The sequence below is a fragment of the Myxosarcina sp. GI1(2024) genome (genome assembly GCF_053543375.1).
This window is the reverse complement of the sequence record NZ_JBKGTY010000006.1, coordinates 179500-237170: the sequence shown is the minus strand read 5'-3', so window position 1 is coordinate 237170 and position 57671 is coordinate 179500. Positions and strand designations below refer to the sequence as shown.

50 protein-coding genes, 2 tRNA genes and 6 pseudogenes (1 of these 58 running past the window's edge) are annotated in these 57671 nt (G+C 41.9%); 26 read left to right on the top strand and 32 right to left on the bottom strand.

Annotation, left to right across the window (positions count from 1 at the left end):
• Positions 1-1953, top strand: partial view of an efflux RND transporter permease subunit gene (locus ACLFKQ_RS21390; RefSeq protein WP_449001752.1) — the 3' portion only. The gene continues 1200 nt to the left of window position 1, outside the view; 1953 of the gene's 3153 nt are visible here — the last part of the coding sequence; its start codon lies beyond the left edge, outside the window; the stop codon is at positions 1951-1953.
• 215 nt (positions 1954-2168) lie between these two features.
• Here the strand turns inward: ACLFKQ_RS21390 and carB are convergent, their stop codons facing one another.
• Positions 2169-5411, bottom strand: a complete 3243-nt coding sequence (gene carB, locus ACLFKQ_RS21385) for a carbamoyl-phosphate synthase large subunit (RefSeq protein WP_449001751.1) — start codon at positions 5409-5411, stop codon at positions 2169-2171.
• Between the two features lie 246 nt (positions 5412-5657).
• On the bottom strand, positions 5658-5945 hold the full coding sequence (locus ACLFKQ_RS21380) for a DUF3493 domain-containing protein (RefSeq protein WP_449001750.1): 288 nt from the start codon (positions 5943-5945) through the stop codon (positions 5658-5660).
• A 230-nt stretch (positions 5946-6175) separates the two neighbouring features.
• On the opposite strand from ACLFKQ_RS21380, the gene ACLFKQ_RS21375 reads away from it, so the two are divergent.
• Positions 6176-6247, top strand: a tRNA-Thr gene (locus tag ACLFKQ_RS21375).
• On the opposite strand, the gene ACLFKQ_RS21370 is transcribed toward ACLFKQ_RS21375, so the two are convergent.
• Positions 6247-7671: a carotenoid oxygenase family protein gene (locus tag ACLFKQ_RS21370; protein WP_449001749.1), complete on the bottom strand. Its 1425-nt coding sequence runs from the start codon at positions 7669-7671 to the stop codon at positions 6247-6249. The two genes, ACLFKQ_RS21375 and ACLFKQ_RS21370, sit on opposite strands and share 1 nt — an antisense overlap.
• A 97-nt stretch (positions 7672-7768) precedes the next feature.
• Between ACLFKQ_RS21370 and ppk2 the strand changes: the two genes are divergently transcribed.
• Positions 7769-8596, top strand: a complete 828-nt coding sequence (ppk2, locus tag ACLFKQ_RS21365) for a polyphosphate kinase 2 (RefSeq protein ID WP_449001748.1) — start codon at positions 7769-7771, stop codon at positions 8594-8596.
• A gap of 70 nt (positions 8597-8666) precedes the next feature.
• Here ppk2 and ACLFKQ_RS21360 read toward each other — a convergent pair whose 3' ends face one another.
• A complete protein-coding gene (locus ACLFKQ_RS21360; RefSeq protein WP_449001747.1) occupies positions 8667-9275 on the bottom strand; it encodes a rhomboid family intramembrane serine protease in 609 nt (202 codons plus the stop codon).
• Positions 9276-9507: 232 nt separating this feature from the next.
• On the opposite strand from ACLFKQ_RS21360, the gene leuB reads away from it, so the two are divergent.
• A complete protein-coding gene (gene leuB / locus ACLFKQ_RS21355) occupies positions 9508-10608 on the top strand; it encodes a 3-isopropylmalate dehydrogenase (RefSeq protein ID WP_449001746.1) in 1101 nt (366 codons plus the stop codon).
• Between the two features lie 105 nt (positions 10609-10713).
• Here leuB and ACLFKQ_RS21350 read toward each other — a convergent pair whose 3' ends face one another.
• On the bottom strand, positions 10714-11754 hold the full coding sequence (locus ACLFKQ_RS21350; protein ID WP_449001745.1) for a class I fructose-bisphosphate aldolase: 1041 nt from the start codon (positions 11752-11754) through the stop codon (positions 10714-10716).
• Between the two features lie 805 nt (positions 11755-12559).
• On the opposite strand from ACLFKQ_RS21350, the gene ACLFKQ_RS21345 reads away from it, so the two are divergent.
• A complete protein-coding gene (locus tag ACLFKQ_RS21345) occupies positions 12560-13375 on the top strand; it encodes a prepilin peptidase (RefSeq protein ID WP_449001744.1) in 816 nt (271 codons plus the stop codon).
• Positions 13376-13432: 57 nt separating this feature from the next.
• Here ACLFKQ_RS21345 and ACLFKQ_RS21340 read toward each other — a convergent pair whose 3' ends face one another.
• The 4 genes from ACLFKQ_RS21340 to ACLFKQ_RS21325 all read right to left on the bottom strand — a co-directional run bounded on the left by ACLFKQ_RS21340 (position 13433) and on the right by ACLFKQ_RS21325 (position 17692).
• The gene (locus ACLFKQ_RS21340) at positions 13433-13861 is read right to left on the bottom strand and encodes a hypothetical protein (RefSeq protein ID WP_449001743.1); all 429 of its coding nucleotides are present in this window, start codon (positions 13859-13861) and stop codon (positions 13433-13435) included.
• 141 nt (positions 13862-14002) lie between these two features.
• The gene (locus tag ACLFKQ_RS21335) at positions 14003-14962 is read right to left on the bottom strand and encodes a YegS/Rv2252/BmrU family lipid kinase (RefSeq protein ID WP_449001788.1); all 960 of its coding nucleotides are present in this window, start codon (positions 14960-14962) and stop codon (positions 14003-14005) included.
• Between the two features lie 28 nt (positions 14963-14990).
• A complete protein-coding gene (locus ACLFKQ_RS21330; protein WP_449001742.1) occupies positions 14991-16544 on the bottom strand; it encodes a metallophosphoesterase in 1554 nt (517 codons plus the stop codon).
• Positions 16545-16651: 107 nt separating this feature from the next.
• A complete protein-coding gene (locus ACLFKQ_RS21325) occupies positions 16652-17692 on the bottom strand; it encodes an AI-2E family transporter (protein ID WP_449001741.1) in 1041 nt (346 codons plus the stop codon).
• Positions 17693-18387: 695 nt separating this feature from the next.
• On the opposite strand from ACLFKQ_RS21325, the gene ACLFKQ_RS21320 reads away from it, so the two are divergent.
• The 5 genes from ACLFKQ_RS21320 to ACLFKQ_RS21300 all read left to right on the top strand — a co-directional run bounded on the left by ACLFKQ_RS21320 (position 18388) and on the right by ACLFKQ_RS21300 (position 23469).
• Entirely contained in the window at positions 18388-18561 is a 174-nt protein-coding gene (locus ACLFKQ_RS21320) for a hypothetical protein (RefSeq protein ID WP_449001740.1), read from the top strand.
• Between the two features lie 353 nt (positions 18562-18914).
• Positions 18915-19439, top strand: coding sequence for a GNAT family N-acetyltransferase (locus tag ACLFKQ_RS21315; RefSeq protein ID WP_449001739.1), 525 nt, complete (start codon positions 18915-18917; stop codon positions 19437-19439).
• Between the two features lie 294 nt (positions 19440-19733).
• Complete coding sequence (gene cofH / locus ACLFKQ_RS21310; RefSeq protein ID WP_449001738.1) at positions 19734-20921, top strand: 7,8-didemethyl-8-hydroxy-5-deazariboflavin synthase subunit CofH; 1188 nt, start codon at positions 19734-19736, stop codon at positions 20919-20921.
• Between the two features lie 134 nt (positions 20922-21055).
• A complete protein-coding gene (locus ACLFKQ_RS21305) occupies positions 21056-22009 on the top strand; it encodes a UDP-glucuronic acid decarboxylase family protein (protein ID WP_449001737.1) in 954 nt (317 codons plus the stop codon).
• Between the two features lie 74 nt (positions 22010-22083).
• On the top strand, positions 22084-23469 hold the full coding sequence (locus ACLFKQ_RS21300) for a UDP-glucose dehydrogenase family protein (RefSeq protein WP_449001736.1): 1386 nt from the start codon (positions 22084-22086) through the stop codon (positions 23467-23469).
• Between the two features lie 273 nt (positions 23470-23742).
• Here ACLFKQ_RS21300 and rsmG read toward each other — a convergent pair whose 3' ends face one another.
• The gene (rsmG, locus tag ACLFKQ_RS21295) at positions 23743-24498 is read right to left on the bottom strand and encodes a 16S rRNA (guanine(527)-N(7))-methyltransferase RsmG (protein ID WP_449001735.1); all 756 of its coding nucleotides are present in this window, start codon (positions 24496-24498) and stop codon (positions 23743-23745) included.
• Positions 24495-25142 (bottom strand): ABC transporter ATP-binding protein, encoded by a 648-nt coding sequence (locus ACLFKQ_RS21290; RefSeq protein ID WP_449001734.1) that lies wholly within the window; start codon positions 25140-25142, stop codon positions 24495-24497. The genes rsmG and ACLFKQ_RS21290 overlap by 4 nt, the downstream gene beginning before the upstream one ends.
• 101 nt (positions 25143-25243) lie before the next feature.
• Between ACLFKQ_RS21290 and ACLFKQ_RS21285 the strand changes: the two are divergent.
• Positions 25244-25498, top strand: a pseudogene (locus ACLFKQ_RS21285) (hypothetical protein); the annotation flags it as partial.
• Positions 25499-25646: 148 nt separating this feature from the next.
• Here the strand turns inward: ACLFKQ_RS21285 and ACLFKQ_RS21280 are convergent.
• The 3 genes from ACLFKQ_RS21280 to ltrA all read right to left on the bottom strand — a co-directional run bounded on the left by ACLFKQ_RS21280 (position 25647) and on the right by ltrA (position 27994).
• Positions 25647-25811: an HNH endonuclease gene (locus ACLFKQ_RS21280; RefSeq protein ID WP_449001733.1), complete on the bottom strand. Its 165-nt coding sequence runs from the start codon at positions 25809-25811 to the stop codon at positions 25647-25649.
• 35 nt (positions 25812-25846) lie between these two features.
• Positions 25847-26557 carry a group II intron maturase-specific domain-containing protein gene (locus ACLFKQ_RS21275; protein WP_449001732.1) on the bottom strand — a complete coding sequence of 237 codons (711 nt, stop codon included), beginning with the start codon at positions 26555-26557 and terminating at the stop codon, positions 25847-25849.
• A gap of 96 nt (positions 26558-26653) precedes the next feature.
• Positions 26654-27994: a group II intron reverse transcriptase/maturase gene (ltrA, locus tag ACLFKQ_RS21270; RefSeq protein ID WP_449001731.1), complete on the bottom strand. Its 1341-nt coding sequence runs from the start codon at positions 27992-27994 to the stop codon at positions 26654-26656.
• A gap of 395 nt (positions 27995-28389) precedes the next feature.
• On the opposite strand from ltrA, the pseudogene ACLFKQ_RS21265 reads away from it, so the two are divergent.
• A pseudogene (locus ACLFKQ_RS21265) lies at positions 28390-29660 on the top strand (IS701 family transposase).
• A gap of 106 nt (positions 29661-29766) precedes the next feature.
• On the opposite strand, the pseudogene ACLFKQ_RS21260 reads toward ACLFKQ_RS21265, so the two are convergent.
• From ACLFKQ_RS21260 to ACLFKQ_RS21240, 5 genes and pseudogenes are all read right to left on the bottom strand, one after another.
• Positions 29767-29988: pseudogene (locus ACLFKQ_RS21260) on the bottom strand (MogA/MoaB family molybdenum cofactor biosynthesis protein); the annotation flags it as partial.
• A 3-nt stretch (positions 29989-29991) separates the two neighbouring features.
• Positions 29992-30546 carry a Uma2 family endonuclease gene (locus ACLFKQ_RS21255; RefSeq protein ID WP_449001730.1) on the bottom strand — a complete coding sequence of 185 codons (555 nt, stop codon included), beginning with the start codon at positions 30544-30546 and terminating at the stop codon, positions 29992-29994.
• Between the two features lie 32 nt (positions 30547-30578).
• On the bottom strand, positions 30579-30719 hold the full coding sequence (locus ACLFKQ_RS21250; RefSeq protein ID WP_449001729.1) for a hypothetical protein: 141 nt from the start codon (positions 30717-30719) through the stop codon (positions 30579-30581).
• 58 nt (positions 30720-30777) lie between these two features.
• Complete coding sequence (locus ACLFKQ_RS21245; RefSeq protein WP_449001728.1) at positions 30778-31353, bottom strand: GNAT family N-acetyltransferase; 576 nt, start codon at positions 31351-31353, stop codon at positions 30778-30780.
• Positions 31354-31522: 169 nt separating this feature from the next.
• Positions 31523-32259, bottom strand: a protein-coding gene (locus ACLFKQ_RS21240; protein WP_448999442.1) for an IS5 family transposase whose coding sequence is annotated in 2 segments (ribosomal slippage) — positions 31523-31954 and positions 31957-32259 — 735 coding nt in all. Because the reading frame shifts where the segments join, the coding sequence is not laid out codon by codon here.
• A gap of 97 nt (positions 32260-32356) precedes the next feature.
• On the opposite strand from ACLFKQ_RS21240, the gene ACLFKQ_RS21235 reads away from it, so the two are divergent.
• Positions 32357-33622: an IS701 family transposase gene (locus ACLFKQ_RS21235; protein WP_448999339.1), complete on the top strand. Its 1266-nt coding sequence runs from the start codon at positions 32357-32359 to the stop codon at positions 33620-33622.
• Between the two features lie 94 nt (positions 33623-33716).
• On the opposite strand, the gene ACLFKQ_RS21230 is transcribed toward ACLFKQ_RS21235, so the two are convergent.
• Complete coding sequence (locus ACLFKQ_RS21230) at positions 33717-33854, bottom strand: His/Gly/Thr/Pro-type tRNA ligase C-terminal domain-containing protein (protein WP_449001727.1); 138 nt, start codon at positions 33852-33854, stop codon at positions 33717-33719.
• A 182-nt stretch (positions 33855-34036) separates the two neighbouring features.
• On the opposite strand from ACLFKQ_RS21230, the pseudogene ACLFKQ_RS21225 reads away from it, so the two are divergent.
• Positions 34037-35271, top strand: a pseudogene (locus tag ACLFKQ_RS21225) (IS1634 family transposase).
• Between the two features lie 89 nt (positions 35272-35360).
• On the opposite strand, the gene ACLFKQ_RS21220 reads toward ACLFKQ_RS21225, so the two are convergent.
• Both ACLFKQ_RS21220 and ACLFKQ_RS21215 read right to left on the bottom strand, forming a co-directional pair.
• Entirely contained in the window at positions 35361-36185 is an 825-nt protein-coding gene (locus ACLFKQ_RS21220; RefSeq protein WP_449001726.1) for an ion transporter, read from the bottom strand.
• Positions 36186-36277: 92 nt separating this feature from the next.
• The gene (locus ACLFKQ_RS21215) at positions 36278-37114 is read right to left on the bottom strand and encodes a prephenate/arogenate dehydrogenase (RefSeq protein WP_449001725.1); all 837 of its coding nucleotides are present in this window, start codon (positions 37112-37114) and stop codon (positions 36278-36280) included.
• Positions 37115-37564: 450 nt separating this feature from the next.
• Here ACLFKQ_RS21215 and pntA point away from each other — a divergent pair, with 450 nt between their 5' ends.
• Positions 37565-39160, top strand: a complete 1596-nt coding sequence (pntA, locus tag ACLFKQ_RS21210) for a Re/Si-specific NAD(P)(+) transhydrogenase subunit alpha (RefSeq protein ID WP_449001724.1) — start codon at positions 37565-37567, stop codon at positions 39158-39160.
• An 82-nt stretch (positions 39161-39242) separates the two neighbouring features.
• Positions 39243-40667: a Re/Si-specific NAD(P)(+) transhydrogenase subunit beta gene (gene pntB / locus ACLFKQ_RS21205; RefSeq protein ID WP_449001723.1), complete on the top strand. Its 1425-nt coding sequence runs from the start codon at positions 39243-39245 to the stop codon at positions 40665-40667.
• Positions 40668-40721: 54 nt separating this feature from the next.
• Here the strand turns inward: pntB and xth are convergent, their stop codons facing one another.
• Positions 40722-41504 (bottom strand): exodeoxyribonuclease III, encoded by a 783-nt coding sequence (xth, locus tag ACLFKQ_RS21200; RefSeq protein WP_449001722.1) that lies wholly within the window; start codon positions 41502-41504, stop codon positions 40722-40724.
• A gap of 68 nt (positions 41505-41572) precedes the next feature.
• Here xth and ACLFKQ_RS21195 point away from each other — a divergent pair, with 68 nt between their 5' ends.
• Positions 41573-41992, top strand: coding sequence for a gamma-glutamylcyclotransferase family protein (locus tag ACLFKQ_RS21195; protein ID WP_449001721.1), 420 nt, complete (start codon positions 41573-41575; stop codon positions 41990-41992).
• Between the two features lie 30 nt (positions 41993-42022).
• Here ACLFKQ_RS21195 and ACLFKQ_RS21190 read toward each other — a convergent pair whose 3' ends face one another.
• The 3 genes from ACLFKQ_RS21190 to ACLFKQ_RS21180 all read right to left on the bottom strand — a co-directional run bounded on the left by ACLFKQ_RS21190 (position 42023) and on the right by ACLFKQ_RS21180 (position 44009).
• Complete coding sequence (locus tag ACLFKQ_RS21190; protein ID WP_449001720.1) at positions 42023-43249, bottom strand: UvrD-helicase domain-containing protein; 1227 nt, start codon at positions 43247-43249, stop codon at positions 42023-42025.
• 216 nt (positions 43250-43465) lie between these two features.
• On the bottom strand, positions 43466-43765 hold the full coding sequence (locus tag ACLFKQ_RS21185) for a GNAT family N-acetyltransferase (RefSeq protein ID WP_449001719.1): 300 nt from the start codon (positions 43763-43765) through the stop codon (positions 43466-43468).
• Complete coding sequence (locus ACLFKQ_RS21180; RefSeq protein ID WP_449001718.1) at positions 43758-44009, bottom strand: hypothetical protein; 252 nt, start codon at positions 44007-44009, stop codon at positions 43758-43760. Before ACLFKQ_RS21180 ends, ACLFKQ_RS21185 begins: the two co-directional genes overlap by 8 nt.
• Before the next feature lie 386 nt (positions 44010-44395).
• Between ACLFKQ_RS21180 and ACLFKQ_RS21175 the strand changes: the two genes are divergently transcribed.
• Positions 44396-46981 (top strand): M1 family aminopeptidase, encoded by a 2586-nt coding sequence (locus ACLFKQ_RS21175; protein ID WP_449001717.1) that lies wholly within the window; start codon positions 44396-44398, stop codon positions 46979-46981.
• Positions 46982-47161: 180 nt separating this feature from the next.
• Here ACLFKQ_RS21175 and ACLFKQ_RS21170 read toward each other — a convergent pair.
• Positions 47162-47525: pseudogene (locus ACLFKQ_RS21170) on the bottom strand (putative quinol monooxygenase).
• Between the two features lie 275 nt (positions 47526-47800).
• Here ACLFKQ_RS21170 and ACLFKQ_RS21165 point away from each other — a divergent pair.
• The gene (locus ACLFKQ_RS21165) at positions 47801-48352 is read left to right on the top strand and encodes a hypothetical protein (protein ID WP_449001716.1); all 552 of its coding nucleotides are present in this window, start codon (positions 47801-47803) and stop codon (positions 48350-48352) included.
• 23 nt (positions 48353-48375) lie between these two features.
• Here ACLFKQ_RS21165 and ACLFKQ_RS21160 read toward each other — a convergent pair whose 3' ends face one another.
• Both ACLFKQ_RS21160 and ACLFKQ_RS21155 read right to left on the bottom strand, forming a co-directional pair.
• A complete protein-coding gene (locus ACLFKQ_RS21160) occupies positions 48376-49359 on the bottom strand; it encodes a phosphotransferase (protein WP_449001715.1) in 984 nt (327 codons plus the stop codon).
• Between the two features lie 129 nt (positions 49360-49488).
• Positions 49489-49562, bottom strand: a tRNA-Met gene (locus ACLFKQ_RS21155).
• A 163-nt stretch (positions 49563-49725) separates the two neighbouring features.
• Between ACLFKQ_RS21155 and bioB the strand changes: the two genes are divergently transcribed.
• Together bioB and ACLFKQ_RS21145 are read left to right on the top strand one after the other, a co-directional pair.
• Positions 49726-50748 carry a biotin synthase BioB gene (bioB, locus tag ACLFKQ_RS21150; RefSeq protein WP_449001714.1) on the top strand — a complete coding sequence of 341 codons (1023 nt, stop codon included), beginning with the start codon at positions 49726-49728 and terminating at the stop codon, positions 50746-50748.
• A 33-nt stretch (positions 50749-50781) separates the two neighbouring features.
• Positions 50782-51588, top strand: a complete 807-nt coding sequence (locus ACLFKQ_RS21145; protein ID WP_449001713.1) for a class I SAM-dependent methyltransferase — start codon at positions 50782-50784, stop codon at positions 51586-51588.
• 77 nt (positions 51589-51665) lie between these two features.
• Here the strand turns inward: ACLFKQ_RS21145 and ACLFKQ_RS21140 are convergent, their stop codons facing one another.
• A complete protein-coding gene (locus tag ACLFKQ_RS21140; RefSeq protein WP_449001712.1) occupies positions 51666-51905 on the bottom strand; it encodes an RNA-binding S4 domain-containing protein in 240 nt (79 codons plus the stop codon).
• 4 nt (positions 51906-51909) lie between these two features.
• Positions 51910-53430 (bottom strand): carotenoid isomerase, encoded by a 1521-nt coding sequence (gene crtH / locus ACLFKQ_RS21135; protein WP_449001711.1) that lies wholly within the window; start codon positions 53428-53430, stop codon positions 51910-51912.
• Between the two features lie 91 nt (positions 53431-53521).
• On the opposite strand from crtH, the gene ACLFKQ_RS21130 reads away from it, so the two are divergent.
• Positions 53522-54010 carry a gluconokinase gene (locus ACLFKQ_RS21130; RefSeq protein WP_449001710.1) on the top strand — a complete coding sequence of 163 codons (489 nt, stop codon included), beginning with the start codon at positions 53522-53524 and terminating at the stop codon, positions 54008-54010.
• Between the two features lie 147 nt (positions 54011-54157).
• Positions 54158-54694 carry a phycobiliprotein lyase gene (locus tag ACLFKQ_RS21125; protein WP_449001787.1) on the top strand — a complete coding sequence of 179 codons (537 nt, stop codon included), beginning with the start codon at positions 54158-54160 and terminating at the stop codon, positions 54692-54694.
• 414 nt (positions 54695-55108) lie between these two features.
• Here the strand turns inward: ACLFKQ_RS21125 and ACLFKQ_RS21120 are convergent, their stop codons facing one another.
• Positions 55109-55696, bottom strand: a complete 588-nt coding sequence (locus ACLFKQ_RS21120; RefSeq protein ID WP_449001709.1) for a TetR/AcrR family transcriptional regulator — start codon at positions 55694-55696, stop codon at positions 55109-55111.
• Positions 55697-55817: 121 nt separating this feature from the next.
• Between ACLFKQ_RS21120 and ACLFKQ_RS21115 the strand changes: the two genes are divergently transcribed.
• The 3 genes and pseudogenes from ACLFKQ_RS21115 (at position 55818) to ACLFKQ_RS21105 (ending at position 57635) form a co-directional block, all read left to right on the top strand.
• Entirely contained in the window at positions 55818-56492 is a 675-nt protein-coding gene (locus ACLFKQ_RS21115) for a GNAT family N-acetyltransferase (protein WP_449001708.1), read from the top strand.
• A 13-nt stretch (positions 56493-56505) separates the two neighbouring features.
• A pseudogene (locus ACLFKQ_RS21110) lies at positions 56506-57201 on the top strand (SDR family NAD(P)-dependent oxidoreductase).
• Positions 57202-57239: 38 nt separating this feature from the next.
• Positions 57240-57635: a transposase gene (locus tag ACLFKQ_RS21105; protein ID WP_449001707.1), complete on the top strand. Its 396-nt coding sequence runs from the start codon at positions 57240-57242 to the stop codon at positions 57633-57635.
• Positions 57636-57671: the final 36 nt, after the last annotated feature.

Sequence of the window (57671 nt, the reverse complement as noted above, 5' to 3'; positions counted from 1 at the left end):
TTTAGTTTGGGCGGATTGGCATTAGGAGTTGGTATTGTGGTCGATAACTCGATTGTCATGTTAGAAAACATTGCGTTGAGATTTAAAGACCGCAGAGCACAATTTAGTTCTCTAGAAAACAGCAACTACCTCTCTGAGGCGATCGAAGCAAGTCAGGAAGTGGAATCGGCATTAGTAGCATCTACTGCCACCAATTTGGTTGCAGTTTTGCCTTTTTTGTTAATTGGTGGCTTGTTTTCTTTGTTATTTCAAGAATTAATTTTAACCATCAGTTTTGCGATCGCTGCTTCTTTGCTGTTGGCTTTGACTGTGGTTCCCATGTTAGCCTCCCGCTTATTAGGGATTAAACGCACCAGCAAAATTAACAAATTTCCCTTTTTAGTCTGGTTCGATCGCGCCTTTAAGGGGGTAACTAACAATTATCATCGCCTGCTCAAAAAAGTAATTCACCATCGCTTAATAGTTATATCGTTAGCTGTTGTAATTCTTGGAAGTGGCAGCTACGGAATGCTACAACAACTTCCTCAGGAAATTTTACCTTCAATCGATACGGGACAGGCACAGATCTACGCTAGTTTTCCTCCAGGAACTAATTTAGCAACCAATCAACGCGTGATGAAAGCGGTAGACGAGATTTTAATGGGTCAGCCAGAAACAGAATACGTATTTACTGCCACTGGAGGTTTTTTATTTGGCGGCAGCACCATTGATAATCCTTTGCGTAGTTCTGGTACCATTACTCTCCAACCCAATAGCGATGTTGAAGCCTATTTAGAAAGAGTCGAAGCTGAATTTCAACAGCTAAATCTAGTAGATACTCGCTTGGTTGTTTTTCCCGAATCCGTCAGGGGATTAACTCTAAGTAACTCGCCAATAGATGAAGATATCGATTTAATTTTACAGGGAGCCAACCTCGATTTGCTCGAACGAACGGGCAATGAGATTTTATCAGTTTTAGATAATCGTGCTACTATGGCTCGCTATCGTACCCGTAACGATCCCCGACAACCGGAAGTACAGGTGATTCCGGACGTAACCCGTTTAGCCGACTTGGGGTTAACCGTACCCGACTTAGGTGCGACGGTGCAAACGGCAATTGGCGGTACCGTTGCTACTCGACTGCAAAGGGATGACCGCTTAGTGGATGTCCGAGTTCGCCTGAATGAGAATTCCCAAAAGTCAATTGCTGAGTTAAAGCAATTACCCGTGCTTACCGAGCGAGGCGGTACGATTAGATTACAGGACGTAGCTACCTTGGTTCTAGCCAAAGCACCAGGAGAAATTCAGCGAATCAATCAGCGCAATGTTTTTATTATTACCGGTGAGTTTACCGAAGGAGCTATCTTAAGTGAAGCGATGGCTGAATTACAGTCAATCATTGCCGAGATCGAACTACCAACTGGCATTAGTATTTTACCCAGCTACGCGGCTAACTCCAGTCAACAAGTGCAAAGCTCACTTGGTATCTTGGGAGGTTTGGCAGTTTTCCTCGTGTTTGTGGTGATGGCAGTACAGTATAATTCCCTAATCGATCCTGTGGTGATTTTGTTTACCGTACCTTTAGCTTTAGCCGGTGGAATCTTTGGGCTTTATCTGACTGGTACCGCTGTCGGTGCCACCGTCTTGGTAGGTGCGGTTCTGTTAGTGGGAATTGTGGTCAACAATGCGATCGTGATGGTGGAACTTGCCAACCAACTACGAAAAGAACGATACTGCGATCGCGCTACGGCAATTTTGCAGGCAGCAACCGCCAGACTACGACCGATTTTGATGACTACGCTCACTACAGTTTTAGGCATGTTCCCTCTAGCTTTAGGGATTGGAGAAGGAGCAGAATTCTTACAGCCATTGGGAATTGTCGTCTTTTCAGGTTTAGCATTAGCGACTTTTTTGACCCTGTTTATCATTCCCTGTTTTTATGTGTTGCTCCACGGGAAACTATCTTACAAATGATTCTGGGGATAATCTCAGCTACCAAGTAATCTTGATTGCCGCAATCGCCAATAAATCCGTTCACTTCAATCAAGCAGTGCAAAGTAGCTCTCCTGAAGCAAAGAGACTATTGTTCCAAAATTGCCTGACTTAGAGGCTGAGTGCAGAGGCAAGCTCCACACTTTAAATGCTTCGTGGATTTCTTTGGTGCTGTTTGGCTAATTTGACTCTTATAGCTAACGAATATAATCCTGCAAAGCTTTTACTTCCAATGGTTCCGACTGTAGAGAACGAATAGCAGCAACTGTAGCTTTTGCTCCGGCGATGGTAGTAACAATTGGTAGCTTGTAGTCCAAAGCCATACGTCGAATCAACCTGGCATCAGTTTGAGATTCTTCCCCAGTAGGAGTATTGATAATTAATTGAATTTGTTTATTTTTGATCCAATCAACTACGTGAGGACGACCTTCATGTAGCTTGAGGATCGTTTCTACATTTTCAATGCCGTTTTCTTTGAGCACTTTTTGCGTACCGGAAGTAGCCACGATTTTAAATCCCAGATTGATGAAATCTTTCACTACGGGAACTATCGCCTCTTTGTCGCGATCGTTCATCGAAATAAATACCGTTCCCGACAATGCTAAATCGACTCCGGCAGCAATTTCGGCTTTGGCAAAAGCTTTACCAAAATCGGTATCGATTCCCATAACTTCCCCTGTAGAACGCATTTCAGGACCTAATAGGGTATCGCTATTGGGAAATTTATTAAAAGGTAAGACAGCTTCTTTGACGGCGATGTGCTGGGGAATGGTTTCCCGTGTAACTCCTAAATCCGCCAGAGTTTTGCCCGACATCACCAAAGAGGCTAGTTTAGCTAGCTGTACTCCCGTAGCTTTAGAGACATAGGGAACGGTACGGGAAGCGCGGGGATTAGCCTCGAGAATATAGACCTGTTCTCCTTGAACGGCATATTGGATATTCATCAAGCCCATTACATTTAAGGCGTCTGCTAGTTTCTGCGTCCAGTCTCGAATGGTTGCAACAGCTGTTTCAGAAAGGGATTCATAGGGAATCGAACAAGCCGAGTCTCCCGAGTGAATGCCAGCCTGTTCGATATGTTCCATAATGCCGCCGATTACTACTTTGCCTTCTTTATCGCACAGAGCATCGACATCAACTTCGATCGCATTTTCTAAAAACTTGTCGATCAAAATGGGATGGTCTGGTTCCACCTCAACTGCATAGTCCATATAGCGTTTGAGTTCGTTGTCGGAATAAACAATTTCCATCGCTCTTCCCCCTAGCACATAAGAGGGACGAACTACTACGGGATAGCTAATGCGATTGGCAATATCTAGAGATTCAGCATAACTTCTAGCAATGCCGTTGGGTGGTTGTTCGATTTCCAAGCGCCGCAGAATTTGCTCGAATTTTTCTCGATCTTCGGCAGTGTCGATCGCATCTGGAGATGTTCCCCAAATTTTAGTTGGGGTTTCTGGAGTCTCTGCCAAATATTTCTGAAGGGGAACTGCCAGTTTAAGGGGTGTTTGTCCCCCAAACTGAATAATGACACCTTCTGGGTTTTCGTTCTCGATGATGTTGAGTACGTCTTCTTTAGTTAGGGGTTCAAAATAGAGGTGATCGCTGGTATCGTAATCGGTAGAAACTGTTTCGGGGTTGGAGTTGACCATGATCGTCTCGTATCCCGCTTTTGAAAGGGCAAAGGCAGCATGGCAACAACAGTAGTCAAATTCAATTCCCTGTCCGATCCGGTTGGGACCACCTCCTAAAATCATTACTTTAGGTTTATCCGAAGGGGTGATTTCCGACTCTCCCTCTTCATAAGTAGAATAATAATAGGGAGTATAGGCTTCAAATTCAGCAGCGCAAGTATCCACTAGTTTATAAACGGGAAAAATGCCTAACTTTTTACGATAGTTGCGTACTTCATCTTCGGTAGTTTTGGTAGCAAAAGCAATTTGGCGATCGCTAAATCCCTGCTGTTTGACATAGCGCATTTCCTCGGCTGAAATCTTGTTAAGAGCAGTACGTTTGAGAAACTTTTCGCTCTCTACCAACTCCTGCATCTTATCGAGAAACCACATATCGATCGCCGTTAGTTCGTGAATTTCTTCGGGGGACATTCCCATTTTCAAACCATGATAGATACTGTAAACCCGTTCGGGGTTGGGAGTACGCAGGCGCGATCTAATCTGAGGAATTGAGGGTAGAGTTTCCTTTTTATCGCAACCAAAACCATAACGTCCCGTTTCTAGCGATCGCAAAGCTTTTTGAAAGGATTCATTAAACGTTCTGCCAATTGCCATTGCTTCCCCCACCGATTTCATTTGCGTGGTGAGAATTGGTTTGGTACCCGGGAATTTTTCAAAGGCAAAGCGGGGAATTTTAGTGACGACGTAATCGATCGTCGGTTCAAAAGAGGCTGGAGTTTTCTGGGTAATATCGTTAGAAATTTCATCGAGAGTGTAGCCTACTGCTAGTTTGGCAGCAAATTTGGCGATGGGAAACCCCGTAGCTTTAGAAGCCAATGCCGAAGAACGAGAAACCCGGGGATTCATTTCAATCACGATTACCTCGCCATTAAGAGGGTTGACGGAAAATTGAATATTCGAGCCCCCCGTTTCTACCCCAATCTCGCGAATAATTTTTTTCGAATAATCCCGCAATCTTTGATACTCTTTATCAGTCAGTGTCTGTGCGGGAGCGACGGTAATCGAATCTCCCGTATGTACCCCCATTGGGTCGATATTTTCAATCGAACAGATAATTACTACGTTATCTGCCAAATCTCGCATTACTTCCAGTTCGTACTCTTTCCAACCCAGAAGGGATTTCTCCACCACAATTTGGGATACGGGAGAAGCATCGAGTCCAAATTGAGCCATCGTTTCATATTCTTCCTGGTTGTAGGCAATCCCGCCACCAGTACCTCCAAGGGTATAAGCAGGACGAATAATTAAGGGATAGCTGCCAATTTCTGCGGCGATCTCTCTTGCTTCGGCAATATTGCTTACAATACCGGAAGAACAAACGGGAACGCCAATTTTCGCCATGGCTTCTTTAAACAACTGACGATCTTCGGCTTTCTCGATTGCAGGTAATTTCGCCCCGATTAAATCGACATTGTACTTATCTAGAGTGCCATTCTGTGCCAGAGTCACCGCTATGTTTAATGCCGTCTGTCCCCCCATCGTCGGCAATAGGGCATCGGGTTTTTCCCTGACAATGACTTTCTCCACTATTTCTGGGGTCAATGGCTCGATGTAGGTACGGTCTGCCATATCGGGATCGGTCATAATCGAAGCGGGGTTGGAATTAACCAAAATTACTTCATATCCTTCTTCTCGCAGAGCTTTACAAGCTTGCGTCCCAGAATAATCGAATTCGCAGGCTTGTCCGATGATAATAGGACCGCTACCGAGAAGTAAGATTTTGTGGAGATCGTCGCGTCTGGGCATAAAACTTAAATCTTTCGTTTTACTAACTACTAGCGAGATTAATTGTATAATCTCATGACCCCCATATCTGTAGTTGTTTTATCTTGGTTTGATAACTTTACTCTAGCTGCGACACATTATAAATTTTTATCTTTTTATCTTGGTCTCGATACAGGTTTGAGAGATTGCATATAGTAGACTTACTAGCGATCGACGAGTAACAATCTTAAGTATTAGCAGTAGACTAACTACTTTCATACAGCAGCATTAATCTCGCTCTCGTTTCTGCTCCCAATTAAACAGCAAAAACATCAAAGTCACTAATCCAACCTGCAGCACAAAATTTGGAAAGCTAGATGCCACCTCTTTACCTGCGGCTAACTTGGCTAAAAAAACCAAAGCACCAATAAAGCCAGAGGCGGCAAAAGCCAAATAGAAGAATTTTCTCAAGCCTCTATAGGGAGCTTTAGCTTCAGCTTGAAGCATAGCGTATTTTTCGGGAGAAAGATTGCTTTTTCTTGCTCTTTCTCGGTCTTGTGGTGATAAATTTGTCATTTTTCCCTTAATTGTAACAATCTTACCTCAAGATAAATTTATTCCTCAGAAAAAACATTGCTGCTGTGAGCGATCGCCAGATAAAAATATACACAGATATACACAGTAGGATTTATTTAAGATAGTAATTAAATTTTCTCTTTCTACATCATACTCAGACTGGCTTATCTAATAAATAAGTAAGTGCATAACCATGAAAATGTGAGATATACTATATAACGCTTCTGGATGCCGATGTAGCTCAGTGGTAGAGCAACTCACTCGTAATGAGTAGGTCGCAGGTTCAAATCCCGTCATCGGCTTATTTATTTTTCCAAGTACCGTGAAAGCTGTGGGGAATGACGCTGGGTAAAGCCAGACGACAACTCGTATCCTCGGTCAAGCGCTCGCTTGGATAAATTCTCACTTCGCTACTGTCTTCATTGCCGTCGTAAACTACCGTTAATAGCCAACCTGCCTGAGAGTTATCCGACCCTGAAACCAATATAGGTTCGGAAGCATAACAGTTTTCTCCCATGTCTGCAACAGACAAATTACCAGTTTCACGGTCAAAACGAGCGATCGCGCCAAATAATTCTTTACCGACTAAATTGGGATCGCGCTGAATGGTTAGATAGGTATAACGCCAGAATTTACCGACGCAGTCGGGGTTTAAAACAGGAAATTCGCAGTGATCCGCTAGTAACTGTTGATTTTGAGTAACTCCTCCGGTTTGAGGGTTAATTTTTACCTGCCACAATGTTGCAGGTGCGGGGGTTTTCGTGGTACCCGTCGCTACTTCTTGCAAATATTGATTGGTTTTAAAATCTTCATAACGCACTAGTTCGGTGACGACTGCCCCTTCATCATCGACATAACCATTGGTAAAATGCCATTGATACCAGGGTTCAGCTTCTCCCCTACTGATTAAACTTAGAGTGTGGCGATCGAAGACTAAAATTTCCGTGCCGAGTTGAGGTTGCCATTTCACAGCATCGCTAAAGCTACTTTGACCTAAAGTTACTGGCATCAGATTAACTCGCACTGGCGAGACAAAAAAGACCAAATATTGTCCTGCTAATACAAAATCATGAACTATGGGCAAACCAGTCAAAGAGAATGAATTTTGTTGCTGAATTTTACCCGTGCGATCGCTACGATAGAGGTTTATCGTTCCATTAACTCCCATACTCATGCCAAAGTTAAATATTTCTCCAGTCTGGGGATCTACTTTGGGATGAGCAGAAAAAGCTTGCTTGTCTGATAAACCAGATAAATTATCCTTGCCTAGAGTTGCTAAGTTCTCTAAATCTAAAGCATGAGGTAATCCTCCCTCCCACAAAGCCAAAACTTTGTCGGGCAATGCCAAGACCGAAGTATTGGCTGCATTTTTTAACGGTTTGAGCCAATTATTCCAAAACGCACCTGGTGCGGTCATGCCATAGTTGGGATAGACAAAGCTATCTTGGCCTTCTTCGTGCAAATATCCTTCTGTTTTTACGTAGCGATAAACAGCACTAGCTTGTCCAGCATCAAAATGAACTGCCAAAACTGCGCCATCTCCATCAAACCAATGTCCGACCCGATCGCCTCCCCTAGACAGACGTGCGGGACCATTGCGATATAACGTTCCTTTTAATTCGACGGGGATCGCACCTGAGATAACATTTAAAGGAGTAAGAGCAAATTCTGTTGCGGGTTGAGCGATCGCTTTAGACCAGGCTTGAGGATGAGATATTGTAACCATAGGATTTTAAATCTAATTTTAACAAGTTAGTCAGAAGCGAGATCGGTTTTCGACGTTGCTACGATCGTGAGAACTTTTACCTATCTAGAAAAACACTATGAAAAAAGAGATCCTTAACGGACAGAAAAAAAAGAATAAGCAAAAAAATCAAAAAATCGACAAGAAAGTTTATCGAAAAGAACTTGCAAAACTACAAGTAGAGCTAGTCAAACTTCAAGAATGGGTCAAACAAAAAGGTTTAAAAGTAGTTGTTATCTTTGAAGGGAGAGACGCTGCTGGGAAAGGAGGCGCGATTAAGCGCATTAGTGAATGTCTCAATCCCCGTATCTGTAAAATAGTTGCTTTGGGAATGCCGAGCGATCGCGAAAAAACTCAATGGTATTTTCAAAGATATGTCGCCCATTTACCAGCCGCAGGTGAAATTATGCTGTTCGATCGCAGTTGGTATAATCGTGCGGGAGTGGAGAGAGTAATGGGTTTTTGCACCTATGAAGAATATAACGAGTTTCTGCGCTCCTGTCCTCAGTTCGAGTTAATGATTCAGCGCTCGGGTATTATCCTGATTAAATATTGGTTTTCTGTCAGCGATCGAGAACAAGAAAAACGTTTCCAAGAGAGAATTAACAATCCACTCAAACGCTGGAAATTTAGCCCAATGGATTTGAAATCGCGGGAAAAATGGCTAGAATATTCTAAAGCCAAAGATGATATGTTTGCCGCTACTGATATCCCCGAATCACCTTGGTATGTGGTGGAAGCAGATGATAAAAAACGAGCGCGGCTTAACTGTATCAGTCATCTTCTCAGCCTAATTCCCTACCAAGACATCTTGCCCGACCCATTTGAATTGCCACCCCAAGAGCACGAATTCGAATATCATCGCCCTCCAATAGAAGCACAAAAATTCATACCAGCAAAATATTAAATAGTTTAAACGGCTTGAAATAGTGCAATCGAACTAACCAGCATCTTTCAGGCGATCACTATGGCTAATCCTAAATTTTTGGTTTAAATAGTAACAAGAAACTACTCACCAAAAAACCAATAATCAAACCAAATAAATGACTTTGAAAACTAATTTGAGGAATTAGACTGTCGAAAATAAACTGAATAATAATAATAAGAATAACTCGTCTGAGTCTTCTGTTATTTAGAGGGTTCCTGTTTTGGAGCCAAAGCTGTAAAGAAATAGCCAGTACCGCGCCAATTAATCCCATAATCGCAGCAGAAGCACCGACTAAAAATACATTGGTCATCCCGGTTTCGATCGCCAGCCAAGAAAAAGTCAGCATCGAGCCAATACCGCTAGCCAAATAAATTATCAGGTAAGACCGCGCTCCCAAATTAAATTCAACTAAACGTCCGATAAAGTAAAGCGCCAGCATATTGGTGGCTAAGTGCAACGAACCATAGTGAAGAAAGTTAGCCCCAATCAATCGCCACCATTCTCCAGCTTCGACTCGTTCGGGAATTAAGGCTCCCAAACGTTCTAATGTAGAAATGTCAGTACTGCCTCCCAGTCGGATTTCTATGACATATAAAATCAAGTTTAGTCCGATGATTATGTAGGTAGTATAAGCAATTCTTTTGCTGTTATATTTCATTAAGTCTGAAAAAATAATTTTAAATTTTTAGCGATCGCAGTTTGGTTCGGCACTCAAAGGGCGAGCTCTTCAAATGTTGAGTAGATCTAGTAGCGAGACAGTCTCGACAGCAAAAAAGCTTTAACTCTTGTATTGGTTACCACTCATCATCCAACAATAATTTAAGTCTGTCATTAAATGGTAAATTAGATCCCGTTGTCTTTTCTACCGATGGAAAACTCCCATAACTATTATGTCCAAGCAATACCGCATTACCCTACTTCCTGGCGATGGCATCGGTCCGGAGATTATGGGGGTGGCGGTAGAGATCCTAAAGGTTGTCGGCAAACAGCACGAACTTGAGTTTGTTTTTGAATCTGCCCTAATTGGCGGGGCGGCGATCGATGAAACTGGAGAACCATTACCAGCAGAAACTTTAACTATCTGTCGTCGTAGTGACGCGGTGTTGTTGGCAGCAATTGGAGGTTATAAGTGGGATAATTTACCCCGCCACCAGCGACCCGAAACAGGTTTGTTAGGATTGCGATCGGGATTGGGTTTATTTGCTAACCTCCGACCCGCAACTATTTTACCTCAGCTCATCGATGCTTCTAGTCTCAAACAAGAGGTAGTTGAAGGAGTAGATATTATGGTGGTGCGGGAACTTACAGGGGGTGTTTATTTCGGAAAACCCAAAGGGATTTTTGAAACCGAGACGGGAGAACAGCGCGGTGTAAATACAATGGCTTATACTGCTAGCGAAATCGATCGCATTGCCCAAGTTGGTTTTGAAACTGCTCGAAAACGACGGAGTAAACTGTGTTCGGTAGATAAAGCCAACGTTCTTGATGTCTCTCAACTGTGGCGCGATCGGCTCGAAGCAATGGGTAGAAATTATCCCGATGTCGAACTCAGTCATTTATATGTAGATAATGCAGCGATGCAGCTAGTCCGCGCTCCCAAACAGTTCGATACTATCGTTACGGGTAACTTATTTGGCGATATTCTCTCGGATGCCGCAGCAATGTTAACTGGAAGTATTGGAATGTTACCCTCCGCTAGTTTGGGTGTTGAAGATAGTCCTGGAGTTTTCGAACCCGTACATGGTTCTGCACCAGATATTGCCGGACAAGATAAAGCTAATCCTTTGGCACAGGTTTTGAGTGCGGCAATGATGTTGCGCTATGGATTGAATGAACCTCAAGCCGCCAATAGAATAGAAACTGCCGTTACGCGAGTCTTGGATTTAGGCTATCGCACCGGAGATATCATGTCATTGGGGATGACTGCCGTTGGTTGTAAAGGTATGGCAGAAGCCTTAATTAAAGAGTTAGAAGCATCCTATATGAAGTAGGTGCAAAGCGCTGTTCGCCCTCGGTTATTAGTAAAAAAAGGAAGGACTGTAATCCTTCCTGTTTTTTATTGAGAATTTATAATCTGGTTTTGAATCGCTCGATAGCTAAACTAAGGCAGGCTCTTTCTCCATATCTTGAGAGTAATTACCTTCACTTGCCTCACTATTCAGTTTGGCTCTTTCTACCAGAAGTTTTTGAGCTTCTTCGACATTAGCCTCATTGCCTTTCCAGTGATTTAGTGCGGGTTGCTGAATCGCACGAGCATAGGAAAAGGTAACGCGCCAAGGGAACTGAGATCTATATTTAGCATTCATCTCGTTAAGATGTGCCGTAGCTCTCTGTTCGCTTTGTCCGCCAGATAAGAAAGCAACTCCGGGTACGGCTGCAGGCACGCAGTTTAACAAACAGCGAACGGTTTCGGAAGCGACTTCTTCTACTCCCGCCTGTTGGGGACAGTCCGAACCCGAAATAACCATGCTAGGCTTTAAAATCATTTGGTCGTAAGCAGCATTCTGTACGTATAGCTGACGAAATACCTCATGTAAGGTTTTTTCAGTTACTTCATAGCAACGCTCGATAGTATGATCCCCATTAATTAGTACTTCTGGTTCGACAATGGGTACTAAGCCACCTTCTTGACACAAAACTGCATAACGAGCTAGACCATGAGCGTTAGCTTCAATGCAGCCATCGGTGGGAATATCATCGCCAATGGTAATTACGGATCTCCATTTAGCAAAACGCGCTCCAATTTGATAGTACTCGGCAATGCGATCTCGCAGTCCGTCTAATCCTTCTGTTACCTTTTCATTGGGGCGAGCGGCTAGATCTTTAGCTCCCGTATCGACTTTAATGCCAGGGATCGTGCCGGCATTTTGCATTACCTTAACAAAAGATTCGCCATCTTTGGTCGACTGGCGAATCGTTTCATCATACAAAATTGCACCGCTGATATAATTACTCAAATTCGGTGCAGTCAACAGTAACTCTCGATAAGCACGGCGATTTTCTTCTGTAGCTTCGATGCCTAATTTTTGAAATCGCTTGTTGCAAGTGCCATTACTTTCATCCATTGCCAGAATACCCTTGCCTTCAGCCATCATTGCTTGGGCAGTGTTTCTTAGCTCTTGAGCATAATTGCTCATAACTCGATTGCTCCTGTTTTCAAAACTACTCAAAACTTCCGCAATTATTAAGAATCTTGTTCAATAAATCGACAAAATAATATCTTAAACTTAGCTTTTGTAAATACGGAAGTCTATTTCTATAATGCTTCTATATTAGCTAACTTTGGCAAAATAAAAATCTTTCCTACGAAGGTTAATTAATTATCGAAATTTAAAATCGAATGTTGGAAAGCGTTTAATTTCAACTTCTGTAAGAAAGACAAAAAACTAATATCTAAAAATACTTAGTAGCAAATACTTAACTGCTAATACCCAAACAACTGAGTATTGCCCAGGCTTTGTAATATAAATTTACAATATTCCCCCTTTTTTGCTCCTAAAATTAGGTTAGATTTAGTAAGTCTCATTCAGAAAGGTTTCAGTGAGCTACACCACCACTAGCCCAAGTCGTTCCGCGAAAATTGAAGTAAATGCTACTATGTTTTTCGATCCCACATTAATTAAAGCAGCTAGAAAAATTTATCAAACTTATTGCAATTTTCATTATCAATTGCAAACCAAACCACTGGGAGTTATTATCGACTGCGAGACTTACAAAGGCCAGTTAACATTTCGGCAAAGACCGATCTTATTGCCTGGAGAACGTTTTATTCGTATGGACTTAATCGAAACCGAAACACTATAGCAGTCCTATCGGAGTTTGGTGATGATTTGTCGATCGCATATTAAGTAAGCTAAATTTCACCGATCGATTGTGAATTTTAAGCCGTGAGTCGGGAAACCTGAATTTGTTCCCGAGCGCAAATTTACTTAACGGCATACTATGGAAACTTTAGCGATCGCTTTGTCCGTTTCGACCGTGTTTGTCTTTGGTGCTTGTATCGGTAGCTTTATCAACGTAGTCGTTTACCGCTTACCCGCTGGACTATCTATAGTTTATCCTCCTTCTCGCTGTCCTCAATGTCGCCATCGGTTGGGGAAGACGGAAAATGTACCAATACTTGGCTGGTTATGGCTGCAAGGGCGCTGTTGGCACTGCAAAAGCCCTATTTCCATTCGCTACCCTCTGATAGAACTGGCAACGGGAATTCTTTTTTTAGTAATTTTTTGGCGATTTGGCTTGAGTGTTCGAACTTTAGGACACTGGACTTTCGTATCTTGGTTGTTATCTCTATCTTTAATCGATCTAGACACGATGACTTTGCCGGGAGTTCTTACTAAGTCCGGTTTGGTATTGGGTTTAATTTTTCAACTTGTAACTGGTTGGTTAGATGCAGATAGCACAACGGCGATCGCCAATTTAATCTTTGGTGTTGCTGGTGCGGTAACGGGAATTTGGTTATTAGAATCGATTCGTGTTCTGGGCACAATTATTTTACAGCAAGAAGCAATGGGAGATGCCGACGGTAAACTAATGGCGACTATTGGTGCTTGGATCGGCTGGAAATATGTTTTAGTTTCTAGCTTTATTGCCTGTGGATTCGGAGCAATACTAGGCAGTGGTGCGATTATTTTAGGATTACTCGATAAAAAACAGCCGATGCCATTCGGTCCTTATTTAGCACTAGGAGGGGTATTATCGTTATTTTTGGGAGAAGCAATTGTTAATGCATACGTAAACGAGTTTTTGGTATTTTAATTGGGGCTTAACTTTGAAGCATAAATAACATCAATAAAATATATTTCTTCCCACTTGCTACTTTTCTTCTTCGCTCCCAGCCTGTTGAGTTCTAGTTTCAATTTCTGTTAGAGTCTGAAGAACGAGCCGTTTGGCCTGCAGTTGCCAGCCCCATCTTTGAATGGTAATAGCCAGTGGAAAGGCGATCGCGGGCGCGAGAAAGTCAACTGATTGTCTAAAGGAAATTCCCAACAGCAAACCCAAACCGGCAATTCCCCAAAACGGTAGAGCCACAGTTTGTCGTTGTTCTTCAATGAGTTTGCCGAGAAAACCATCAGGCATTTGAGCGTCTAACTCTTGTTTAATTGATTTTTGTTGGGTAAGAGACACTGATAGTCCAATTTTGCGGCGTAGTCTTTCTATTTTGCGATCGTCGGAACTAAAAATTGCCAGTTCGTCTTCTGCCATCCTAATCAGTTTTTCTAGTTGGGTAGGTTGAGCTTCCATGTTAGTTATCTTTATTTGGTTCTCAATCTACCATATAGACATATAGAAGAAGCGGAGGATTGTTTTAGCGAATCTTTTTCTAGAACTGTTAATGGTAATTATCTGCATCTGCAAAGTAGCTATTATTCTCAATATCGTATTTTATTCTGGTACTCCGCTAATCTCAGGGGATGGGCGACCGCGTTGAGCTTCGGGAACGAATACCGTCAAGCTTTGGGGAAAACACTTTACCTCTACCATTCTTTCTGTACCTACAATTTCGCCGTCCAAAACCAATTTCTGTGGGGGATCGGTAGTTATTCTAATCCACTTAGTTCTTAAATAAGTTACGTCATCTCTTTCTACAGACTCCTGATTAACGGCAGTTTGCAGCAAATTATAAGAAGCCGCAATCGCCCCAGTCAAGTTTTCAGGATAGACAATAGTGATGTCTAAAAGCCCATCATTAGCAATAATTCCCGCAGGTCCTTGTGCCAAAATCGAAGTCTTAGGGGCAGCATTAGCAATGGTAATCGCAGTTGCCTGCAGAGTAATTGTCCTCTCTTCAGTTTCGATTTGAGCGTTAAACTGAGGAAAATCTTGTAGCTGTCTAAGTCCCGAAACTATATAAGCTAACTTTCCCAAACGATTTTTGATCTGGCGGTCGGCATTGTCAACAGTTTCTGCTTCCAAACCAATTCCTGCTAGTAATACTATCCGTTTTTCGTTACAAATAGCAGTGTCTACAGTACGAGTCGCTCCTGCTAAAATTGTTTCACAAGCCTCGGTTAAATCGACTGGTATTTCCAAGGCATTGGCAAAAGCATTAGCGGTACCACGAGAAATTATACCTAAAGGAACCCCACTACCGACGACCGCTTCAGCTACTTGAGAAATAGTACCATCTCCTCCAGAAGCAATAATCATTTGAGCGTTTTGTTCCAAGGCACCGCGCGCAAGTAAACTGGCACCGATGACTTCGCTAGTAAATTGAATGCTTAAATCGATCTCAGAAGATAATAACTCTTCAATCTGGTTAAGCTCTGCTTCAGAGTCCCCTTGTCCTGCTACTGGGTTAAAAATTAGATAAGCCGAACGATTCATAGTCGAACCTTTAAGGATATATAGTCAAATATAGAATGGATCGCTATCAAATAGTAAAAGTATCGAGCTGATATGTACGCCAACGATGGTGCGATCGCTCTGCTACTAGAGGCTGTACGCTAAATTTGGGTGGAGTGCCGCGCTCGACTTTGATTCGCAAGCAACTGTAGGGTTTTTTCTTATTAGAACCCCGTCCATTACGACCGACGAATAATAGGGATTGGGCTACTTGAATTTCTGTATTTTCTCTGGTTTCTGGCAAAATCCCTCCTTGAGGACGCTGACGACGCAAACTATGACCGCTTCCTCCGCAGACAATCCAATTGATGTAAGAATCAGCATATCCGGTATCTTCGGTGTAGAGATGTTCTAAACAGTGAGCGTGTCCGGATATCACTAAATCTACTAAGGGACGGTCTGAGGTTTTATCTAGCTTGTGTGCCACTTCTTCTAAAACTTGCCGCAGATGATAGCGAACCTCTAAAGTCTGTGCCTGATTCCATTTAGTCGCTTCGGTAACGTAGGGTGGATGATGGAGATAGATTACTCTTCCCCGCGCTGTTTCATCTTGCCAAGAAGCAATTAATTTATGACGCAACCAGCTTAACTGTTCGTTGTCGATGGCGATTTTTTCTTTGTTGAGTCTTTTCTCAATGTCGCGCTTCATTTCGCCAATTTGATTTAGTTTACCTTGATAGTCATCTAAACGTTCGGCATCTTCTGAGGAATCTCGATCTAATTGCATGGTAGACTCCCAAATTTGCATTTCTTGACGTTCTAATTTTTCTTTACGGGCTACTAGTTGACGACGAACTTGTTTTCCCTCTTCGGTGTCTGGAATCGGCGGTGGTTCGACAAAAGTGTTAGAATCTAGTGCGATAAAATCGATACCACCGTAGCGAAAGCTATAGTACCGATTGGGCAAGCGAGTAAACTTACCAGGCTGATAACGCAGACAGCGACTACCCTGAAATTCAGCGGTATAGTGACGGTCGAGGTGATGGCCTAATTTTTTTGAATCTAAGTCTAATAAGTAGTCTAGAAAGGCTTTGGCATAAGCCTGTCCTTCAAACGAGCCATGCCAACCTACATCGATCTCCAGATAAGAACCAAATAGACGGCGTAACGGTCGAGTTGTTTTAGCTAAAATTCCATAAACTAATGGCAAGTCATAATAATCGTGGTTTCCAGGTACGGTTAAAAAAGGTCGCTCGAATACCATGCGATCGTAAGATACTTGCCGTGGCAATTCTCCTCCTACGATAAATTCTCGATAGGGAGCGATAAAGTTTTGATGGTAAAATTCTCTAGAGCCTACTTGATAAACTATATCCCCGGTGTGCAAAACAAAATTAGCTTCATGCTGATGTTTGAGCATCATTTTTGCCACTTGTCTTTGAGGAGTATGGGCGTAATGTTCACCGCAACCGCTATCGCCGATGACTAAAAAAGAAAATTCTGGACTATCGCTTCGGGGATCGTCTATAACTAGCTGAGTTTGATCGATCGCCCGCTTTTTTAAAGCTGATTGTTGCCACCGCACTCTCTGCTTCATTTTGGCAATTTTTATTGCTGTCGAAGGTTCGGTAACAAATTTCATCTTTATATTTAGACAGAGTTATCCCATCATAATTAAATTAACGCTCGTTATTTTAGTCAATCGAGCTTGGGAAGGGATCTGTCTTAAGCTATGGCTATAATTACCCATCAGCTTTTAGGAGTATCCAACTGCCAGCGATCGAGAATATCTTCGATTAGCACTTTTTTGAACCAAACTTGTCCTACAGCAACGATTGGTAAGGCTAAAAACAAACCTAAAATGCCGAAAAAAACCGCAAACGCTACCTGTGACAATAAAGTTATGGCAGGTAATAACGAAATTTGTTTCTTCATCACCATCGGGGTCAGAATGTTACTTTCGATTTGCTGAATCGCGATATAAAGTATGATTACCGCGATCGCTTTCCAGGGGGCATCCAATAAAGCTAGAGCCGTAGGAGGAATGACGCTCAAAGTAGGACCCAGGTTAGGAATAAAGGTCAGTATCCCTGCTAAAAGTGCATTAGCTAAAGGCAACTGTACTCCTAAAACTAATAATCCAATACCACTCATAATCGTAATTACGGTCATGTTAAACAGAGTTCCTACAGCCCAGCCACCTAGTTTGATTTCGCACTCGTATAAAATTTCTTTGACTCGGCGACGATAAAAAGCGGGAAAAAGTAAGATGAAAACTTGTCGATATGCAACGGGGTTAATTAGCAACATAATCGTGACTACTATTACTAGTATAGTATAAAGTACCACGGTCATCGTACTAGAGAATAAGCTGAGAAAATTGTCCAGCAAACCGCTCGTCCAGGCTCGAAAATTGCTGCTCAGAGACTCGAGGGGCGCAAAATCGCCGACTAAATCTTCTGGAACGAGATTTTGTAGCAAATCAGTCCAAGTGCGCAACTGTTCTATACCCAGGGGTACCAACTGGATCAATTGTCTTATTTGTTGGATAAAAGGCGGTACGACTAAAATCAAAAATCCGGCTAGTAATAACAACACGGAAATAACCGAGATGGCGACCGCCGCTCCTCGTTTGATTTTATATCGTTGCAACAGTCTGACTAGCCGGTTGATTATCGTCGCAAACACTACTGCCGCAAAAGCAAGCAGAATAACTTGTTTGATACGCCAAATAATATAGATGGCAATAATTAAGGCAAAAGTTCCAATTATCAATCCCGACGAGCGCACGATTTTGTCCTCTATTTTAAGTAAGTTCTAATGAAGGGATGATGATGAATCTAATTGCTTTTTGAGTGTTTTTCATCTTTCTTAAGAATGTTTTATCCACTGCACTTCTCTGGCTAGTGTAACTATGATGATAATCTCAATCGAACCAAACAGTTTAGTTAGCTTGCTTTCAACTATAAAAGTGCTATGATATTCAACGAAAATAAAATGAAGAGCTAACGGAATTTGGTTGAGTATCAATGTACTGGTCTCCAAAGTCTTCACTCTCTACAAAATTATGATTGAGGAGGCGATCGCTTCGTGCAAGTTTATGTAGATAATATAGGTTAAATACCGAATTACCCAAATTCATTTCGTTAGTTGTTACAAGCGAGTGGAAAAAACTGGCGCTCGGTTTAACTTAGAACCGAGAAAAATACCGCTCTGGTAAGAAGCTAGGCTGTTTTAGAAATGGGTACTTAAAGCGGAAAAGCTACTTTAGCTTCTGCTTTTGATTGTATTAAATAAGTGAAACCCAAGTTGAAGTTGAAAGTTCAACTAAACTAAACTGTGTGAAAATCGTAATTAGGACAATAGAGATTGTCAAAACAATCTTTTTAAGCGACCGAGTTACGTAAAATAACGCTTCTAGAGAGCAAATAGATTAATTCAAAAAATCTTTTAGAAGCGTTTTGTTGTATTAATGAGGAATTAACATGGCTAAACGTCGTAATGCCAAAAAAGAGAAAGCAGAACGAAACAAGGTCAATGCTCGCAAGTATCGTAAGACAACTTCTTCTCGTTACTCTGGCAGGAGTAAGAGAAGTTATGATAAAAATGAGGGAAATTCAGAAACTGAAGAGAATAAATCTTCCTCTGAAAAAACCTAATTTGTATTTGCCCCGACCTCTGCTGGTTAGTTAGAAAGCCTTAGTGTTGTTGTCTATGTTGCTCAATCGACTAGGTGACCCGAGCATTCCTCGAAGCAAGGTCGGGAATCTCGTCCGAGCGACATGAGGTGTGCTCAATTTAACTCAGTTTTGCTGAGTGAAGCGCTTAAAAAAATTTTCCCAACTCACTGTTGTAGTTAGAAGCGATCGATTTTGTCTGGCTGAAAGGTAAAAGCTTAAGAGTAGATTTGACAAAATAGCACCCTTTTAAGCTTAAAATTAAATTACGATCACTGAGATATATCTCAAACATATCTTTAGTCGGCAAACAGAAAACATTATCGCCCTCCGGCATGGTCTTTTGGAAAAGGTTGTTTAGTAATTTGGATACCCTAGCTACATCAGAGTCTACCGAACTTAGCGGTGAGCTAGGTTCGAATGGCAAATATGCTTTAGAGTCTAAAATTTTGTTTAGTATCGAGCGGGATGATATAGACCTATATGAATTAGAAGAGTTATGCGATCGCGTTGGATGGGCTCGCCGTCCATTACGCAAAGTTAAAAAAGCTATTCAACACAGCTTTTTGGTAGTTTCGATGTGGGAAACTAGAGGTCAAAAACGTCGTCTGATTGGTTTTGCCCGCGCTACCTCCGATGGAGCTTTTAATGCCACTATCTGGGATGTAGTGGTCGATCCCAAATTTCAAAATCGCGGTTTGGGAAAAGCAATGATGAAATTCGCGATCGACAAATTAAGAAAAGCCGATATTAGCAACATCACTTTATTTGCAGATCCTCACGTAGTTGATTTTTATCGCCGATTGGGATTTATTCTCGATCCAGAAGGAATTAAAGGAATGTTTTGGTATCCCGATTAAAACCAAAGTTAGTTTTATACTTTAGTTGATTTGTCGAAATGTGGTTTCGAATTTTCCTCGAACTAGTTGCTCAAATCTTCTCTGATAACCCGCTCATCAAATATTTTTGAGATTTTTTGAGAAATAAAGCGTAATTTAGTTGATTAGACGCTATTGTTAGGTTCTAAGAACATAAACAAAGTCATTCTGACGAGTAGTTTATGTGCATTCATCACTAGTCATAGGCTAGGACGATTTTTTAAATTAGATTAATAATTATTTAATGTCCATAAAATTAACATTAACACATCATTTATGCTTTTCTCTTATAAATCTAACTTTGATTTAAATGCGATCTATCAAACTCAAACTTCAAGTAACGTTGAAGCTATTTTAGATAAGGCAGAAGCAGGTGCAGACATTTCTGAGGCTGAAGCTCTTATTTTAATCCAAGCTAAAAATTGCGAAACTATCGCTACAATCGGCAAAACGGCGGATCGTTTGCGAAAACAACAGGCAGGAGATGTAGTTACTTATGTAATTAACCGCAATATTAATTTTACCAATATTTGCGAGCAGCACTGTAGCTTCTGTGCTTTTCGTCGCGATCCTGAAGACAAAGGTGCATTCTGGTTGGATACAGAACAGATTATCGCTAAAGCTTCCGAAGCCGTAGATTTGGGAGCAACTGAAATTTGTATGCAAGGAGGATTAAATCCTCAAGCCAAACGTAACGGCAAGTCTTTGGACTATTATTTACAACTAATTAAGGCAATTAAAGATAGATTTCCCCAACTTCATCTTCATGCTTTTTCGCCACAGGAAATCCAGTTTATTGCCCGAGAAGATCGAATTAGTTACGAAACAGTATTAAAAGCCCTCAAAGAGACAGGTTTGGGTTCGATGCCAGGTACGGCTGCTGAAATATTAAACGATCGCGTCAGAAAAACGATCTGTCCCGAAAAAATTAATACTGCTACCTGGTTAGAAATTATCAGTACTGCCCATCGTTTGGGAGTACCTACTACCAGTACCATACTATCAGGTCATATCGAAACCCCACAACAGCAAATCGAACATCTAGCTAAACTGCGAGCGCTCCAACAAATCGCAGTAAGGGAAAATTATCCAGCTAAAATTACCGAGTTTATTATTTTACCCTTTGTCGGACAAGAAGCACCCAAGCCAATCCGCCATCGAGTCGGCAGAGATCAGCCCATCCTAGCCGATGCCCTCCATCTTACCGCAGTGGCTCGTATTTACCTCGGTAACTGGATTGTCAATCATCAACCCAGTTGGGTAAAACTGGGCTTGGCAGGGGCAAAACAGGCTCTCGAATGGGGCTGTAACGATCTGGGAGGAACTTTAATGGAAGAGCATATTACCACCATGGCAGGAGCCCAGGGAGGTACTTGTATGGATGTAGCTACTTTACAAAAAGCGATCGTCGATTTAAATCGTCCCTATCGTCAAAGAAACACCCTTTATGAGTACTTATACTAACAGTAAAAACAAATTATAGCGGGCGATCGAGTATAGTTACTACTAGACATCCCTGAAATACAAAGTTAGTTTATTATTGACTTTGAAATAGTCAGAAGTCAAATTAAATATATTAGGTAGTAACTAACTGGTAAATGAGAATATTAGTAACTGGTGGTGCTGGTTTTATTGGTTCCCATCTGATCGACCGGTTGATGAACCAAGGACACGAAGTTATTTGTTTGGATAATTTCTATACGGGTCACAAACGAAACATTATCAAATGGTTTGACAATCCTTACTTCGAACTAATTCGCCACGATATTACCGAGCCGATTCGATTAGAAGCCGACCAAATTTATCATCTTGCTTGTCCCGCTTCTCCAGTACATTATCAATATAATCCCGTAAAAACAATTAAAACTAATGTTATGGGAACATTAAATATGTTGGGATTAGCCAAACGAGTTAAAGCCAGATTTTTACTCGCCTCCACTTCCGAGGTTTATGGCGATCCCGACGTGCATCCCCAACCAGAAGAATATCGAGGTAATGTCAACTGCATTGGAATTCGTAGCTGCTACGACGAAGGAAAAAGAGTTGCAGAAACTCTGGCATTTGATTACCATCGTCAAAATCAAGTCGATATTCGAGTAATGAGGATTTTTAATACTTACGGACCACGAATGTTTGAAAATGACGGTCGTGTAGTTAGTAACTTCATCATTCAAGCACTACGAGGAATACCTTTAACCGTTTACGGGGATGGCTGTCAAACCCGAAGTTTTTGCTACGTTTCCGACTTGGTAGAGGGAATGATACGCCTGATGAACAATGACTATGTCGGACCGATCAATGTCGGCAATCCTGAAGAATATACAATTCTCGAACTTGCCAAAACTATTCAACAGATGGTCAATCCCGATGCCGAATTAATTTTCAAACCATTACCCAAAGACGATCCCAAACAGAGACAGCCAGATATTACTAAAGCCAAGAAGTTACTGGGTTGGGAGCCTAAAATTCCCTTAGAAGAGGGTTTAAAACTGACTATAGAAGATTTTCGCTCGCGTATTGAAAATGAAAAATTGAAAATACACGCAAAGTAAATTTTTTGTCCTGTTTCAGGAATTTTTAACTACGACAATACTTAACTAATCTCATTTGATAAGGGGTGAATATTATGCGCGTTTGTGTTATCGGTACTGGATATGTTGGTTTGGTTACTGGTGTTTGTTTATCTCATATTGGACATGAAGTAATTTGCGTTGACAACAATGAAGAAAAAGTCAAGTTGATGCAGTCGGGACAGTCGCCAATTTACGAACCGGGCTTATCGGAACTGATGAAAACTTCGGCAGAAGCCGGACGGTTAATGTTTACTTCCGATCTAGCTAAAGGGGTAGCCCACGGAGAAGTCTTGTTTATTGCTGTAGGAACTCCAGCTCTACCCACAGGAGAAAGCGATACCCGTTACGTAGAAGCGGTGGCTCGGGGTATTGGAGCACATCTCAATGGCGATTATAAAGTAATTGTCAATAAATCAACCGTACCAATTGGTTCTGGTGACTGGGTAAGAATGATTGCTCTAGAAGGAGTTACCGAACGAGAAAAAACCCCGGTAACTACAGTTAGTGGTAGAGAACTGGAAAAAAATCTTGAAGCCAACTTTGATGTAGTGAGTAATCCTGAGTTTTTGCGTGAAGGTTCGGCGGTTTACGATACTTTTAATCCAGACCGCATCGTTTTGGGGAGCAACAGTGAAAAAGCCATTGCCATGATGCAGGAACTATACAAGCCTTTGGTAAATCGGGATTTTGCTGAGGACAAATCTTTACCCCCCGTGCCTGTAGTAGTTACCGATTTAAGTTCGGCAGAAATGATCAAATATGCGGCAAACTCTTTTCTCGCCACTAAAATTAGTTTTATCAACGAAGTTGCTAATATTTGCGATCGCGTCGGTGCAGACGTGACTCAGGTTGCTAAAGGTATCGGTTTAGATTCTCGGATCGGCAGTAAGTTTCTTCAGGCTGGTATTGGATGGGGAGGCTCTTGTTTTCCCAAAGACGTTTCGGCTTTAATTCATACGGCGGATGATTACGGCTACGAATCGGAACTACTCAAAGCGGCAGTTCGAGTTAACCAGCGTCAGCGTTTGATGGCTTTAGAAAAGCTGCAGCAAGAACTAAAAATCCTTAAAGGAAAAACAGTTGGATTGCTCGGTCTGACTTTCAAACCAGATACTGACGATATGAGAGATGCTCCTGCACTAGATTTAATCGAACAACTAAACAGATTGGGAGCTAGGGTAAAAGCTTACGACCCAATTGTTTCTCAGTCTGGTTTGAGTCACGGCTTGACGGGAGTAATTATTGAAACTAATGCTGATATGCTAGCTGACGGATGTGATGCTTTGGTACTAGTTACTGATTGGCAAGAGTTTTTAAAGCTCGACTATGTCAAAATGGGCAAACAAATGACCAATGCTTTAATGATTGACGGTCGTAATTTCCTCGAGCGCGAAAAGTTGATGACGGCTGGTTTCCGTTATGTCGGTATGGGTCGTTAGTCTCAATTTTAAAAACTGACGAGATTTACATAAACCGCGTCCATATAGAGAACTGGAGTTTTAGCCAAATCCCTTTAACCGCGGAATGCGGTCATCGCAGACACCGCCTGTACCGATGACCTAAAAGTAAAAAAATCAAAAACTACTAGTTTTAAAGTAGACGCGGTTTAGTCGAATAATTTTCACCTTCCAACCCTTCAAACTTGTGGGATATGGGGGCAAGTACCTAACTCTTAACAGCCAGAAGAAAATAGTATGATTGCGCGAGATTAGTCAAAGTGGCTGGCGGTCTGGAATACCGATCGCCCGAGGGAATTGTTTTGCAGTAGGAAAATGTTTGCGTAAATAAACACAGTGACGAATACTCTTAGTAATTGGAGTTTCGTGCGCATAGACTGCTTCGAGTTTACTCCCTAGTTTAATAGCCACCGACTCTATTGCCGATGTGTCTGCCTCGTTCCAACTTCCTCGATAGAGGATAGCTAAACCGCCAACTTTAACCAAAGGTAAAGCATATTCAGCGCAGACAGAAGCTTGACTGACAGCTCTAATGACAGCAAAGTCGTAAGTTTCGCGTTGGTTCGATTGCCGTCCCAGGGCTTCGGCTCTTGCTACTATGGTTTTGACGTTCTGGAGATTTAATTTAACGATCGCGGTGTCGATAAAAGCAATTTTTTTGCGAGTAGAGTCAAGCAAAGTAATTTTCCAATTGGGATAGGCGATCGCCAGAGGAATTCCGGGAAATCCGGCACCCGTACCAATATCAATCGCAGTTAAAGAACTATTGCCAGACTCTATTCTGATGGTTCCCGAAATCGAATCCCAAAGATGTTTCTCCCAAAAAGCTTCTGGTGCAGTAATGCGAGTTAGGTTTTGGAGGCGATTGCCGGATAAAATCTCTGCATAGATACTTTGAAATTGTCGTTGCTGCCATTCACTAGGTTGCCAATTGAGTGTTGCTTGCCAAACTCGAGACATTTCTGGCAACTGGGGGATTTCTTGTGGCTCTAGATGGTTACTGTGATTCATTTACTTAAGGATACTGCTGGGGTAGCCTTTAATTCTCCCTTATCTATCGTCCAACAGCGATCGGCTATTTCAATTAGTTCCCCTGGCTCGTGAGTCACTACCAAGAGCATCCAATGTTCTTTGAGTTTTGCCAGTAGTTTTGTTAGTTGCGATCGCATCGACCAATCTAATCCTGCTGTTGGCTCGTCTAACATTAAAATATTTGGCTGACGAATTAGCTGTACGGCTAGAGCCAAACGTCGTTGTTGACCGCCACTAAGAGCATTAGGAGATATACTCAAAGAGATCTGGTCTAATCCTACTTCGCTTAAAGCTTGTTTAACTCTCTCAGAACCCAGTTCGGGATGTCCCAAGCGGAGTTCTTCTAATACCGTACCACCACAGAAATGACGTTCGGGGAACTGAAACACTAGTCCTGCTAACTGCTGTAGTTGTATATCCGTTAGTTCACGATCGCGCCAGAAAATTTTCCCCCCCGTTTTTTCTGCCAGTCCAGCTAAAATTTCTAGTAGAGTAGTTTTTCCCGAACCACTAGCACCAACGATTACTCCCAATTCTCGTGGTGCGAGTTCTAGACTGATATCTTTTAAAATAGGCATAACTGTAGCAGGAGGATGATAGCTTAAATTTTTGAGATAAAGCATTATTAAATAAATACCTCAGTTTAGAATTTAAATTCTACTTTTTCTGGATTTGCGATCGACTCATATGAATTGCTAGAGCACCACTTTGAATTGCTGAACCACCAGATTTTATTCCAGATGGCGACCAAATTGCGTCTAATACTTAGATGATGCTTAGTTGAGGCAGAAAGATTGAGACACTATTTAGCCCGATTATATCGGAAAGCGGCAAGACCCCACCTCGGCGTAAGACGTAAGGGAATGCTTGCCAAGACACTCTCTGTTACTCTAAATCAGAAATAATGCTCAAATATTCAATTCAATCGCTCATTCATTATCTCAAATTCTGGGATTTTACAGTTCCTTATGCTTATTAATAAATATTCCGCTCGTAAGCGATCGCATTTCTTTTGAATCATACTTGGGGTTGAGTTAAACTAAGTCGAAGAGTCACCCCTCCGACTCGTCTGCAAAACTGGACGTGAACCTTTAGATTCATCCAGCTTCTCAACAATCCGGTGCTTGTCATTCACACCAGCTATGAACTTGGTCATGGCAATGTTGGTGAAGTAGAATCAAGTTATTTTTTCTGTGATTTTGGCGATCGCCGTCCAAATGGTGGACTTCCAAAAGATTACTTGACTCAAAATAAAGTCCGCAATAAGGGCATTTGCCCCTTTGTTGCTTCAACAGTCGGGCGATGTGATTTGGCTAGTTCAGGATGTTTACCTGTTCCAATAACTCCAATCACCATCAAACGCACTGCGATCGCTTTGAACTTTGATATGTCGCACGATGGGAGTTTGTGAGTGAGTGGCTAATTTCAGCAGTTGGTTGCCCAAGAGAGCTGCGAAAACCCAACCCCCACCACTGTTAACCAGCCAGTATCGGCTTGCTATCCATCTACCGCTTTTATTCGGATGACGACGTTTTGCCCAAGCACGCAGCTTTTGGTACAGTAAAAAGTCCAAATGATTATATGTCTTTTTACTACACTCCGATGAGTAATAAGCAGACCACCCCCGTATAATCAGGTTGAGATGGTCGATTAAAGCAGCTTGTGGTGCAGCTTTATGCCTTTGTATTACCTCTTGCAGTTTACGAGACTGCCGTTTGATAGCTGTAGCACTTGGTTGAATAATGGTTTTAAAACCTTTCATTGATTTGCCTGAGCGATATTTACTCATCTCATAAGAACGAATATTAAAGCCGAGGAAATCAAAACCTACTTGTCCATCAACCCGTTTAAGGGTATGACAGATGCGAGTTTTACTAAGTTTTAATTCCAAATCCACTTTCTGCAACCATTTCTGAAGATAGGGTTGGATTTGCTGGATAATTTCCAGTTTTTCATGAATTATTACTAGGTCTAGGGTAAAGAAATGGTTTTGGTAACGGTAGAAAGAGCCTAATCCGTTGACTGCGGGTTTCCCCATCGGCAGTGTCTCACTATCTCTTTCCTGGCTCCTAGACCATTCCCTTCCCATCCCACCGTACGTTCAGTTTTTCCGAATACGGCGGTCCGACAGTCTTCATTGACGGGCATGCACAGTTGCTCTCTCGTACCTGATGAAACCGCTGCCAATGTAGATTATTCCCATGGCATACAGTTTCTGATTAGGAAATTGTTTCCACCCGAAACCTCGGCGTTTGCTTCGGTAATTTAGGTAACGACGAAAGCGGATATTGATGAATCTTTGTAGGCTGCGGAACGCTTGGCTAGCATTGGTGTGACGATAGTAATTCGCCCATCCCAATACCGCCTGGTTGATTTGCCTGACAAATTCCTGAGGCTTAATTGGTGCCCTTCTTTTCATAAAAGACCTAATCTTATGACGTATGTTACCCTGGGAACGCTTACTGGGAAAGATATAAATTCTCTGTTTGCCACTGCTAGGACTGCGTCGTTTGACAAACTCAAAACCGATAAAATTAAATCCCTCCCTTAAAGGAGTAATTCTGGTCTTATCTTGGTTCAGAGTCAAATCCATGTGCCTGGCGATCGCTTCGAGTGCCGCCAATGCCCGCTCGGCATTACGGCGACACACCAGAATTACGTCATCAGCATAGCGATGGAACCTAGCCCCCAGTTTCTCTGGGTAGCCTTGGGTATGCCAAACTCGATCGATTAGATTCAGGTAGATGTTGCTGTACAGCGGTGAGATGGGAGAGCCTTGTGGTACTCCAATTCTCCTTAGCTCTACCTTTCCTGCGTAGGCTACTGCCACTTTGAGACTCTGTTTGACGATCCTTAGCATACTGCCATCCCTCACTCGCTCTCGAATTAAAATCAAGAGCTTATGGTGCGGTATGGAGTCGAAGCACTTCGAGATATCTGTTTCTAAAATCCATTTGGGCTTATGACAGATATTTTGATAGATTGCTATGATCGCGTCATGACAACTTCTCCCAGGGCGAAAACCGAAGCTGTTGGCTTCAAATTTCGCTTCCCATTCAGATTCTAATGCCATTTTGTATAGAGTTTGTTTGGCTCTATCAAAAATGGTAGGGATATTAAGAGGTCTTTTTTCCTCAGAATTACCTGGTTTGGGAATCCACACACGACGGGTAAGAGATGCTTTCTCCGTATTTAGCTTGAGATTTTGGACGAGAATCAGCCTTTGTTTGGGTGTAAGTGACTTCAAGCCGTCAATGCCTGCTGTTTTCTTGCCCTGATTATCTTGGCTGACCTTTCGCGTTGCTAGAGTTCTGGCTGCCCAGGATTTGATTAGGAGTCGCTGAAGTCTGCGAACTTTGCTTCTTTTGCCATTTTTCGAGGCTTGATAAATTTGTTTTTGCAACTTGAAAACTTTCCTCTCTAGCTTTTGCCAGGGGATGTCTTTCCATTCATACGTAGTCGTTAACTCGCTCATGACTTGTTCATTGCTACTGACAACTTTATCTTCCAGATTGCTGTGTCTCCGTCAGCGTATATTTGAGCTTTCCTCAAATCATTAGCTTCTGAGAAAATCCTTCCCTCACAAGACATTTAGCTGACTGCCTACTCTGATATCAGGTGAATCAGAGAGAACTTATGAGGGTTACTTCGTTCCCAATTTCCGTTTTGCGTTGAACTTAGGCTCTCACTTTCCACCAGGTTTATTGAGGGTACTTGTCAAGTTGGCTCGGCAACCGCTTGCCTCTTTTATCCTTTCCCTTTTGGGCAAGCCCATTAACGGTACTTAAACAATTTAAACAGACAAAATAAGATAGAATACCTTTGCTGATTAACTTTAACATTATTCTAAAGCCCGATCGCACTTACTTTATGAAAGAAACTACTCCCGCAGCCATGCCTCCCTGTTTCGATAGATGAGATGGTGTCAAAAGTTTGATGATTTACTGAGAACTAAAGCGCAAAAAAGGGAATTCAGACATTATTTAGGAGGATTATTAGGGGAAAGTGAGCGAAAAAATGTATCTCAAATGGCTAAAGACGCAGTAGAGGTCACATACCACAAATTACACCATTTCTTAACTGAAGCAACTTGGTCAGCGAACAAGATAAATGAACGTCGCTTAGAAGTGATGAACAAGTGTAATCAAACGAGAATCAGTAAGGGATTTAGTCTAATTGTTGATGACTCTGGGCATAGAAAAAGTGGTAACTTTACCGCAGCAGTAGGTCGTCAATATATTGGGGAAATTGGGAAAACAGATAATGGCAATGTTGTAGTAACAACTCATCTATATGATGGCCAAAAAAGCTTACCTTTAGACATAGAACTATATCAACATGGTAATTCGTTGCCCGAAGGAAAGAAAGACAGAGAATTCAAGAAAAAACCCACCTTAGCCTTAGAATTAATCGATAAAAGTTTGAAGAGGGGATATCGACCAGGACTAGTATTAATAGATTCGTCCTATGGTAACAACACAACTGTTTTACTCGAACTGGAAAAAAAGAAATTAAAGTATATAGGAGGAATCGCTAAAAATCGTAATATTTTGGTTAAAACTCCATCAAATCAATTAGAAAAAATCAGAGTAGATGAATATGCTCAATGGTTATCTGATGAGGAATTTAAGGAGATTCAAATCCAGGGTGAAAAACCTAGAACCGTCTGGGTAGCAATAATAGAAGCAGAAATATCAAGGCTAGAAGGAATCAGAAAAATAGCTATCGTCATGAGTGCACCAATCTTTGAAGATGCTGAAGATATTGACTACTTACTCACAAATGTTGAGGGAGAAATAGTAACCGAGCAATGGATAGTTCAAACTTATGCTCAGAGAAACTGGATAGAAGTTTTCTATCGAGAAGCCAAGGGATGGTTAGGATTAAAAGAGTATCAAGTTAGAGATAAGAAGAGTTTGGAAAGACATTTTATTCTAGTTTTTTGTGCCTATACTTTTATCCTTTGGCATAAGCTTACTGGAGGTTTAAGAAGACGTTGGGCGAACAAACCTTTGGAGACATTTCCTGAAGCATTAGAAGCTTTTCGTACAGGTATATCTTATCGTTTTGTCCAATGGTTGAACCAAAATCGCGACGTATTCGTAGCTTATAAAGCTAGTTTGGGCTTTGTTTGGGCTTGATTTTTGTTTAAGTACCGTTAACCCGTTTGAGCTTGTTCGTGTTGATGATGGTTCACCCATGAGTTTACTTTCGTTAGCCGTATTCAACTTTGCTTGACGAAGTTCCCTATACGGGTTTAGAGTTACCGCACCTGATATTACAAGGACGATGGCGAGAATCGAGTTGGTCTTTGATAATACTCCATCCAGTTTGACAAGCACCGCTAGAACCAGATAGACAAAAGATATAAGTACCGTTAGTCACCCCAGCCAAAGTCCGAGATTGAATGATGGAGGTTTTAATTTCTCGATAGGAAATCATCCGAAATATTTCGCCAAAACCTTTTAAGCTTTAAGGGAAATATTTTTCTACTTCTAAAACACTTTTACCAAAACAATTATTCACGATCTTTGTTACACGATCGCTGTTTAACTTAGGCAAAGAATTGCTTGTAGTTAATTCTAAATATCCTGAATCCCGATAAACAAAGAATCTAATTTTGTTGTCTTCCCACAGCCAAACTTCGGCAATCTTTAAGTATTGATATTTAGTTAAATCGTCGATACTCCCTGATGTTAGATTTATTTCTACTGCCAGATCTGGCTTGTCTTTATCTATCTCAAAACAGTAAGCTACGTCAGGTTCTTTCCCTTCTTTTCCTTCTTCCTTGAGGGTAGTTTGATTGTAAGGAAACAGTGCAAAGTTATTTTTACGGCAGTAAGTCCAAATAATTGCTCTAATATAATCACCAATCAATTCATGGTTACGTCCTGGGGACACGATCGTAATTACTCCGTTGCGAAATGAGACTCGTTTACTCGGCAAATCTAAACTAATATATTCAGCCCAAGTCGTATTAGTAATTGTGGTAATGCGATCGCTTTTTTCTGTTCCAATACTTAACATTTTTACTTAGGGGATATAGTTACTTCGATTCTTTATTTATCGTATATTTTAGCCAGGATAGTAGCTAACAAGCGATCGCGATGCTTGGTTAAATTATCCCACAGTTTAATGTTGCGCCAAAAACCGCTACAACAGTAATAAATAATAATTAAAATCAGTAAGATATCTACCAATTAATGTTTGGGGATCGATCGGGGCGCGACCGCAAAGGAACTCGATCGGCAGTGTAGGTTAACTAAAATTTTTTGGTGGTTGTTCAGCTAAACCTAAATCTGGAGGAATCGCAGCGTAGATAATATGATCGACCCATTTTTCGTTTTCGTAATAAAAGCCACGACGGATACACTCTTGTTTCATCCCAATGCTTTTTGCTAAAGCAATTGAGGCATAATTGTCAAGGTTAATGGCTGCTTCGATGCGATGATAATCTAATTGTTGAAAACCCGCTATTAATGAAGCTCTGACTGCTTCTTTAGCAAAACCTTGTCGCCGATAAGGATTGTGAGTACTATAGCCCAAGTTTGCCCAATAATTTTCCTCACGTCGAATTGTAGACAAATCGATATTACCTAGATGTCGATCGCGACTCTGACAAAAAACACCAAAAATGTAGCATCTGTCTTCCAGTGCCAGTTTTTGATGCTTGTGACACAATTCAATAAACCACTCTCGATCGCAGCCAGTCATGTCAAGTTGTCTGCTAGCATATCCTTCATACCATAGTTGATAATCTTCAGGCTTTTGCGGACGAAGAATGAGTCTTTCGGTCGTAATTGTTAAGTTCCAAGTTGTTCGCTCGCTCGACAATTCTATTTTGCTTGAGTGCGTCTCAATTATTGTATAAATTTTTCATGACTGATTGAATTAAAGTTAGGGTAAGTCAAAAATGCGATCGCAAGTTAATTACTATTTCTATTAAAAATTAGGATGTTAGACTAAAAAATCTAAATATTAGCCTTAGGTTCTGTTGACACAATTAACGCAACCAAATTAAAGCCGAAGCAAATTCGGCAAATCCCAAATAACATTCGTCAGTTTTGTCAAAACGGCTGAAAACGCGACGATAGTATTTAAGTTTGTTAAAAAAGCACTCAACTAGATGTCGCTCCTTGTACAGATGTGAATCGTAATCTCTAGGGTTGAGGCGACCAGAACGAGGCGGAATCACGCCTTGAGCACCAGTTTCCTCAATCAAGACCACAAAAGCATCACAATCATAGCCTTTATCGGCAATTACCTGTTGAGCTCGATAACCAGCCACCAATGCCTCTCCTTGACTGATATCGGCGGTTTGCCCTGGAGTCAGAAGCAACCGCAGCGGATTGCCCAACGCATCTACCACAGCATGTAACTTGGTACTAAATCCGCCACAAGAACCTCCTAAAGAGTGTTTTTCTGACCCCCTTTTGCTCCTGCTGCACAGGGATGAGCACGAATCATGGTGCTATCGGGAATTAAACTTTCTAAGTCAGCAGAGTGGGACATTTCTTGCAAGAGACGATGCCAAACTCCCTTCTGACACCAACGCCGATATCGTTTGTAGAGGCTGTTCCAGTTGCCAAAACGTTTGGGTAATTCACGCCATTGAGCACCTGTGCGAGTAATCCAGAGAACCGCATTCAGAAAACGACGACAAGCTTTGGGGTCTTTGATACGGATGTCTTGTTGGTGGCTCAGAACAACGAAAATTTGCTGCCAAGCAGAATCGTCCAACTTATCGGTACTTAAACAATTTAAACAGACAAAATAAGATAGAATACCTTTGCTGATTAACTTTAACATTATTCTAAAGCCCGATCGCACTTACTTTATGAAAGAAACTACTCCCGCAGCCATGCCTCCCTGTTTCGATAGATGGTGTCAAAAGTTTGATGATTTACTGAGAACTAAAGCGCAAAAAAGGGAATTCAGACATTATTTAGGAGGATTATTAGGGGAAAGTGAGCGAAAAAATGTATCTCAAATGGCTAAAGACGCAGTAGAGGTCACATACCACAAATTACACCATTTCTTAACTGAAGCAACTTGGTCAGCGAACAAGATAAATGAACGTCGCTTAGAAGTGATGAACAAGTGTAATCAAACGAGAATCAGTAAGGGATTTAGTCTAATTGTTGATGACTCTGGGCATAGAAAAAGTGGTAACTTTACCGCAGCAGTAGGTCGTCAATATATTGGGGAAATTGGGAAAACAGATAATGGCAATGTTGTAGTAACAACTCATCTATATGATGGCCAAAAAAGCTTACCTTTAGACATAGAACTATATCAACATGGTAATTCGTTGCCCGAAGGAAAGAAAGACAGAGAATTCAAGAAAAAACCCACCTTAGCCTTAGAATTAATCGATAAAAGTTTGAAGAGGGGATATCGACCAGGACTAGTATTAATAGATTCGTCCTATGGTAACAACACAACTGTTTTACTCGAACTGGAAAAAAAGAAATTAAAGTATATAGGAGGAATCGCTAAAAATCGTAATATTTTGGTTAAAACTCCATCAAATCAATTAGAAAAAATCAGAGTAGATGAATATGCTCAATGGTTATCTGATGAGGAATTTAAGGAGATTCAAATCCAGGGTGAAAAACCTAGAACCGTCTGGGTAGCAATAATAGAAGCAGAAATATCAAGGCTAGAAGGAATCAGAAAAATAGCTATCGTCATGAGTGCACCAATCTTTGAAGATGCTGAAGATATTGACTACTTACTCACAAATGTTGAGGGAGAAATAGTAACCGAGCAATGGATAGTTCAAACTTATGCTCAGAGAAACTGGATAGAAGTTTTCTATCGAGAAGCCAAGGGATGGTTAGGATTAAAAGAGTATCAAGTTAGAGATAAGAAGAGTTTGGAAAGACATTTTATTCTAGTTTTTTGTGCCTATACTTTTATCCTTTGGCATAAGCTTACTGGAGGTTTAAGAAGACGTTGGGCGAACAAACCTTTGGAGACATTTCCTGAAGCATTAGAAGCTTTTCGTACAGGTATATCTTATCGTTTTGTCCAATGGTTGAACCAAAATCGCGACGTATTCGTAGCTTATAAAGCTAGTTTGGGCTTTGTTTGGGCTTGATTTTTGTTTAAGTACCGTTAACACGAGATTTCATGAAGAATTTTTTGACTAAAATCAGCAACTTCAGGTACTTTCTCATCTTTGCCTCTTTACGTCAACAGAACCTAAGAGCGATCGCCTTATCTAAATTTTCTTTCAACTCAGTTATATTCATCGTTCCAATATCTCCTTGCTGGCGAGTGCGAATGCTTAAAGTTTGAGTTTCAACTTCCCGTTTGCCAACTACTGCCACTACGAGTAAAACCCCGCACTCGCATCAAACCATGTAGGACACCAGAACGTTTGTAGCGATATACCGTACCCAATTCTGCCCATCGCAACTCATCGTTCGCTTAAATCAAAAATTGCTAAGGAAATAAAATAGCTCAAGTGTATGCTGAGAAAGAAGTTGAGAGAATAGAGAGACCAATATTCTTGAAAGGAACCAACTCAGAAAGAGCAGAGGATCTACCTCTAATTATCCATTGGCTAAAGCAAATGGAAATAGCATCAATCATCGACCAAGAGCTAGCTCCTCCTCATGGGAATCGACAGGGGCTAAGTTATGGTCAACTAGCGGTGTTATTGTTAGCTTATGTAGCAAGTCAATCAGATCCCCGATTATGTGCAGTAGAACCATGGGTAGAAAAACATCGGCAAACCTTAGAAATGGCTACAGGATGGAACATTGGGGTCAAAGATGCTACCGATGACCGACTAGCGAACTTGTTAAGTGTAATCGGGTCATCGGAACAAGAGAGACGAGACAGAATAGCTCTTAGATTAGGACAAAGTACAATCAGAGCTTATGAATTGCCAACGGACAAAGCGAGAAGCGATACTACAAGTTTTAGTGTTTATCATCAGCCCACAAAAGAAACAGAAGCAAATAACTTGCTGAATTTTGGTTATAGCAAAGAGCGTCGCCCCGATCGTGTTCAATACCGTCAGCTGCTCGCTACATTAGACCCCATGGGAATGCCGCGATTGGGGGCTACATTATCAGGAAATGGGACAGATGAGTCTCATTATCTACCGACATGGCAGAAATTGGTAGAGATTATTGGTCACAAAGATTTCTTGTTTCTAGCCGATTCTAAAGGTTCAACATGGAATAATCGGGCTAAAATTAACCAAGAAGGAAGAATTTACTGCTTTCCTTTAGCGATGCATCAACCTCGTCCCAAATTGTTATCGCAATGGGTAGCTAATCCCCCAACTGCCCTAGAAGACATTTGCCTTGACTCGAAAGAAGCTGACTCCAAATCTCCTATTGGTAAGGGGTTTGAAGTTCCTTTGGCTAGTCTCTGCTATGACAAAGAAGATCGACAGTGGTATTGTTGGTCAGAACGGATGAAGAGCGGATTCTAGGGTTGATGTTTTTGCTCACGATCGCTTTAACGCTTTTCACCTTAATGGAATTTGTGGTACGTCGCCAATTAGCGGTGACACAGCAATCTCTTTCGGGACTTTATCCTGGATTACCTAAACGTAGTACTTCTCGTCCTACCGCAGAAAAGTTGTGAGCTGCTTTTTCAGGGCTGACTTTGTATCTTTATCCTGATGGCTCAAGAGAAATTACCTCTCTCAACTCTCTTCAAAGACAAATTTTACAGCTGATGAAAATCCCCGAATCTATTTACATAGTTCCTCAGCTAGTTCCTGACTGACCTTAATCGCTCAACCCCCTATCTTCACTTGATTCTAGCTTCTTTATTTCTCTAGTGATTTTCTAAATGAGCGAACCGTGAGTCGTTAATTAACGATCGCTTTCTTTGGTACTTAATTTCGTGCCGCACTGCCTGCAAAATATAGCATCGGGTTCGTGACGAGATAAACCACAATTGGGGCATTTTTCTTCCACTGAAGTAGCGGTTTTAACTACCAGTCCAATTAATTCGCTAAGCTGCCAGGGAATAAACAATACTCCTGTAAAAATCATCAGAACTGTCATTGCCCTACCTGCTTGAGATAGGGGAGTAACGTCACCATACCCCACAGTAGTCATAGTAACTACTACAAAATAAAAAGCATCAAAAAAATTTTTTAATCCCGCATCATTTACCTGATGTTCCACTTGATAAATCAAACCAGCATAAACAAAAATTAGCGAAAATAAAGTCAAAAAAATTCTAGCAAAAACTATACTATCTTGAGCTTTAATCCCAAATAGTTTAACTTCAAATCGCCAAAAACGAACTATTCTTAAAATTCGAAACCACCGAAAAATACGAATAAAGCGAATATCGAGAAAACCAAATAGCAAAGGCAAAATTGCGATTAAGTCGATAAAAGAAAAGAAGCTAAAGAAAAATTTGCGTTTATTGGAAGCAGACCAAAACCGCAAACCATATTCAATCGCAAAGATTACTAAAATTATCAGATCGAGAATTTCTAAATTATTTCTAATTTGCTCTGGAATTTCATAAGTCTCTGCCACAAAAATAGCCGAAGAAACCAAAATCAACCCCAGAATAATTAAATTAAACCATAAACCAATAACCGTTCGCGTATCTTGCAAATAAAAAGCAACTTTCTTCCGCAAGGAAAATTGCTCGGTAAATGATGGAGAATTACTAGACACGTTTAAATATTTCGGGTTACTTAATCCTGAATGATTGAGACAAAGTGCAGAGTGAAGAAGATAAATTTTTATTCAAGCAACATAATACCTACTTAATTTAAAAAACTCGGTCTGGCTCGTTGATTGGTTGCTAGTATTTGTTCTAAACCCTGCCAGTCTTCGGCTTCAATAAGTGTAATAATTTTATCTAAATTTCCACGATATCGAACGAGCGATCGCAACAATTCCGTGCGATTGTATTTTGCCATCATTACTCCTAATTCGGGATTACCGCCTCCTACTCGACTGGTATCGCGAAATCCAGAACTGGCAAGCTGCTGCGCTAACTGCAATACCTCTGGTTCCTCAGACAGGCAAGAAGTAATTAAGCTAGTGCTGACCATGACGGGCAAGTGAGATATCCAACTGACAGCGCGATCGTGTACTCTAGCATTACAAATATAGGGTATGGCGTTGATAGATAAGGCGATCGCCTTGACTTTCTCGACAGCTTCTGGAGGCGTATTTTCCCCCGGAGTCAAAACATAAGAGGCACCCTCAAACAAATTAGGTTGCGCCGCCTCGATACCGCTTTCTGCCGTACCCGCCATCGGATGTCCGCCGACAAAATTAGTCCACAACTTAGAACAGGTTTCGACTACAGGCTGCTTTACCGAACCCACATCGGTGATTATAGTACGACGGTCGAGTATAGTAATTAAGTGTTTGACAGTAGGCGCGATCGCTTCAATTGGGGTACAGACGATCGCAATTTCTGTCTCGTCAACAATATTTAAATTCGTACTGGCTAGATCTACTATTTGTCTTTCTAAGACAAGTTGACAAGTTCTTTCTTTTCGAGATACACCAACTACCCGATGTCCGTGCGATCGCAAGTCGAGCGCCAGAGAACCACCGATTAACCCCAAGCCAACAATACCAATTTTCATAAAAATCACTAAGTCAATCCCTACCTAGTTTTTAGCTAGAGAACTGCCGACAACAACTACTGTTAAACATCAAATACTAATAATAAGAGAAATTAAACAATTACTAAGACAAGTTAAAGTTTTTTCTAGGGTTATGGGGATCGTTCTAAGATCGACGGACAGTAGAAGCAGAAAAATATTTATATTTGCCATTACTGTCACTGCTCAGTCAATTGGGGAAGAAATTTATTATTTGAGCTAAGCTGCTAAAAATAGGAATATAGTAGACGTATGATCGATCGTATAACCATCTAAGCCTGAAAATTTAACTAATACTATATAGTTTTTAAACTAACGTTGCGTCCTCAAATACTGCTAACAGCTAATTTTAATTAGCATTTAGATTATTTATGTAGGACGATTTTAATGTCTCGATATCGTTTGCACATATTTTAAGTTTAAGGAGAATACATGACCGCAACCGTCGATCGTCAAATCGAACAACAACGGCCAGAGGAAAAAAAATCTAGCCCTCGCAAAATTGGCGTACCAAAAGAAGTATCTGAAAATGAACGTCGTGTAGCTGCAACTCCCAATACCGTCAAGAAGTTGCAAAAACTCGGTTTTGAAGTCTTAGTCGAGTCCGGGGCGGGGGACAGAGCGAACTTTAGCGATCGTGCCTTCCAAGAAGCTGATTGTCAGATCGTTCCCGACGCTCAAACCTTGTGGGCAGAAGCCGATATTATTCTCAAAGTACGCGCCCCCGAAACTTCAGAAATTGAAATGATGCCAGAGGGCAAAACTATTATTAGTTTTATTTGGCCCGCACAGAATGAAGAATTATTAAATAAGCTGGCATCTCGTAATGCTACCGTGTTGGCGATGGATTCTATCCCCAGAATTAGTCGCGCTCAAAAAATGGACGCTCTCAGTTCGATGGCAAACATCGCCGGATATCGAGCGGTAATCGAGGCTGCTAATAACTTTGGACGCTTTTTTACAGGGCAAATTACTGCTGCAGGTAAAGTTCCCCCCGCAAAAGTTCTCGTTATCGGTGCAGGGGTAGCGGGTTTGGCTGCCATTGGCGCGGCGAGAAGCTTGGGTGCGGTAGTACGTGCATTCGATACTCGTCCGGTAGTCAAAGAACAGGTAGAAAGCCTGGGTGCAGAATTTCTCGAACTGGAGTTTGAAGAAGATGGCACTGGTGCTGGTGGTTATGCCAAAATCATGAGTAAAGAATTTATTGAAGCGGAAATGGCTTTGTTTAGAGAACAAGCCAAAGAAGTCGATATCATTATCACTACAGCTTTGATTCCGGGCAAACCGGCACCTAAGTTAATTCTTACCGACATGGTGGAATCGATGAAGGAAGGTTCGGTAGTAGTAGATTTAGCAGCCGAACAGGGTGGAAACTGCGAAGTAACCAAGCCTAACGAAATCTATCAATACGACGGCGTAACTATTATCGGTTTGACCGACTTGCCCAGTCGCATGGCGGCACAATCGAGTCAGCTGTACGGTACTAATCTCTGGCATCTGCTCAAAGATATGGGAGGTGCGGAAGATTATAAAGTAGACTACGAAGACCAAGTAGTAAGAGGCGCATTGGTACTCCATGAAGGTAAAATAACTTGGCCGCCGCCAAAAGTTGCCAATCCTTCCCCCACACCTCCCCCTAAAGGGAAAGCTACAGTAGCAACAGCCAATCAGACAGAAAAGCAAAAAACTTCAGGAAGTTTCTTGTGGTTGATTGTGGCTGGTTTGGCTTTACTGGGAATAGGCATCAGTGCCCCTTCTTCTTTCTTATCTCACTTCACCGTGTTTGTTCTAGCTTGCTTTGTCGGTTGGCAGGTAATTTGGAACGTTACTCCTGCCCTGCATACACCTCTGATGAGCGTTACTAATGCGATCAGCGGCATCATCATCTTGGGGGGAATGTTGCAGATATCTGGTGAAATAACTTCTCCTGCGGTAATTCTTGGGGCGATCGCCATTTTAGTAGGAACGATCAACATCTCTGGTGGTTTTCTCGTCACCCAACGGATGCTAAAAATGTTTCAGAAATAAACACTTATCCACCATTTATTCTCAGGGCGAATACCGGTTCGCCCCTACTGACAATACATCTCGATCGTCATTTTTAATCTCTATGTCTAATAATCTCATCACCGTCGCTTACATTGCGGCAAGTGCCTTGTTTATTCTCAGCCTGGGAGGTCTATCCAACCAGGAAACTGCTCGAAAAGGTAATCTATTCGGTATTATCGGTATGGCGATCGCGCTGGTCGCTACCGCTCTAAGTTCTCAAGTTCACAACTACACCATTCTAATTGGGGCGGTCGTTCCTGGAGCAATTATCGGTTCGATTTTAGCCGCTAGAGTCGCCATGACAGCTATGCCCGAATTGGTAGCTATTCTTCACAGCTTTGTTGGTTTGGCTGCCGTATTGGTCGGTATTTCCAACTATTTAAAGCCGAATGCTAATTTAGTAGGGGTCGAAGCTACGATCCACGAAATTGAAATCTTTGTCGGTGTCTTTATTGGTGCCGTCACCTTTACTGGTTCGGTTGTCGCTTTTGGCAAACTCAACGGTATATTAGGCAGTAAGCCTTTAAAATTACCTGCTCGTCATCTCATTAACATCGCTTTAATAGTAGGTTCGGTCTTCTTGGGGGTACAGTTTATGGGCACGGAAAACGGACTGCAACCTTTGCTGATTATGACTGGTTTGGCTGGCGTTCTCGGTTTCCTACTGGTTATGGGTATCGGCGGTGCAGATATGCCCGTAGTTATTTCCATGCTCAACAGCTATTCTGGTTGGGCTGCGGCTGCGGCTGGATTTATGCTGAACAATGACGTGCTAATTGTTACTGGTGCTTTAGTTGGCAGTAGCGGCGCGATCCTCAGCTACATTATGTGCGAAGCTATGAACCGTTCCTTTATCAGCGTCATCTTGGGTGGTTTTGGTGAAAGTTCCGATAATGCTGGTAAAGGCGAAGCCAAACCGATGGGTAAAGCCACCGCAACCAATGTCGAAGAAGTCGCCGAACTCCTCAACGATGCTAAAAGCGTAGTCATCGTTCCCGGTTACGGTATGGCTGTAGCGCAAGCCCAACACGCCGTTTCCGATATTACTAAGATCCTCCGCAAACGAGGTAAACAAGTCCGTTTTGGTATTCACCCCGTAGCAGGCAGAATGCCAGGACACATGAACGTTCTGTTAGCTGAAGCTAATGTTCCTTATGACATCGTATTAGAAATGGACGAAATCAATGATGACTTCTCCGATACTGATGTTGTTTTAGTCATCGGTGCTAACGATACCGTCAATCCTAGTGCATTAGACGATCCCGATAGCCCCATCGCAGGTATGCCCGTGATGGAAGTTTGGAAAGCAGATAACGTCGTGGTTATGAAGCGCAGCTTGGGTATCGGTTATGCAGGTGTAGATAATCCTCTATTCTATATGGATAATAATCAAATGCTCTTTGGCGATGCGAAACAAAATGTCAGCGCGTTGTTGAGTCAATTATCGGCGAGTGAAACGAAGCAAAAAGAATTAGTTACTGCTTAATATGAGTTCGATCCCTCCTGCTTTGTTGGGAGGGATAATCTAAATCACTAATGTCTAAACCTCAACGACGACTGGAGCATGATCGCTAGGCTTGTCTAACTTTCTCGGTTCGATATCAATCCAACAATTAATAGCGCGAGTATATAGCTCTGAAGTTAAATAATGATGGTCGATACGCCAACCTCGATTACGAGCAAAACCTGCGCCACGATAATCCCACCAGCTATAATGCCCTGGTTCGGTAGTAAATTTACGAAAGGCATCTCGCAAGCCGAGTTCGAGAATTGTTCCTAGTGCTTCTCGTTCTGCAGGAGAAGACATGATATGGGTTTCTCTACCTTCGGAGGTGTAAATATCTTTATTTTCTGGAGCAATATTAAAATCACCACAAACCCACATTTCGCTCGACTCAGTTTTTAGTACGACTAGATATTCCCGTAAGATTTTAAACCAGTCTAATTTATACTGATATTTCCCGCTACCGATCGCAGCACCATTGGGAACGTAGAGATTGACGAGGCGAATGTTATCAATCCTACCGCTAATAACTCGCTTTTGTAGATCGAAATCTGCGGCTTTATTGCCGACAATCGGAGTAAAACCGAATTTAACATCTGTTAGAGGAGTTTTACTAAAAATAGCTACGCCATTATAGGATTTTTGTCCCGAAATATAGAGATTGTAGCCTAGTTCTGCAAAAGGCGATCGCGGAAAATCTTCGTCTCGCACTTTGGTTTCTTGCAAACAAAGAACATCTATCTGATGTTGTTGCAGCCAATCAATGATAATCTTTTGTCGGGTACGGATTGAGTTAACATTCCAAGTAGCTATTTTCATCGACTGCTGGTAAATAATCGGCGCGAATCATACATTAACCTAGAAGCAGGCAAAAGTAAAATTGGGGCATGAACGAGGAACTAGCAACATCGACTCTAAATGTTTTCGTATACGGAACTCTCAAGCCAGGGGAAAGAAATTATCAATATTATTGTGGAAGCAAAGTGCGATCGCAAACTAGAGCATATGTCAGGGGCAAGTTATATAGTTTACCAGTTGGTTATCCAGCGATTGCCCGAGGAAATAGTAAAGTCGAAGGTTTTTTACTGACTTTTGCCGACTTCGATGTTTTACCAAGCTTAGACAGACTGGAAGGATATCGAGTTAACCGAGCCTTAGAGTTAAATGAATATTACCGTTTATTAGTTCCTACGTACGATTTCAACGATCGTTTTTTGGCTGATGCCTGGTGTTATTTTATGAGCGAATCGAAAATTGCTCGAATTAAAAGTATTGCCCTGACTTCTGGCTGGTGGAGTAGTAAGTAAGCATCAACAACGGTTTAACTCCAACGAGAGTTATTCTTCGCTATCCAAGCGATCGCTATGTTGTAAAGCCGTCGTAATTTCATCGACAACCAAATCTTTATTTTCATAGAGCATTATTAGATGATCTCTAGCTCTAGTCATTGCGGTATACAGTCCTGCTTTGGCTTCAAAGTCAATTTCAGCATCTGGTGCGTACTGAGTCAGACTGTCAACGCCTGCAATGATAACCGCGTCGAATTCTACACCTTTTAGTGCATTCCAAGAATCGACGATGACATAAGGGCGATCGACTACGTTGCCTTCTCTTTCTTGAGAGGTTTTCGGAGCGCGATGGTTGATGTTTAATGCCCCTAATTCTCGACTAATTTCCTGCTTTAAATCTTTACTTTGAGGATGAACCAAGATACCGATAGAAGATTCGGGATCGGTACTGAGAGCATCTCGTACCTCATAGGCGATTTTACCTGGCATATCTTCATAGTATGCTTCTATTAGCAGAGGTTCGATCTCAGAACTACGAGCGAGTTTTTTCTTTGGTTCGATAATACTGCCGATACTGGGTGTTTTAATTAGTTTGCCCGTCTCGTCTCTTTCGCGTTTTTCTACTTTCATATCTGCAGCAAATAGAGCGGGTTCGATAAACTGCCAAGCCAATTCTAGGATCTCTGGCGAGTTACGGTAATTTACATCAAATACTTGCGATCGCCCTCCAGGAATATCGATCCCCAAACTTTTCCAAGTCCAATTGGATTTGCGGCGATGGGGCTGTCCGTAAACTGACTGAGTGTTATCATAAACGATGAATAAAGCTTCGGTTTTGGGATCTAGTACCTCTCGTACGGCTAAAAACCATTCATCGTAGAAATCTTGAGCTTCATCGATTAAAATTGCCTGATACTGGCGATCGCATTTCTTCGCCAATCGCACCACTTCGTCTAGATCGTATTCATAGCTATACTTTAACTTCTGATGTGCCCACTGATGAAAAGTTTTGCATTCAACACTGACATTTGCTTTCTGGAAGTTCGCTTTCAACCACTCCTTCATGAAGCGGTTGTAGCTCAACACCAAAATATCGTCGAAGTCTTCAGCTAGTTTTTCAACTCTATTGCGTAATACCAGAGATTTACCAGAACCAGCAACGCCACGAACTATCGCCGCACCTTTAGAACGCAAATTCTTCGCTTTATTTTGTTCGCTATCTAATTCGGTTAGTTTTAAACGGCGATCGCGACTTTGTTCGAAATTAATCCACATTTTATGATCGTATTTATTTTATTTAAAATCCTATGCTGAATTGCTCTGTCCGTCACTAGCTGAAACTACTGAGACTGCCTATAAATATAAACTCATATTTATGAAAAACTCGATCTGTCACTTCCAGAATAAAATATTTTTTTTGGACACTATAAGATATGTTTCAAACAAAGAAGTCAAGTTCCGACACAACCAAAAAAGTCTGCATTTCGCAAGCTAGCCATTTTCAATCACAGCTCGTCGAATAATATAAAGAGAGTGAGCCTTTCGGTCAAATTGCTTTGGTGGTGTTTGGCGAATAATTTCAAATCCCATTCTTTTCCACAAACGTAGTGCTTTAATATTAATTTCAACTACAGAACCCATGATGTAGGATATGCCGCGCTTCGCTACCCAGTGTTCAAAAGATTGCACAAGCGGATCAAGCAACCCTTTCCCACGATACTCTGGTGCTAACATAATAAGTCCAACCCACCACGTTTGCTCATCGGGGTAGCCACGAATAGACTCAATCAAACCAAATAAGTTCGTGCTGTGGATCGAAAATACCAAACATGAATTTATCAGACAATGATTTACCTTCTGGTACTGCAAAGAACTCTTCGCGTGCAGCCGTAGGCGATGGTGGTTGTCCATCTACAAGATCAGCAAAATCAGCGCACTTTTCGTAAAGTTTCTGGAGGCGTTCTACATCCCTCAGTTCTAAACTTTCTACTGAGTATCCAGGTACTCCTAATGTAAACAAATTTCTACTTGTCATTATCCTATTTTTTGATTTGAAACGTAAGAAGCTATTTATAAAGTAATCATTAAGCGATCACATCATCGTAGGGTGGGCAAACGTTAGTACTGTCCAATAGCAGCTTCACTGTACTTCGTTGCCCACCACAAAGACGAGGAACCATAAAATGTAGAGTGCGGTGGGCATGATAAAAATTATTCGTTACTTTCAACATAAATTGCCATGCCCACTCTACATTATTTTTGTCTTTACTTTATAAATGTTCTCTAATTTTATTAAGGCTTTTATCTCTAAGATTAAGTAGTAAAAAAACTAAAATCGGCTATTTTTAAACAATCATAGCAACTATCCTTGTTTACTCGATATTCTAATAAGCAGTAGCCAATCGCAATCTTGCAAATATTATGTCGCAGAATTATTTTTATTTTGATGTCGAAGAGAAGCAACGTCCATCTTTTGAACTACCAGGGGCAAAACCTCACTATAATCCAGACCGTCCAGGTCAGGTAAATCATATTAAACTCGATTTAGCATTAGTTATTCCCCAAAAAAGCTTTACGGGGACTTGCACCATTACTCTAACTCCAGTGCGATCGGGTATCCAACAGCTAACTCTCGATGCTGTCGATTTAAATATTGAGTCGGTATTGATGAATGAAGTAAGTCAGAAATTTGACTATGACGGCGAACGGTTAATAATCTACCTCTCCCAACCGACTACTACAGAAAAAATCTATCTAGCGATCGCCTACAAGGTAGAACAGCCCCAACGGGGAATATATTTTATCAGCCCGACTGAAGATTATCCCGACAAACCCACTCAGGTGTGGACTCAGGGTGAAGATGAAGATTCACGGTTTTGGTTTCCCTGCTTCGATTATCCCGGACAGTTGGCTACCTCAGAAATTCGCGTCCGCGTTCCCCAAAAATACATGGCAATTTCTAATGGGGAATTAGTGAAAACTGAAATAGTAGGAAAAGACAAGATTTATCATTGGCAGCAGCAACAGGTTCATCCTACTTATTTAATGACTTTGGCGGTGGGAGATTTTGCTGAAATAGGAGATAAATGGCGCGACATTCCCGTTAACTATTACGTAGAAAAAGGACGGGAAGCAGACGGCAAGCGCAGCATGGACAAAACGCCGCGTATGGTTGAGTTTCTCTCGCAAAAATATGGTTATGATTATCCCTATCCTAAATACGCTCAAGTCTGCGTTGATGATTTTATCTTTGGGGGAATGGAAAATACTTCTACCACTCTGTTGACAGACCGCTGTTTGTTGGACGAACGGGCGCAGATCGATAATCGGCGTACGGAAAGTTTAGTGTTGCACGAACTGGCACATCAGTGGTTTGGCGACTTGGTGGTAATCAAGCACTGGTCTCATGCCTGGATTAAAGAAGGTATGGCTTCCTATGCGGAAGTTTTTTGGACTGAAGCCGAATACGGCAAAGACGACGCGGCTTATTATTTGTTAAATGAAGCCCGTACCTACATCGAAGAAGACAGTTCTCGCTATCGTCGTCCTATCGTAACTAATGTCTATCGCGAAGCGATCGAACTCTACGATCGCCATCTCTATGAAAAAGGTGCTTGTGTCTATCATATGATTCGGGCAGTTTTAGGAGATGAATTGTTCGATAAAGCCATTCAAACCTTCGTCAACGATAACGCCCATCAGACAGTAGAAACTGTAGACTTGTTGCGGGCGATCGATAAAGCTACCGGTTACAACTTATCGCCTCTATTCGATCGCTATGTCTTTCGCGGCGGTCATCCCGATTTTAAAGTAGCCTACGCTTGGGATGGCGACAGCAATCTAGCCAGCCTAACCGTAACCCAGGAACAGGCAAAAGAGCTTACAGGTAGCAATAGCGAACTATTCGATCTCAAAATTTCCGTCGCTTTTGGCTATATTGAAGACAATGCCAAACCGAGATTGCAAACTTTCAGCCTACGCATCCATCAAAAAGAACAAAGCTTCTATTTTCCGTTAGAGAAAAAACCCGACTTTATTAGCTTTGATGTCAATAACAACTGGCTTAAAACTGTTAGCTTACAGTATCCAGTTACCGAACTAAAAAATCAACTGCAACAAGACCCCGATCCCATCTCTCGTATCTATGCCGCCGAAGCTTTGACTAAAAAAGGCGGTTTGGAGATAATTAAAGCCTTAGAAAAAGCTCTAACGAGCGATCGCTTTTGGGGCGTACGGGTAGAAGTTGCCAAACAACTAGGCAAAATCAAACTCAACCAAGCTGCCGCAGCCTTGATGCCTGGGCTAAAAGATGAAGATGCTAGGGTACGCCGCGCTGTAATTGAAGCTTTAAGTAATTTTAAAGAGCCCTCTAGCTATAACACTATCGCCGAATGCCTCGATCGAGGGGATGCAAGTTACTATACCGAAGCTGCTTGCGCCCGAAGCTTGGGGGGAATGGTAGCAGGAACTCTCAAAGATAAACAGTCAGAAGCAATTTCCCTTCTACGAGAAGTCTTGGAACGGCGTTCGGGTTGGAACGAAGTAGTGCGCTCTGGAGCGATCGCTGGCTTGAGTAAAATGAAAACTTCTCCCGAAGCGGTAGATATTATTAGCGAATACACCAAGTCAGGAGTTCCTCAACCGCTAAGACTCGCCGCAATTCGTTCTTTAGGATCGGTTTCTACAGGACAAACACCAGACAAAGTAGGGGTAATTTTAGAACAACTCGAAGCGATCGCTGGAGAAACTTTCTTTTTAACTCAGGTGGCAGTTGTTTCGGCTTTGAGTCAAATGGAAACCGCAGGTGCGATCGCCATTCTGAATGCTTTAGCAGCTCAAACTCCCGATGGGAGAGTGCGTCGCAGGGCTGAAGAAGCAGTAACTAAGGTACAGAAAAACCTGGGTGCTGACAAGGCAGTTAAAGAGTTACGTCAAGAACTCGATCTACTCAAGCAAGATAACCAAAAATTAATGAGTCGTTTAGAAAAGTTAGAAGCCAAAGGCTAGCCTCCTAACTCCCCGCTCTTACACGACTTGGCAAAATTCAGTGACCTATTCAAAATTTGGGGAAAAGGGGAAAGGGTAAGGGGAAAAGGAAAGAATAATTAGGCTTATCCCTTTCCCTTTTTACCATTTCCCGATAATTTTTCATACTCCTACGCAACTCGTCGAACTCACGTTACTGTATCATCTACGAAAACCATATTTGAGAGTAAAAAACTCAGGTTTTAGATCGGATAGAGATTCTCGCAGCTTTACCAATTCTGTTTCGGGATTATGAACTTCCAAACGAGTTATCTCGGCAATTTTTAAAGCTTCCTCCAGCAGAGAAGCAACATTTTCAAGATCTGCCAGTAATCCCTCGGCATCTTCATATCCTTCACGGCAATGAACTCGATTTCCGTTAAAACTAAATCCGTAGTAAAGACATTTTGGTTCACTATGAGTTTTCTCAACAAACCTTTGGCATTAATTCTTGAAAAGCCTCAATTTGCCCACTTGAAACCTCAAAATAAGGCACGAGCGTACAGCATTTGTCTTGGGTAGCCATGTAAGTTCTCCTTTTTAAGCACTTACGTATAGTAGGATTCGATCCCCTTTAGACTGTCTCTAACTTCGTAAAAAGTAACTTTTTTGACAATTTCTCTAACTCGTTACTCTATCAAATGAGCGATGAATAGGTTTATTAATTAATGTTAACTATAAATTGTAAAGCAGATAAACAATAGCGCTTTGAAAAGCAACTCTGTATCGCCTAAATTAGAGCGTTACTTGCTTAATTACTATTTTTAATTAGAACTAGTTTTCTCCAAAGATATATTGCTGATGCCCCAAGATAAATACGAAAAAAAATATTCTAAACCAGAACTGCGTCGCCAACTTAAAGAAGAAATAAAGAACTCTGATAAGGGTGCTAAACCCGGGCAATGGTCGGCACGAAAAAGTCAGCTACTCGTCCAAGAATACGAAAAGCAAGGCGGCGGTTACAAACAAGACGCAAAAGATGATGCCGCCCAATCTTTAGAACAATGGAGCGAACAAGACTGGCAAACTCAAGAAGGGGTAAAAGCCCGTCAGGATGAGAAAACCAAACGTTATTTGCCTAAAAAAGTTTGGCAACTATTGAGCGAGTCGGAAAAAACAGAAGCCGAACGCATCAAACAAAAAGCTTCACGGGAAGGCAAACAATATGTCGAATGGACTCCTGCGATTAAAAGGGCTATGGCAGAAGCTGGCTACTCGGAGTCTGATAACCAGCCGACCAAAAAGGAACTATACGAAGAGGCACAAGAATTAGACATCGACGGACGCAGTCAGATGAATAAAAATGAGTTACGCCAAGCAGTTGCTAAGGCGAAAACTAATATCAAATCCTAAATCGATCTTCTTGGCAAGGGAATTTAAAACAGTTGCCAATCTTTGGTACTCAATCTTTTAAGGTGTTCGAGACGTTTGGTGCAATAATAATCATCCAATCTCGACCAGTTATGAATCGCTGACCAGCTAATATTAATTGCCCAACTCCAAATATGTGCGGTCTTAGTCAATGCTTGTAACGAATTTAATTCAGTTTTGCTTACTTGTTGTACGTCTTGATATCCAGCAAAAAAAGCATCTCTAATTTTGCGATGAATCCCCGCCCTTAGGGAAGTTTCCAGAAACTTTGCTAAATCGAATGCACGCCAACCATAGCCACACTGATCGAAATCAAATAAAGTTAAGCGGTTATCTTCCCTAAAATGAACGTTACCGCTATGGGGATCTCCCCAACAAACACTCCAAAAGGGAGCTTGTTGAGGCAGGCTGTTTAGCTGTCGTGCAATTTCGGCGATCTCTTCTTCCAAATATTTCAGATCTGCCGGTCTCTGCCGTAAGTAGGGAGCGATAACTGCCAGAGAATCATCTAGCAAATACTTAGTATCGAGAGGATGACGGAGAGTTGGAGTATTAAATTTTAAACAGGTTTTATGTAGTTTACCTAAAGTTTCTCCCAGGATTCGGCTTTGAGTTAGGTTCAAATCTCCTAAAGGAACTCGCCCAGGGGCAAAATGAAACAACGCGCCATACCGTTCCCCTTCTAAGGCTTTAATCTCTACTAGTAGACGTTCTTCTGTAGTTTTCAACGGATGAGCTACGGGTAAGTGATGGTGATGCAAAAAATCGAGTAATTCTAATTCAAACTGAATATCCGACCTCGAACGCCAATGATGATGAGAGATTCTTAATATATAAGCTTTTTTAGGGGTAGTTACTAGATAAATGTCGCTTAAGCCCCGAGTCCAAAACTGACACTGCTCTACTACTCCTAAGTCATACTTAGTTAATACTCGTTCGATTAAGCTCTGGGAACAGAGAGTGGTATAGATAGCTGGAAATACATTCACAATTGCGAGCGCCAGAAAACCTTAAGTTGCAAAGATCTTACTGGTTATCTAGTTGAATTTTGGTATGTTTTAATACTAAATAGCCTAACTCCAAGTAGCAAAGCTAACTTGGTTTTTATCCTATGAAAATGGCGGGAGGCGGATTTGAACCACCGACCTTCGGGTTATGAGCCCGACGAGCTACCAGACTGCTCTATCCCGCGGCACTCTCATCAGTATAACATAGCTTTCCGATTAATCGCAGCTTTTTTTAATATGTTTTTGTCCTGCTTGCTGAGAATTTTTATTTGTTGATATATTTTGACATTCCTGTCTCCCATGTAGAACAATAAATACTTATCCTCTGCCAAAGATATAGCGATCACCATGACTAAATTACTAGACTTTAAGGCATTAGCAGCAAAATCTCTAGCAGGTGAATTGCTCGACCGCGTCACTGCTAAAGCATGTTTACAAGCACCCGATACGGTATTATTAGAACAGTTGGCTGCTGCCTATCAGGTGCGGCATCATCATTGGGGCGATCGCGTCAGACTGCATTTTCTACTCAATGCCCAAAGTGGTTTGTGTCAAGAAGACTGCAACTATTGTTCTCAGTCAAAAATTTCTACTGCCGAAATTGACAAGTATCCTTTACTAGCCCAGGAAAAAATTGTTAAAGCCGCAGATCGCGCTGCCGAATTAAAAGCAGGAACATTTTGCATGGCAATTTCTGGGCGCTCGCCTTCCGAGTCGGTGTTTGCCAAGGTATTAGAAGCATTTAAAGCCGTTAAAGCCAAACACGATTTAAAAATCTGCGCCTGTCTGGGACTATTGAGCGAGTCGCAAACTAGGCGTTTGGCAGCAGTGGGAGTAGATCGTGTCAATCACAACCTCAACACTTCTGAAAATCATCACGATAATATTTGCAGTACCCATACCTATCGGGATCGCGTTACGACCATTAAAAACGTTCAGGCTGCGGGCATTATCACCTGTTCGGGCGGTATCGTCGGCATGAACGAAGAAGACGACGATATTATCGATCTCGCCTACGCGCTGCGGGAACTAAATGTTACTAGCGTTCCAATTAATTTCTTAATTCCCATTGCCGGAACTCCCCTATCCAATCTTAACCAGTTAAATCCCCGTCGCTGTTTGCGGATTTTATCTCTGTTCCGCTTTCTTCTTCCTTCTCAAGAAATTAGAATTGCCGGAGGTAGAGAAGTTCACTTGAGATCGCTGCAACCTTTAGGACTCTATCCTGCTAACTCAATTTTCGTTGGCGACTATCTTACTACCGCAGGACAAGCCGCCCGTGCCGATTTAGAAATGATTCGTGATGCGGGTTTTGTTCTAGAAGCCCCCGATGGTTCGATTTTAGAAGAATATGCTTCGGTTGCTGGTTAGAACATTAACAAAAAGAATACTCGTTTCAAAAAAATGTCGGAAAATAAGTATGTTTTTACCGATACGCAACTTAACTCCGAACTAGAACGACTACGGATGCTCGAACGAGTTTGCGATCCTCTCAGTCAATGTCACATTCTAGCTACGGGGTTGACTACAGGTTGGCAATGCTTGGAAGTAGGAGCAGGAGCGGGATCGATAGTAAAATGGATCTCGGAGATTGTGGGGACTTCTGGCAGAGTTATCGCTGTAGATATTGACACTCGCTTTATCGAAGATATATCCCTACCCAACGTAGAAATTATCAGAGATGATATTCGTAACTCCAATATCTCTCTAGTAAAAAATTCATTCGATCTAGTTCATGTTCGCAATGTCTTAATTCATCTGGCAGATTTTCAAGTAGCTATATCGAGAATATTAGATTTGTTAAAACCTGGAGGTTGGTTAGTAGTTGAAGAACCCGATTTTTCGGCGACAAGAGCCATTTTTGGTGATGAGCGAGGCTGTCAGGCTGTAGATAGAGTAAACCAAGCTATTCGTCAGATGTTTGGCGATCGCGGTTTAAACTATTCTCTAGGCTTTATATTACCCTCCATCTTCCAGCAACTCGGCTTGCAGATATACGCAGTAGAAAATGACGTTCCTCTTGCTAACGGAGGTTCGACTGTAGCAACGACGATGAAGATGTCGGCAATGCAGCTAAAAGAAAAATATCTTGCTACTGGCAAAGCCAGCGAAGAAGATATAGAAAGGTATTGTCAATTTGCAGAAAATCCAAACTTTTGGGCTGTGTATGTTGCTACTGTGGGTGTTGTCGGACAGAAAGACAATACTTAATTCGATCGGTTGTCAATCTAAAAAGCCTACTTGATGCTTTACAAGTTTTTTCAATTACTTCCTAAGCATATCCATATTTAAGGGCGATCGCTTAAATTTACTCTATAGGTCGTTCCCGCTACCGTAACGCGATCGCCCGTCCGTAATTTTTTACCCCGTCTAGTTTCAATTTCGCCGTTAACTTCAACTTCTCCTTGCCGAATCAAGATTTTAGCTTCGCCGCCAGTCATGACAACGGCTTGCCATTTTAAAAACTGGTCGAGTTTGATGTGTGGTTGGGGGAGGTTATCTTTGCTAGTCAATCTTTCATTACTCATACAACTACAATCCTAAATCAACGGCGATACGATGGCCACAACTCATACCAGAAAAAGCTACGGCGTTTAACCCCTGTCCTGGAAAAGTACTATCGCCAACACAATATAGTCCGGGTATGGCAGTGCGATTAAATGGCATACCGAGTAAACCTGCTAGTTTTTTACTGGGAATAGGTCCATAGGTACCGTCTTGTCTGTTGAGAAAACGGCGATGGGTGCGGGGGGTTCCTACTTCGTGGTAGTCTAAACCTGCTTCTAATCCAGGAAAAATAGCTTCGAGGCGATGAATTAACTTAGCTGCTGCCGCTTCTTTTTTGTTGCGATATGCTTGTGGCGTTAGTCCTTGCCAGTCGTCAATCCAGCTGGGGGTAAAAGTGTGAATAATATGGTGTCCTGCAGGAGCTAAACTAGGATCGAGCAAGGTGGGTATAGAGACAAAAATAGTTCCTTCTGCGGTTTCCATCTCGTTCCAGTCTTCAAGCAGTATATGATGGCATTCCGTTCCTTGGGGTAACACTTCGGTTTTTACGCCTAAATGTAAGTTTAAAAAACTCGGCGACTTTTTATACCTCTGCTGCCATTTCTTTTCTGCCTGAGGAACGTGTTCTGGAGGTACGAGTTTGCCAAAGGTATCCCAACGGGTAGCATTAGAGACAATTCTTTTCGCGTGATATTCTTTGCCATCTGTCAGTTTTACTCCTACTGCTTTGCCATTCTCGATTAAAATCTCTTTAGCTCGCGCTTTATAACGAATGTGTCCTCCCGCTTTTTCTAACCCTTCAACCAATTTTTGGGCAATTTGTCCCACGCCACCTTTGGGATAATTAATGCCACCATAATGGCGATCGCTGAAAACCATCCCTGCATTGATCGTTGGGGTGTGAGATGCTGGAACTACCGACCAACAGTAACACTCCATATCGATAAATTTCAGTAATTGAGGATCTTTAATGTAGCGCCGAGCTAGATCGCCGACATTTTGAGGCAGGTATTTTACCAATCCCAAACAGGCAAAAGGATGCTGAAAAAATACTCTCATTAAATAGCGCGGTTCTTCTAAAGAAAGTAACTCCATTGCATTGAGACAGTTAAATACTTTCCAGCATTCATCGTAAAAGCGACGAATTCCTGTTGCTTCGTGAGGAAAAATAGCAATCAATTCCCCTAAAAATTTTTCGTAATCTCGATGGACTTTAAGTTCTATGTTGTTGGGTAGATGATAGTGAATCTGTACGGGATCGGGAATGGTTTCGATTTCCATATTTACTGCTTGTAAAGCGCGAGTCAGTAAATTGGTCGTGCCGCGATCGCCAAAACCAAAAATCATCGACGCGCCAACGTCAAAACGATATCCTTCTCGCTCGAAATAACCCGCACTTCCACCTGGAATTACATAACTTTCTAAAACTAATACTTTTGCTCCTTTGGCTGCTAGTTGGGTTGCCGTTACCAAACCCCCAATCCCCGAACCGATAATTACTACATCCAAGTCAGTAGCGGAAGAAGCCGTCGCGATCGCACTCATAAATATAAATAGTCAGTTATTAAAATTATTCAAGTTAAATTCAGATATATAGTTTATCGTCTAAATCGACAGGTGTATTTTTTAAAACTGTATGTTTTACATTATTATGGGCGTATCTGGTTCTGGGAAAACTACTGTGGGCAGGCTACTGAGCGAGCGCCTCGGTATTCCTTTTTACGACGCTGATGATTTTCATCCCCAAGCCAATATCGACAAAATGAGCAAAGGAATTCCTCTCGACGATCGAGATCGTCAACCTTGGCTGCTAAAACTCAGAGATTTAATTGAAGATACCCTAAGTTCTGGTAAACAGGGTGTTCTCGCTTGTTCGGCATTAAAATCAAAGTATCGTCAAACTCTTCAGGGCGATCGCATCAAAGAAATTACCTGGATTTATTTAAAGGGCGATTACAATCTCATCAAACAAAGAATGCGTCAGCGTCAGGAGCATTTTCTCGATGAAGATATGCTACGCAGTCAATTTGAAGCTTTAGAAGAACCTAAAGCGGCTTTGACTATCGATATTACTTACTCTCCAGAGGAGATTGTGGCACAAATATTAGGCAAGAGCGATCGCTAGATTTATAGTACGGCAAAAACTATCTTTAGCCATAAGAACCCTAGGAATAAATTTGTTATATTAACAAACGTAACAAAGTACTCCTTATTGCTTGACATAAATGCCAAAAAGGAGTGTATTAAAATGATAAAAAAAGTTGAAAGTTCTATGAAATCTGGGCAAACGGCTAATGTTGCATCTGAGTCTTTAGCGGTGGAGTTTTTCCGTAAGTCTGAAGGCAATTGGAAATCTCAGCGACGCTATTATACTCTGAATAAAGAAACAGAACCTCAAGAAGTTGAAAGTTTTTTGACCGTCTCTTTTATTGAAGCTGGTGCGCCAGAATTAGTCGAATTAGCTCGACTCCACGAACTAGAAAATCTAGAAGCTTTAGTTTGCGGAACTAAGGTAACCTGGGAAAGCAACTATACCAACCAAAACCGTAAGTCTAACAAGGGTTCGACCATTTTTGGAGTTTTAGGAAACCTACTCTATCGCGATCGCGGCTTTGCAACTTCTAAACCAATAACTGCTGTTTGTTCTTTTACCAATCCCGAAACCATGTGTTTGCGTACCGAGTATAATGGTTCGGTATTTGAAGAAGAAATTAAACTAATCGGTACTAACTACCGTACCAGACAGACGATTATCTCTCGCGCCGGACAAGAAATAATCATCGGTCAGTATTTAGAAAAACGTTACTAGAAAACGCACTCGACTAGTGAACTAGAAGATTATCGCAAAAGACACATTTTACACTGACAGAAACTTATGCATTTGAATATGTTCATCAACCTGTTCCCTAAATAGCTAATGTGCGATTCGTGCAAGAGGTCTAATTTACAGAAGGTGTTTCAATACACGCTGTTTTGCACTTGCTAGCCAGTTTTTTATTTACAGTTGGGTCAGTTCTCTTTGTCATTCATGATACTCGCCAAGTGTAATGTAATGCTTTATTACAGCCATTCTAAAAGTTGAGAGATGAAAGGTACTTCCATTTGAACCTAGAATTTGGATATGTGTAGGTAGTTATTGGTTACGCCGTCTAACCTGCGGAACGTGGGATTAATGAGATGATTGTGATCGTCAAGCAGATTATCTGCAATTTGATAAGTACGATTAACTGCGGTGCCGTATCAGTAATGTCTCGACTAGAGATTGTGCTATTTTCAACCGCTCAGGATCATTAGATTGTGCAACCCAAGCAGCTAACTCATTCAGCGAACCATTGACTAAGTGAGCAAAACCTTCTGCGTCGATCGTGTCTAGCTGAGCCTCAGCGACAGCGATCTGAATGGACTCATGGAGCAAATCAAAGCCATATCGATCAATTTCAACCAGATCGTCTGCTGCTAAAACGGCTGGAGCCTCAACGAAAACCAAATGCCGCAGCTCCTCCTGTTGAGCAACTTCTAGAAATGCCTGACAGCCGACGATTAACTGCTGCCAATTATTGTCTAGCGGTTGAATTTTAGTTTGGATGTAGTCTGTTATCTCGCCATAGGCTTCAACGATGACAGCCTTAAACACTCCTAGCTTATCGTTGAATTGGTGATATAAAGCTCCCCGTGTAATTCCTAATTCGCTGATGATTTCCTCGGTTCCTGTAGCGGCATACCCTTTTGTTGCAAATAAGTGACGCGCTCGCTCAAGAATGACGCGGCGAGTTCGGCGAGTTTGTTCAGCTTTGGTCAACTTGGCAGGCATGATGAATCACTCGAATTTAACATTCAGACAGTATGTATCTTGACAACAAGGGGGATCTTCCTCTAGTTTAAGATACATACAGATTGTATCTTTTATAGGAAATTTCCTCAAAGGAGCTGCGATGTCAACCACGCTAACCACCCGTAAAGCAACAACGGCTGATATTCCATTCCTTGCCAGAATAGAGTATGAGGCTTCTTTGCCGCCGTTGAATCACTGCTTTTGGGAAGATCTGTTGGATGGTACTGGAACCACTGCCTTGCAGTTTATTGAGGCAGAACTGAGGACAGATGCTTCTAATTGGGGCAACGTAGCGGATTTTCTGATTTTGGAGACTCAGGGCAAACCCGTTGCAGCCGCAGCAGGCTATGTACCTGGTACAGAGGACTACTGCCCATTGCGTCTATCTCGTCTAGAGGAGATCGCCCACGAGTTGAAGTGGTCTAGGGAAAATCTAACCGCCTTTCGCGATCGCTATATGGCGCTTTGGGGAGAGGATTTGCGACCCGTTTTCCTCACGCCCCAGGCAACTTGGATCATTGAAAATGTTGCCGTGTTGCCAGAGGCGCGAGGACAAGGCTTTGGCAAAGCATTACTCAGAGCTTTGCTGGAGAAGGGGCGATCGCAGCAGCATGACTTTGCCGGAATTATGGTAATCAACGGCAATGATGTAGCCCGTCATACTTACGAGTCCATTGGGTTTAAGCCCTATCAAACCTTTTATGCGGATTACTTCTCGGAACAATTCAATATTAAGTTTCCGGGTGTTACGAAGTTTGGTCTGCGCCTCAATTAGAAGGAGAACAACAATGTCTTTTAAGACCGTTTTAGTCGCAGGTGCAAGTCGTGGCATTGGACTTGCGGTTGCAGAACATTTCATTAACCAGTGCGATCGTCTATTAGCGGTGTCTCGTACAGCGGCTCCAGTTGGTGAATGGGTGCAGGCAGATTTGTCTGACTTAGCAGGGATAGAAACGGTTGTCACAGCAATTGGGGATGATTGCTTAGATGCTTTGCTATACATGGGTGGAACCTAGGAAACCCATGCGTTTACCCCTCAGTACCGCTTTGAAGCATGTTCTGACGAGGATATTGTCCGAGTGATTGCAGTTAATTTGGTTGCTCCAATTCGGTTAGTGAAAGCGTTGCTGTCTGCCCTGCGACGATCGAACAATCCGAAAATCATTTTCATGGGAGCGCTCTCAGGTCGAGATAATTTCCCAGGAAAGGAAGTTGCTAATAGTGCATCTAAGTTTGGACTGCGGGGAGTGGTGCACTCCTTGCGTGAAGAATTACGATCGCAGCAAATTGGCGTAACAGTAATTAACCCTGGCAATGTTGGCACCCCCGAAGTGATGGCGGATCTTGCGGCAGAGAATCTAACGGGTGGTGCAGCGATTCCTCTCAGCGATCTTCTTCGCATTCTTGACTGTATTCTCTCCTTATCACGAGCCACTTGTATTAAAGAGATTGATGTACCTGCAATGTTAGGTAAAGAAGCTTGATTGCAATGCTTAGGTTCTGTTGACGTAAAGAGGCAAAGATGAGAAAGTACCTGAAGTTGCTGATTTTAGTCAAAAAATTCTTCATGAAATCTCGTGTTAAGTTGGACGATTCTGCTTGGCAGCAAATTTTCGTTGTTCTGAGCCACCAACAAGACATCCGTATCAAAGACCCCAAAGCTTGTCGTCGTTTTCTGAATGCGGTTCTCTGGATTACTCGCACAGGTGCTCAATGGCGTGAATTACCCAAACGTTTTGGCAACTGGAACAGCCTCTACAAACGATATCGGCGTTGGTGTCAGAAGGGAGTTTGGCATCGTCTCTTGCAAGAAATGTCCCACTCTGCTGACTTAGAAAGTTTAATTCCCGATAGCACCATGATTCGTGCTCATCCCTGTGCAGCAGGAGCAAAAGGGGGTCAGAAAAACACTCTTTAGGAGGTTCTTGTGGCGGATTTAGTACCAAGTTACATG

Excerpts from the sequence above, each read along its gene's own strand:
- ACLFKQ_RS21320 (WP_449001740.1), top strand. The coding sequence starts at position 18,388 with ATGGCTAAACGTCGTAATGCCAAAAAAGAGAAAGCAGAACGAAACAAG.
- bioB (WP_449001714.1), top strand. The coding sequence starts at position 49,726 with ATGACTAAATTACTAGACTTTAAGGCATTAGCAGCAAAATCTCTAGCA.
- ACLFKQ_RS21315 (WP_449001739.1), top strand. The coding sequence starts at position 18,915 with ATGGTCTTTTGGAAAAGGTTGTTTAGTAATTTGGATACCCTAGCTACA.
- ACLFKQ_RS21290 (WP_449001734.1), bottom strand. The coding sequence starts at position 25,142 with ATGCTTTATCTCAAAAATTTAAGCTATCATCCTCCTGCTACAGTTATG.
- ACLFKQ_RS21215 (WP_449001725.1), bottom strand. The coding sequence starts at position 37,114 with ATGAAAATTGGTATTGTTGGCTTGGGGTTAATCGGTGGTTCTCTGGCG.
- ACLFKQ_RS21120 (WP_449001709.1), bottom strand. The coding sequence starts at position 55,696 with ATGCCTGCCAAGTTGACCAAAGCTGAACAAACTCGCCGAACTCGCCGC.
- ACLFKQ_RS21345 (WP_449001744.1), top strand. The coding sequence starts at position 12,560 with ATGGAAACTTTAGCGATCGCTTTGTCCGTTTCGACCGTGTTTGTCTTT.
- ACLFKQ_RS21235 (WP_448999339.1), top strand. The coding sequence starts at position 32,357 with ATGAAAGAAACTACTCCCGCAGCCATGCCTCCCTGTTTCGATAGATGG.
- ACLFKQ_RS21180 (WP_449001718.1), bottom strand. The coding sequence starts at position 44,009 with ATGACAAGTAGAAATTTGTTTACATTAGGAGTACCTGGATACTCAGTA.
- ACLFKQ_RS21175 (WP_449001717.1), top strand. The coding sequence starts at position 44,396 with ATGTCGCAGAATTATTTTTATTTTGATGTCGAAGAGAAGCAACGTCCA.
- rsmG (WP_449001735.1), bottom strand. The coding sequence starts at position 24,498 with ATGAATCACAGTAACCATCTAGAGCCACAAGAAATCCCCCAGTTGCCA.
- ACLFKQ_RS21115 (WP_449001708.1), top strand. The coding sequence starts at position 55,818 with ATGTCAACCACGCTAACCACCCGTAAAGCAACAACGGCTGATATTCCA.
- pntA (WP_449001724.1), top strand. The coding sequence starts at position 37,565 with ATGACCGCAACCGTCGATCGTCAAATCGAACAACAACGGCCAGAGGAA.
- ACLFKQ_RS21340 (WP_449001743.1), bottom strand. The coding sequence starts at position 13,861 with ATGGAAGCTCAACCTACCCAACTAGAAAAACTGATTAGGATGGCAGAA.
- ACLFKQ_RS21130 (WP_449001710.1), top strand. The coding sequence starts at position 53,522 with ATGTTTTACATTATTATGGGCGTATCTGGTTCTGGGAAAACTACTGTG.
- ACLFKQ_RS21190 (WP_449001720.1), bottom strand. The coding sequence starts at position 43,249 with ATGTGGATTAATTTCGAACAAAGTCGCGATCGCCGTTTAAAACTAACC.
- ACLFKQ_RS21305 (WP_449001737.1), top strand. The coding sequence starts at position 21,056 with ATGAGAATATTAGTAACTGGTGGTGCTGGTTTTATTGGTTCCCATCTG.
- ACLFKQ_RS21370 (WP_449001749.1), bottom strand. The coding sequence starts at position 7,671 with ATGGTTACAATATCTCATCCTCAAGCCTGGTCTAAAGCGATCGCTCAA.
- ACLFKQ_RS21105 (WP_449001707.1), top strand. The coding sequence starts at position 57,240 with ATGAGAAAGTACCTGAAGTTGCTGATTTTAGTCAAAAAATTCTTCATG.
- ACLFKQ_RS21275 (WP_449001732.1), bottom strand. The coding sequence starts at position 26,557 with ATGGGGAAACCCGCAGTCAACGGATTAGGCTCTTTCTACCGTTACCAA.
- ACLFKQ_RS21140 (WP_449001712.1), bottom strand. The coding sequence starts at position 51,905 with ATGAGTAATGAAAGATTGACTAGCAAAGATAACCTCCCCCAACCACAC.
- crtH (WP_449001711.1), bottom strand. The coding sequence starts at position 53,430 with ATGAGTGCGATCGCGACGGCTTCTTCCGCTACTGACTTGGATGTAGTA.
- leuB (WP_449001746.1), top strand. The coding sequence starts at position 9,508 with ATGTCCAAGCAATACCGCATTACCCTACTTCCTGGCGATGGCATCGGT.
- cofH (WP_449001738.1), top strand. The coding sequence starts at position 19,734 with ATGCTTTTCTCTTATAAATCTAACTTTGATTTAAATGCGATCTATCAA.
- ACLFKQ_RS21195 (WP_449001721.1), top strand. The coding sequence starts at position 41,573 with ATGAACGAGGAACTAGCAACATCGACTCTAAATGTTTTCGTATACGGA.
- xth (WP_449001722.1), bottom strand. The coding sequence starts at position 41,504 with ATGAAAATAGCTACTTGGAATGTTAACTCAATCCGTACCCGACAAAAG.
- ACLFKQ_RS21145 (WP_449001713.1), top strand. The coding sequence starts at position 50,782 with ATGTCGGAAAATAAGTATGTTTTTACCGATACGCAACTTAACTCCGAA.
- ACLFKQ_RS21350 (WP_449001745.1), bottom strand. The coding sequence starts at position 11,754 with ATGAGCAATTATGCTCAAGAGCTAAGAAACACTGCCCAAGCAATGATG.
- carB (WP_449001751.1), bottom strand. The coding sequence starts at position 5,411 with ATGCCCAGACGCGACGATCTCCACAAAATCTTACTTCTCGGTAGCGGT.
- ACLFKQ_RS21380 (WP_449001750.1), bottom strand. The coding sequence starts at position 5,945 with ATGACAAATTTATCACCACAAGACCGAGAAAGAGCAAGAAAAAGCAAT.
- ACLFKQ_RS21165 (WP_449001716.1), top strand. The coding sequence starts at position 47,801 with ATGCCCCAAGATAAATACGAAAAAAAATATTCTAAACCAGAACTGCGT.
- ACLFKQ_RS21360 (WP_449001747.1), bottom strand. The coding sequence starts at position 9,275 with ATGAAATATAACAGCAAAAGAATTGCTTATACTACCTACATAATCATC.
- ACLFKQ_RS21125 (WP_449001787.1), top strand. The coding sequence starts at position 54,158 with ATGAAATCTGGGCAAACGGCTAATGTTGCATCTGAGTCTTTAGCGGTG.
- ACLFKQ_RS21300 (WP_449001736.1), top strand. The coding sequence starts at position 22,084 with ATGCGCGTTTGTGTTATCGGTACTGGATATGTTGGTTTGGTTACTGGT.
- ACLFKQ_RS21330 (WP_449001742.1), bottom strand. The coding sequence starts at position 16,544 with ATGAAATTTGTTACCGAACCTTCGACAGCAATAAAAATTGCCAAAATG.
- ppk2 (WP_449001748.1), top strand. The coding sequence starts at position 7,769 with ATGAAAAAAGAGATCCTTAACGGACAGAAAAAAAAGAATAAGCAAAAA.
- ltrA (WP_449001731.1), bottom strand. The coding sequence starts at position 27,994 with ATGAGCGAGTTAACGACTACGTATGAATGGAAAGACATCCCCTGGCAA.
- pntB (WP_449001723.1), top strand. The coding sequence starts at position 39,243 with ATGTCTAATAATCTCATCACCGTCGCTTACATTGCGGCAAGTGCCTTG.
- ACLFKQ_RS21255 (WP_449001730.1), bottom strand. The coding sequence starts at position 30,546 with ATGTTAAGTATTGGAACAGAAAAAAGCGATCGCATTACCACAATTACT.